This window comes from Methanolobus sp. (assembly GCF_016278365.1).
In the GTDB taxonomy this organism is placed as follows: Archaea; Halobacteriota; Methanosarcinia; order Methanosarcinales; family Methanosarcinaceae; genus Methanolobus.
Map to the genome: position 1 here is coordinate 237,178 of NZ_JADQBZ010000002.1, position 57,671 is coordinate 294,848.

Consider the following 57,671-nt stretch of genomic DNA (forward strand, 5'->3'; position numbering starts at 1 on the left):
CCTTCAACAATGTCTTCGCCGATACTTATTACAGCATCTTCTGCCACGGGATCTATCCCATAGAGCTCAACGCCCTGGGCCCTGTCTCTGTATTGCAACGCAGCCTGCCCTGCGAATACAGGTGAAACAGCTAACACCCCTTCAGTATTAAGGATCTGCTCAGAATAGTGTCTGTAGAAATGTATGTATTCCGTGGTGTCTTCCATGGGGCTTACGACAATGTGAGGTGAGCTCTCTACTGTCAATGATACCAGCTCGTTCGTGAATCCCGACATAAGAGACATCAGCACTACAATAACGCCTATAGCAAGAGCTACAGCAAATACAGCGAAGAATGTTAGTCTTTTGCGTGCACTGATGTGCCGAAGGGCTATATCCAGTTCGTACATCTGTCCCTCTGTTAGCAAGACTAATGATTATTTGAGTATATGGCTATAATATGTTTTGCATGTAGGAAATGTATAGTGAATTCAAAGGTCCGCAAGTACATATCTCATCTTTGGGAAAGCGCAAGTTCAAGGCCGATAATCATAAAGACGCCTGCTTTTGTGCGATTGACGTATTTACCGATACCGGGCCTTCCCATTAGCCTTGTGCCAATATGCCCTGCAAATACAGAGACCAGGAAGAATATAGCCAATGCCTGGATAAGGAACACACATCCCAGAAAGACCATCTGCAGGGGAACATTCCCGGCCCCGGCGTTCACGAACTGAGGCAGGAAAGCAAGGAAGAAAATGGATACTTTGGGATTGAGCAGGTTCATGAAGACGCCTCTTTTGTAAAGCAAAGGAGCACCGTATTCCCTTACAGACACCGAAGATATGAACCTGTCACCCTCCTGAATAGCCCTGAGAGCAAGATAGAGCAGGCAGACTGCGCCTGCATACTTCAGGACTGTGAAGGCAAAGGCGGATTTATAGATGATGGCAGAAACACCCAGTGCAGCCGCAGTCGTGTGGAACAGCAGACCGGTGCAAAGGCCGCAGGCTGTAGCTATTCCGGCCCCCTTGCCTGAAGATATGCTCTGCGTCAGCACAAAAATAATGTCCGGGCCCGGAAGCAGTGTGAGAGCTGCAGAAGCTGCAATGAAATACAGTAGCTGTGCGGGTTCTATCAATAGTTCACCTTGTCCTTATATTTAATTCTGCTCTTGGATTGTTTAAGCTAGATATATGAGACGAAATGCTATAAATAAAGCTTCCTACTATGAACTGTCCTGAGACAAGACACCAGCGGAGGAATTTCTATCAGAATACCGATACCTTATGGAAAAGATTTCATTGAACTTGACGTGCAAATCCCTAATGAGGTCATTGCACCCAACCAGGTGGATGTGGAGAATGAATCAGATATCATGGATGGGGCTTTGAAGAATCCTATTGGGACAGGATCACTTGAAGACTTTATAAAGAGCAGTGATAAAATTCTGATACTGGTCAATGATGCCACCAGGCCAACACCCACGGCAAAAGTACTCCTTAAAATACGTGATATCCTGCGAAGTCACGCAGATGTACGATTCCTTGTCGCAACCGGTGCGCACAGAGGACCTACCGAGGATGAGTCAAGGTACATTTTTGGAGAGGTTTACGAGGAATTCAGGGACAGGATCTTTGTGCACGATGCCCGCAAGGACGAGGATATGGAATTCCTGGGTATCTCAGGCAATGGCACTGAAATGTACTTAAATAAGATGGTGAATGAAAGCAGGAATATCATTGTCATCGGAAGTGTGGAACCCCACTATTTTGCAGGTTATACAGGCGGAAGGAAAGCATTCCTGCCAGGCGTGGCATCATACAGGACCATAGAGATGAACCATAAACACGCACTTTCCGAAGCTGCCCAGCCCCTGGCCATCAAAGGGAACCCTGTTGCAGAGGATATGAATGATGCTATGAAAGTGCTTAAGGACCTTAACATATTCTCCATACAGACCGTCCTCACGGCAGACCATGGGCTCTATGCCATGCTTGCAGGCGATCTTTTCAAATCATTCGATGCTGCAGTTATGAAGGCGAACGAGGTTTTCTGTGCCAGTTGCAGCCGGAAAGGCAATATAGTGCTTACAGCTGCACCTTACCCTATGGACATTGACCTCTACCAGTCTCAGAAGGCATTGGAGAACGGCAAGCTGGCACTGGAAGACGGCGGAATAATCATCCTTGTTTCAAAATGCAGGCAGGGGGTGGGCGATGATGCGTTCCTGAATCTGCTATGTTCTGCGAACACCTGTGAAGAAGTGATGTGTAAGATAGATGAGGGTTACAAGCTCGGGTATCATAAAGCTGCCAAGATGGTGCAGATCGGCGTGTATGCCGAGATGTGGGCAGTGTCGGAGCTTGATGATGCAACCGTCAGAAAGGCAAAACTGCAACCCTGCATGGACATTCAGGGAACCTTTGACAGGGCGGTTGCAAAAATAAGGAATCAGGGGAAAGAGCCCTATGCAGTGATCCTGCCACAAGGCAGCCTGACCGTCCCACTCCTGAAGTGAAAATATAAAAAAGATTTAAAGCTGCATGTAACGTGCAGCTTCACCCAGGTCTTCTTCTATCCGCAGGAGCTGGTTGTATTTTGCAGTCCTTTCACTTCGTGCGGGAGCTCCGGTCTTGATAAGATCCGCAGATATTGCAACTGCTATGTCTGCGATGGTGGTGTCTTCAGTCTCTGCCGAACGGTGGCTGACGACAACGCTATAACCATTCCGCACTGCCATGTTAGCAGCGTCGAGAGCTTCGGAGACAGATCCGATCTGATTGACTTTGAGAAGAAGCGCATTACCTGCACACATCTCTATACCTTTTGCAAGGCGTGATACATTGGTCACGAAAAGATCATCGCCTACAATTATTGTTTCCCACGCTTCTGTGGTGAGAGCTGCGAAATCCTCGAATGACTCCTCATGGAAGGGGTCCTCGATAAGTATTATCGGATAGGTCTCTATAAGTTCAAGATAATAATCCACCATCTCGCCTGGTGTAAGTAATTTCCCATCGATGGAATAGTTCTGCCCGTCAAAGAACTCTGATGCTGCAGCGTCAAGACCAAGACTTATTTCAGATTCGGTGTAGCCAGCCTCCTCTATTGCAGTAATGAGAGCATCGAGGGCATCTGCGGTCATCTCAAGCGGAGGAGCATAGCCTCCTTCGTATCCCACATTCAGAGCCGATGCTCCATATTTGGATTTGAGGACCTTCCCAAGGGCATGATAAGTTTCAACGCCCATGCGCAGAGCTTCGGAATATGTGTCGGCGCCTTTTGGCTGGATCATGAACTCCTGTATGGAAAGTTCATTACCCGCATGCTTTCCACCATTGATGACGTTCATAGTAGGAACAGGAAGAGTGTAGGCATTGACACCGCCAAGATACCTGTAGAGAGGGACACCAAGCGAGTCAGCGGCTGCTTTTGCAACGGCCATAGAGACTCCGAGTATTGCATTAGCGCCAAGCTCCATCTTATTGTCAGTACCATCAAGGGCGAGCATCAGCCCATCGATCTCACGCTGGTTCCTGACATCTATTCCCAGTAGCTCACTTCCAATTGTAGTGGCGACGTTATCAACTGCATCGAGAACACCTTTTCCACCATAGCGTTCTTCCTTGTCACGCAGCTCCAGAGCTTCATGAGTTCCGGTAGAAGCACCGGATGGCACACTGGCTCTCCCGAAACCACAGGAAGTACGAACGTCTACTTCAATAGTCGGATTACCTCGTGAATCCAGGATCTCACGTGCATGGATCTTCTCAATCCTATATTTATTATCCTCGCTAATATACGCCATCCTATTCCACCTTTCAATTATACATCTACTTCGCAATTACCGTATATATTGTTACCGTTCATTGGGAAGTTTTGGCTTTTGTGGAAATATTCGTAAAATTAAATATATATACATAAATTATATAAACGTATAAGTATTATAGTATGTGAATGAAAACTGATCATACCAGTCTTTTAGCAGGTAAAGGGCACGAGATCATAGAGTTACTACAAGGCCTGGATGTACCAAGGACAGAAGCCATATGCATAGCATGTCTTGTCTGCGGAAAAGAATTAACATCCCAGAACATAGAGCAAGCTTCAGGTCTCAGGCAGCCGGAAGTAAGTATCGCAATGCGTCCTTTAAGGGAAAGAAAATGGATAGAGGAACGCAACGAGAAAAAGAACAGCGACAAGGGTAGGCCCGTAAAGTACTACAAACTTGTCGTGCCCTTTGAACAGATCGTTGGAACTTTTGAGAATGGCGTCCTGAAAAGAAACAGGGAAATAGCAGAAGCCCTTGAACATCTCAAAGAGCTTAGTGCGAACAACTAGATGTGATCATTTACTGAATCTCACAGGCGCAAAGCCTCTGTTTGCATCGAAGATTCTCTCAGCAGTAATACCTGTGAGTTCAAGGATGAATACTTCTGCGACCATGAATATCTCACTTCTGCCACGCATGCAACCTACTTTAGGTTCCATACCCCTACCTGCCGCAGCATGCAGATGTATCTTTGGCTGGCTATCCTCTGTAAAGATATTACCTATGCCAAGCACTTCATGTACATCCTGGAAACCGGCCCACTGGACATCAGGCGGAACTTTACTTTCCTTAGGCCCGACAACGAGACTGGCTTCCTTAACAGCGCCAAGCAACACAAACATTGCAGACCTTATTCCTTCAGCTCTTGCAAGACCTTCCAGTTCATGGAGCAGATCGTCACCATGATCCATCCTAACAGTGAAAACCCTTCCTATAGACCCTTTTGTATATTCCATGTACCCACCTTAGTTAATCCTCGTATATCTTTCCGTCAACCAGCCGGATTACACGGTCTGTCTTCTTTGCCATTTTCTCATCGTGTGTCACCAGAATGAATGTCTGCCCTTTTTCATGATTCAACTTCCTCAGCAGGTCATATATCATGTCACTTGATTTTGTATCAAGATTACCGGTGGGCTCATCCCCTATGACTATACCCGGATTGTTTGCAAGTGCTCTTGCAACAGAAACTCTCTGGGCCTGCCCTCCTGAGAGCTGGCTTGGCAGGTGATCCATTCTTTCAGCCAGGCCCACATCCTTAAGTATACCGGAAGCTACCTCTCTGGCATTTTTCTTATTGGTGCCGGCTATCAGCAGAGGCATCATTACATTCTCAAGTGCGGTGAAATCAGGCAAAAGATGATGATACTGGAAAACGAATCCAAGTATTTCATTGCGCGCCTTTGAACGTTCTTTTTCAGACATATCGGTTACAATGCGACCATCTATAGTAATAGTGCCCGAGGTTGGCGTGTCAAGTATGCCGATCATATGCAGCAAAGTACTTTTTCCCGAACCGGAAGGCCCGATTATGGAAAGGAACTCACCTTTTTGAATATCGAGGTCTATGCCGTCAAGAGCGCGTACCTCCACACCACCAGGATAAACTTTAGAGAGATTCCTTATCTCAATGATACTGGATTTGTCATTCATAACCTATCAAGGATTTTAAAGCTACATTTGAGCTTACACTATTTCAATGTATTCGAGGAGAATGATAAAAGAAAACAAAGAGGCAATAGAAATGAAGGCCTGGAGTCAAAGACTCCTACCTGAATGGAGGACACTGCCGAAAAAATGATCAGTAGGAAGGATCCATGCCATCTATCTGTGAGAAGGCCTTATCCATTTCTTTCATACTGTCGACACGTTCTTTTTTCTGGCGTTCGTAATTGATCGCTTCCACAGCTATGGCATACAATTTCTCAAGCTCAACTGCAGACTCCAGGGTGAGCACTGTCAGCACCTGCGGCAATTCATCGTTACGCACAATTATTCCTTTGAACACCTGACCTACACTGCTTGACAACTGCTCAACCTCAGATGAGACTTCATCAATGCTCATGTATTTCCGATCACCCCTGATAATTATCATTGATCGGCTTGCTTCCTGATAAGCATCCGTGGAGAAAAGCAAACCTTCGGGGGAAAGAGCCTTCTTTATAACAGACCTGATGGGCATTTCGGAATCCGCTTCATAGAAGCCAATAGTTGCAACCCCTGCGCCGCCGCTCATAACTGTTTTGAAATCACCCAGATCAGTCACCATCATCATTTCACTATCGAGAGCATCCAACAGGAACAAGAGTCTTCTGGCGATCATATCGTTAATTCCATTGTAGGCTGACTCCACATTACCGCCCATTTGCTTGAGGAACTGGTTATCAGCAAGGATGATACCGTCAACACCGCTATCACGCATATCTTTCAGGCAGAAGGCAGCATTCTGCAGATAAAGTGTCCCCTCTTCCCTGAAAGGCAGGACAACAATTGCATAAATAGGATAATTGCATTTTTGCTTAAGTTCTTTTATCAGCATCGGTGTAAAAGAAGAGCCCGTCCCTCCGGAAGCAGAAGTTATAACAAAAGCAACATCAAAGTTTCCTCGCTCCTGTATGTTTTTCATTATGAGGGTCTTGTTGTCCTCAAAGACATGTTTGCCCACATTCCGGTTGGCACCGACTCCATGCAGATGTGGGGTGTGTATGCGGTCCTTCGCCTTGGTGAAATTCATCTCCTTGAGGTCGTTCACCGCAGTGTTGATAGCAATTGTCTGGACGTTACTTTTATATTTTTGATGAGATAGATACTTAGCAAAGCGGCTCTTGGTGCCAAAAGCGTCCCTGTTGATAGCATCAAGAATACGGTTTCCGCATTGTCCGTTCCCAATTATTAGTATATTGAGCAAGAGAGTCCTCCTATGATAAATATAATAGTAATATGATAAATCTTGTGCTCAGCATTTTCAGTAGCTGTATCAGAACTTATACTGTCTGTGCCTGTGGAATAACAAGCCTGCTATAACTCCGATCACGATCAAAGGAATCAGATAGATATACACAGGCTGTTCTAGCAGATGATCATATTTTCCTTTTTTCACATAGATCGCATTGGTCACAGAAGTTGAACTGGCGATTTGCGGAGTAGGATCTACCCCGTCACTGAAACGGTAAGAATTTTGAGTTGACAGCGTATAAGTACCCTCATCCATTGCCTTCAGACTGAAAGATATCTCTTTTTCCTGCTGAATACCAAAAGACTCCATGTAGATAGTTGGTACACCGGAGATTATCTCAATACCCGAGTCACCATCTGAATATTCCATACCTGTGGGAACTATCAAATTCACTGTGACAGCACTTGCTGAAGATTCGCCAGTATTCTTTATCCGAATAGTTCCCTGAAGGTCATCTTTTCGGTCCACTGTATATTCATCTACTGCTAGAGTGATATCAAGATTGGCTTTCTTACTGCTATCTTCGACGGTTATGACAGGCGTATTGGAAGATGCCTGTGGGAAATCATCTCCGATACTGTTTGAATAGATAGCTGTTGTAGGGCTTAAAACAAATGTCCCGGACTCGGTAGCTTTCAAAGTATAGGTATAGATCAGCCGGGTTTCACCTTTGTCCAATGATATCTGCCCTGTGGGGGATATCAGGGTCTGCTGCAAAACAAACTTAGCAGGAGTAGGATCTGAAAAAATAACCTTTGTAGCTTCATCATCACCGGTGTTCTTCACTGAAACCTGCACAGTTACGACATCTCCGGCGCCAATCCTATCCATATCAACGGTTTTAGTTATCTCAAGGACCGGAGTTCCGGAGAACTCAGCTTCAGTATGACCTCCGCTGACCACACCCAGTGTTTTACTGTTTATGAAGCTTCCGTCAGTAACTGTTATTAAGAGCTTTGTGCGGGGTACTATGCCGGAATGTACTGATATTACAGTTACTTCTACGTCTTCACCTTCTATAGCGAACTTGTAGGAACCATCAACTGATATCATCTTATCATATTTGGGCGTTTTACTCGCACCTTCGTAGACATGAAGGGTTACGCTATCATAATCAGGGAAGACTTCAGCTACATCGATAACGTAATTATTGATCTGATACCCGTCACCCTCTGCTATAGTGTCATTGAACAATATCTTTCCCGAGGCACTGCCTGCTGATATCAGTAGCAGGAGTACAGCCAGCGAGATCAAAGTAAGTGTTTTTCCAAAATGCTTCATGTTCCCTCAAACAGTTAGCCATTACCAAACTCTGGTTCCGTATAAGCCGATAAATATGTTGTAGATAATATAAAGGTTGTGTTATGCAATCGTTAGATGTATGGACTAATATATATTAAATCTTGCTCTTTTGAGTGGAAAACTCAAGGCTAATATCTATCCATCTGGCCTGGTGTATAAGTGAACCCATGGAAATCACATGAACACCTGTTCGTGCGTACGCTTCAAGATCACCAGGCCCGATGCCGCCAGAGACTTCAAGGATTATGTGTCCGGGAATCCCGGCACTTTTCAGACAGGCCATAGTATCTGCAACCTGATGCGGCCCCATATTATCAAACATGATGATGTCCGCTCCAAGAGCTGCAGCCTGCAGTGCATCATTAGATGATTCAACCTCAACCTCGACCTTCTGAGTAAAACTCGCCTTCTTCCTTGCGGACCTTATAGCAGCCTCGATACCCATCATCCTGACATGGTTATCCTTTATCATGACTGCATCCGAAAGGTTGAACCGGTGTGGGTCGCCACCGCCTGCAATGACGGCAAGCTTCTCATACTTGCGCAGTCCAGGTGTAGTCTTTCTTGTGCATGCGACCCTCGCATCAGAGACACTTGCGACAGTATCCACGCACCTGCGTGTCAATGTTGCGATACCGCACAAGTGGCCCAGGAAATTCAGAACTATACGCTCAGCCCGGAGTATCGATACTGAACTGCCATGGAGCGAAAATATAGTGCTTCCTTCTGAGATCCAATCCCCATCTGCACAACTGGTCACAGCATTTATTCCAAGATAATCAAAGAATGATCTTGCAACATCCACCCCGGCCATGACACAATCCTCTTTTGTGAAAATAATGGCTTCGACCTCACTATCAGGAACAAGGGTACAGGACACGTCATTATATCCAAGATCCTCCGCCAGAAAATATTCCATATCAGTAATGAGCATCCTTTCTTTCACAGTGGGTAATTACCTTCAATGGATTTATATGCTTCCTGATGCAAGGAAAACCTACTTAAGTAATCAATGTAAGCAGTGGAGTAAAAATATCAGTCAATGTATGCGATTTCATGGTGTGAAGAATGCTCAGGATAGGAGTAATAGGCTGCGGGACAATCGGCAAAGGAATATGCAAAGCCATAGATGACGGAACTGTGGAAGCCGAACTTGTTGCAGTCTATGACAGGAATACCTGCGATGCCGAGAAACTAAAGGGACAGTTCAATAGATGCAAGCCTGAATTCATGGAAACCGCCGAGATGGTACAAAATGTAGACCTGCTGGTGGAATGTGCCTCACAGGAAGCGGTCTATGACATAGTTCCGCTTGCACTCATCTCTAAGTGTGATGTAATGATATTGAGCGTCGGTGCTCTTGCGGATGAGGAACTGCGCCATCGGATAGAGAACCTGGCTACGGATAACAATTGCAAGGTATATATCCCATCCGGAGCCATTGTTGGCCTCGACGGACTGAAATCTGCATCCATTGGAGAAATACACTCCGCGACAATCACAACCAGAAAACCACCCGGCGGACTTGCCGGTGCGCCATTTGTAATCCGGAACAATATAGATCTTCACAGTATAACTGCACCTAGAGTACTGTTCGAAGGACCGGCAAGCGAAGCAGTCAAGGCGTTTCCGGCAAACGTTAATGTAGCAGCCACTTTAAGCGTTGCAGGCATCGGATTTGAGAAGACGATGGTTAGAGTAATTGCCGACCCGACAATAACACGCAATATACACGAAATCACAGTGGAGGGCTCTTTCGGGGGTTTTACTACGAAAGTTGAGAATGTCCCATCTCCTTCAAACCCTAAGAGCAGCTACCTTGCACAACTGTCTGCAATAGCGACTTTGAAGAAGATATCTAGTCCTTTTCAGATAGGGACCTGAAGGTCCGTCAGACTTATGAAATAACAATTTTCCAGTGATCCCATGAAGGATATGAAAAAAACCATTGAAAGGATCAATGAGCTAAAGCACATGCGCAATGCTGTCATCCTTGCCCATAATTACGAAAGGAGTGAGATCCAGGATGTAGCTGATTTCACAGGCGATTCTCTTGGCCTCAGCCAGCAGGCCATGCAACAGGAAGCAGATGTAATTGTATTCTGCGGTGTGCACTTCATGGCAGAAAGCGCTGCCATCCTGAGCCCGCAGAAAACCGTACTTCTGCCAGAGCTCCATGCGGGATGCCCCATGGCATCAATGATAACTGCCAGCTCCCTGCGTGAGGAAAAGAAGAAGTATCCTGGAGCTGCTGTTGTTTGTTATGTCAATTCTACTGCAGAAGTAAAAGCAGAGAGTGATATCTGTTGTACCTCGGCAAACGCTATCGAAGTCGTTAACTCTCTTGAGGAAGAAGAAGTGCTTTTTGTGCCCGACAGGAACCTTGCAGATTATGTTTCCAGAAACACCGATAAAAAAATAATCCCTTGGAACGGATACTGCCCGACACATAACCAGATACTTGTGAGTGATATGATCAGGGCTAAGGAAGAGCATCCTGCCGCAGAGGTACTTGCCCACCCGGAATGCCGCAGAGAAGTACTAGACTTATCCGATAAAGTTTATAGTACTACCGGAATGCTTGATTACGCCGCCAGGTCGGCTGCTAGGGAGTTCATCATTGCAACTGAGAAAGGTGTCCTTCACAAGCTGGAAAAAGATAATCCTGACAAAAGATTCTATAATGCATCTGATTTCGCCGTATGTCCCGAGATGAAGGCCATAGACCTGAAGGCCCTTTTGATCAGCCTTGAGAACATGCAGCATATAATATCTGTTCCGGAAGATGTGAGAGTCAGGGCAAAGCTTGCACTTGACCGCATGCTTGCGATCAAAAGGAAGAGATAGAGGGCGGAGCTTAACAAAAAATGAAGGCATATCTGGAACTGATGCGTTATGGCAATTGCATCATGGCTGCGATTGCTGCAGCCATAGGGGTTTTTATTGCATACAATATCCTGTCAGTGAATACTCCGGGTAGTTTACCATTCCCTTTTTACGAATCGGTTCTTGTCTTTCTGACTGTTTTCCTGGTGACCGGAGCCGGAAACGCCATCAATGACTATTATGATGTTGAGATAGACAGGATTAACAAACCCAAAAGACCGATACCTTCAGAAAGGATTGGCACTTCTACAGCTCTTTATTTCTCACTTGCACTATTTATAGCGGGTACAGTCAGCGCGTTCATAATAAACATTCCCTGTGGAATTATCGCGCTTTTCAACTCCCTGCTCCTGATATATTATGCAAAGAGTCTCAAGCGCACAGCTCTTCTTGGAAATCTGGCAGTGGGTTACCTTACCGGATCGACCTTCCTCTTCGGAGGAGCAGTCTTCTTTGAAAGAGGCGGGCTTGAAAATGTGTTCGTACTATTCCTGCTTGCAACTCTTGCAACAGTTGCCAGAGAGATAGTCAAGGATATCGAAGACGTGGATGGCGACAGGAAGGACGGCGCAAACACTCTTCCAATAGTCATAGGTGCCAGAAAGGCGGCTTATATTGCAGCATTCATAGGCCTTATCGCTGTGCTGGCAAGCCCGCTACCTTACTTGCAGTCCCTTATGAGCACCAGGTATCTTTTCCTCGTAGCTATCGCTGATATCCTGTTCGCGATTGCAGTATATGAGATACTGTTGAAGAATAACCCTGGTGGGTCGTCCCGCCTTTTCAAGATGGCAATGGCCTTTGCATTGATATCCTTCCTTGCGGGAGCCTGACATGTCCGACTCAGTCAGTACAAAGAGATCATTCCCCTTGCAAGTTCCATGGTGAACTGCTGAATACTCTCCAGTTCGGCATCTATTACTTCTTTAACCTCTTCCCTGACAGATTCGACAGAACCCTTTTTCATAAGTATCTGGGCTGCTGCGACCTTTGGCTGGTCGATGGCGACGCCTATATCGCTCAAAAGCCACACATACGCCTCCTCCACATCGGGTACGCTAGTATATATCCGGTCTGCAATGCGATGTGAGAGTATATTGTAGATCTTGCCCACATGGCTCACCGGATTTTTTCCAGCCGCCGCCTCACTGCTTGCCGGGCGGTTGAGTGATATTATACCGTTAACGCGATTGCCGCGGCCCACCTGCCCACAATCGGCGTCCTCAGCTGAAGTCCCTGTGACAGTAGTATAGATACCCTCCAGACCGCGCCCGGGAGTGTCAAGGTTGTTCAGTTTGAGAGATGTGTTAAGCGAAACTTTCTGTTCTTCCAGATAACCTGATATGTAAGCCTGCATAGCATCAATCAGATCATCCTTCATACGGAAATAATGTTCTTCTGATTCTACAAAACTATCTATAAGAGGCATGGCTACGGTCATGTCGAAGTTCTTCCCCCTTCTCACACCCATGACCTTTATGTCTTCACCTGACTCAGGATACTGTTCCTTGAAGGAAGCAGAGTTAAGATACTTCTCTGTATCCAGCACCATCCTTTCAGTGAAGGACAGGGGCGCATATCCTACAGCCGCAGAAGTATCATTGGCCCCCAGGAGCTCACCGCCCCTTCTGAAGATGCCTGTCAGTTCCGAGGAGCCAGGCCTCAGTTCCACCTGGTAGTCCACATGCTCAGGTTTGACAAAGCGCAGATTCTCATCAAACCAGCTGGTGGCCGTATCGATAGCTATGCCACATACATCGACCTCTTCTCCCTCTGCCTCAAAGGTAGCGCGGTCCCCGATAACCAGAAGCATAGGATTCACAACCATCCCGCCTCCAAAGATGCCCGCCACCTCTCCGGCCACTAGCAGGCACTTGTCCGTATTATGATGAAGTATAGTGCCAAAACGCTCCAGATATTCCCCGGACAGGTTCACCGAAATCCTGTCCATTACGGCATCACATATACTGTCAGGATGGCCTTTTCCTTTCCTCTCAACTATCTCAAGGTCCTGTGCAGCCGCGCAGGATGCCCTGAATTCTTCTACTGATATGTTCCTCACTTGTTTACCCCCATGTACCCCTACATGTGCTTTCATTATCGCGGAGACAGTCCTGATCCGACAGCTGGTGGCGGTATCAGGGTTTCCGGCAAACGATCATCATATATCTGATTCCTTATCCCAGGGGTGATTGGCTACTGGTGCATGTTCCATATATTCCTGCAGTATCATAGGAAATGTGTTTGCGGGAACATACCTTACTCCAAGCTCTTCCGCCCATTTCTGTATGCCAAAATCACTCGCAACGACAGCAGCTTCCAGTTCCCTGGCGAGGATGAGCACGTCAATATCAGGAGCGCTGTCCAGAATACCATAACGCAGAGCGCTGCGATATTTGTTCCTGAACTTTCCGATATGGACACCTATTACGCCACGCTCGATATCGGAATCGATATCCTTCTTATTGTCTGCCTTGGTCTGGATCAGCAGGCAATCAGTGGATGATTCCCATATCGTTTCCTCGGCGATTACCATTCCCTTATTGATACGCTCCCTCATGTGTGAAACATACTCATGGAAAACTTTGGAAGGAATCGACACATTATACCTGTCAGGAGCTTTCTTCACCAGCCATGTATCAATCTTTGCTATCACGTCGGCATCACAGCCGTTGTTCTGTGCGAAATCACGCAGCTCATTATAAACTGAAGGGAAGGGCACATAACAGCTGATGCCAAGCTGCAGGCGTGCAGATGCTATCAGCTCCAGCACTTTCCTCATCCCGTCACACATACCTGTCACACCCAGCTTCTCGCGGGCCTGCAGATCAGTGAGCGCGGTAGTATCCAGAACAAAACGCTGCCTTAACATGTAACTCCCTGAGTGGACCACAGGCCTCATTTGAGAGTTGCCTGCCATTAATAAAGGGGGTCCCAAGGTTAAGTATTTTTGGTAGTCCTCCTGACTCGAATACAACCCAAAACTAGAGAGAAAATCACAATAAATATATATACTTAGGCATTTAAAACCCTACAGAACTGCAGGAGAATATGACCAAGATACTCGTTGTAGAAGATAACCCCATGAACATGGAACTTGTCACCTTTATTCTGGCAGCCGGAGGCATTGATGTTACGCAGGCCTTCGACGGACCGGAAGCACTTGAAAAAATAAAAGATACCCATTTTGACCTTATACTGCTTGACATTCAACTACCTGGAATGGATGGCATCGAAGTCATCAAAAACATAAATGCAGGTAAGACAATCCCCAATATCCCCATAGTCGCACTGACAGCTCACGCAATGCACGGAGACAGGCAAAAATTCATTGATGCGGGATGCGTGGGGTATATTTCAAAGCCAATAGATGTTTCAACCTTTGTAGAAAGAGTACTTTCATATGTTGCAGAGGGAGGAACAAAACCCTGAAAATACGCAACAGAACACTTGCAATCCTTACGATAACCTTTATCTGCCTATTCCTTCTGCTCGCGGTGATCACGGAATCAATAATGGATGATAGTTTCTCCAATCTTGAAGAGCGGGAAGTTGCAACGAACGTTTTCAGAGCGAAAGCATCTATTGATTCACAGACCAATTACCTTACAGCCACAGCAAAAGATTGGGGCCAGTGGGTCGACACGTTCAATTTTATGCACGGAGACGAAACTTACATTGACAATAATCTTGACGTAGAATCATTGGCAAACCTGCAGATAGATATGATGTTGTTCTTTGATGCTTCCGGCGAATTATATTATATTGCAGGTGTGGATCATCACACCATTGAAGAGAGGAACATATCAGCCACTTTTCGTGAGTATATAGCTACAGAACATCTGCTTTTTTTAGAACCATCCCTTGATAAATATGTTTCCGGCATGATCAGTACTCCTGAAGGCCCGATGATGGTTGGGACAAGTCCTATAACACCTAATCCCATCGATGAAACTATTGCAGGCACTATAGTCATAGCAAAATTCCTGGACCCCGGATTTATTGAGGAACTGGAGGAAACTACCCAGCTCTCCATCAATATAAAAGATATCGTCCCGTACATCCCATCTCTTGATAATAATTCCGCGCTTCTGCAAGATAGTGAGAGCTTTCAGATAGACTATGCGGATGAAGGTACTGCTGTAGGAACCACATTATTGAAAGACATCAATGGGGTTCCTGCACTGGCCATGGAAATAGAGATGCAAAGGGATGTGTATCAACAAGGGCAATCTGCTATCCACTACGTGTTATACGCACTGTTCGCTATAGGAGCAGTTTATGGCCTTGTTTTGATATTATTGATCGAAAAATCAGTACTTGCACGTGTGACACTTCTGAGCCGTAACGTGAACTCTATAACCGAGAACGGTTCACTTTCATCCCGGGTGCATATAAGTGGCAATGACGAGCTGCGCATGCTTGCAGACAACATGAATCACATGCTGCAAACATTGGAAGATAACGAAGAAAAACTACAGGCAGCAGAGCATGAGAACCAGCAAAAAATGGAGGCTGTGCTTGCAAACATACTCAGCGGAATTCTTATCATAGATTCTCAAACACATAAAATAATAGATGTCAACCCTGCAGCAGAAGACATCATCGGGCTTCCTAAAAAAGAGTTAGTGGGGCGTGAATGTCATGAATTCATATGCCCTGCAGAGAAAGGAAAATGCCCTATAAGTGATCTTGGGATGAGTGTGAACAGGTCAGAACGCATGCTGATCAATCAAGAGGGCAAAAAGATATGGATTCTTAAATCAGTCGTACCTGTGACCGTATCAGGCAAGGATTACTTCATCGAGAGCTTTGTGGACCTGAGTAAGATAAAGGAAGCCGAAGAGAAACTCATCCAGGCAAGAGTAGCAGCTGAGACTGCAAACCGCGCCAAGAGTGATTTCCTCACAACCATGAGCCATGAACTGAGAACACCACTTAACTCTATTATAGGATTTTCGGACCTTATAATCAGTGGCAGTGTTGGACAAATATCCGACACACAGAGACGGTTCATTGAAAATATATCCTCAAGCGGGAAGCATTTGCTTGCTCTTATAAATAACGTACTCGACCTTTCGAAGGTAGAAGCAAACAAGATGGAACTGTACTATGAGATATTCTCTGTTGCAGACGTATTTAGCGAAGTGAAACAACTCATCTCACCCTTAGCTGCCGGAAGTGGGCTCAGGGTAGAGTTTCACAGGGAAGATAATATTACAACCATGTATGCCGATAAGACCAGATTCAAGCAGATACTCTTTAACCTGATCAGTAATGCAATCAAATTCACTCCAACAGATGGCAGTGTGGCTGTTTTTGCAAGCAGAAAAGGAGACATGGCAGAATTCATTGTCAAAGATACGGGCATAGGGATATCGAAGAACGATAAAGGCAGACTGTTCCAGCCCTTCACACAGCTGGATTCTGCAATAAACCGCCAGTATGCGGGCACGGGACTTGGGCTGTCCCTTGTGAAGCAGTTCATAGAGATGCACAATGGGAATATCAGAGTTGATAGCGAAGTAGGGAAGGGTACGACCTTTACCTTTGAATTACCCCTGATAAAAAGAGATATCAAGGAAGTAAATCTGAGAGAAGCTCGGGACAAAGGGGATGGATTGGGCGAGGCGAATATCGTATCAGGAACTATCAGGCAGGAAAATACGATCATCGAAGAACCATTGATCCTGGTGATTGAAGATGATGATAATTCAAGAGAATTGCTTGAGGTCACCCTGAAAAATGAAGGTTATCGTGTGGCATCCGCTTCCAGCGGAGCGGAAGCACTTAAACTTGCTGAGAGATTAAAACCTCTTGCGATCACCCTGGACATAATGATGCCAGGTATGGATGGCTGGGATGTCCTCAAACACCTGAAAGAGGAGGAAAGGACAAAAGACATACCTGTGATTATCACTTCCATGCTGGATGACAAGGAAATAGGCAGGACATGGGGAGCAATTGACTATTTCATCAAGCCTGTAGATAAAGATGTCCTCATAGCTGCGCTGGAGAAGATCGAAGGTAACGTTTTAAAAAGGGACGCAAGGGAAACTGCCAAAAGCAGTATCAATTGAGATGATTATACTGCATTCAGAGTTTTCCCAGATATCCAGCGAGCTTGTCCAGAGATTCGTTCCATCCCTGCTTCATATCTGCAAGGTCTGTTTCACTGATGCCTTCTATGTTTGGATATTTCAGGGTGAACTTTGTCTTACCATCCTGTTCTTCGAACATCACTGTAACAAGCATTTGCAGAGGCCAGTCTACGCTCATCCCATAGTATGATGCCGGGACCACGTTGCCTTTCTCATCCGCAAAGGAGTCAGTAGCTACTATTCTCTCCATTGGAACAATCTCACGGTAAGAACCGGTGCTCCAGAAGTCCTGACCCTCAGGTGAGCGCATGCAATAGAGATAGGAGCCCCCTACACGCAGATCTATACTGCAGAAGGGCGATGTGAAACCTTTCGGTCCCCACCACTGCATTACATGTTCAGGTGTTGTCCAGACTTTCCATACAAGTTCACGCGGCGCGTCGAAGACACGTGCGATGAAAAGTTCCCTACCATCAGTATTTGATATAGCATTGATTTTCACTTCACTCTCATCCATACCCATTCCCCCCACTTAAATAGTATTTGTTCTATCCTATAGATTATACGGAGAAAAATCTAAGACTTCGTCTCTATGGGACAATACCAGCACTATCCTTTTGTTATTTCCAAGTACCACTTTGTGGCAGTCAGTAGCTGTAATAAGCAAACTGGTGAAGCAGCCACGATCCAAAAATCAAAAATGCCGTGTGTTCACGACATTGAGATTGCATCGACGGGGCAGGTATCTACACAATCACCACAGTCTACGCATGTGTCCGGGTCAACGACCGCAAGGTCTTTATCGTTCATTGAGATCGCTTCCACAGGGCATGAATCTACACATGCTCCACATCCGGTACAAAGATCCTTATTGACAATAGCTGGCATCTGATTTCACTCCTATAGTACCTTTACAAAAGGCAATATAATCATAGTGTGGGACTCTCTGATAAATACCTGTCGAATTTGATTTGAATATAATCACTATTTATATTTTTGTATTTATAATGATAATATAGGCGATGCAGACGCGACAGTAAATAATACAATAGAAAAATATATATTTAATGTTTTTAATAGTGACAGCAATTTATGCTCATTTATAACATGTAACTTTAAAAAGAGAGATACCATGAACTTAAAAAAAATGACTATCAAAAGCAAGCTCATTTTGTATATTGTAGTCAGTGTTGCGCTATTAATGTCAGCCAGCACCTACATGATTGTTGATAAAGTAACTGACCAGAACATCGAACAAGCCTATGAACAAGCTGACAATGTTGCAGCAGGCTACGCATACAGGTATGATAGCGACATGCGTGCTAACCAGCTGATAGGACAGACAATTGCACACACATTGGAAAATTACAACAGCGCTGACAGGAGCGAGGTCAATACTATTCTCAGGAACCTGCTTCTGGAAAATCCCGGTCTGCTTGCAACTTATGCAGGATACGAAGCAAATGCTTTTGATGGAACCGACGCAACTTTTGTGAATACAGAGGGACATGATGCAACAGGCAGGTTCATACCCACGTGGAGTGCAACAGGTAGCGGTGCAGCTCTCGCTCCGCTTGAAGGTTATGACACTTATGAGTACTACCAGTTGCCGAAATCCCTTAAAAAAGATGTCATACTTGAACCTTACATATATGATGGTATAATGATCGTCAGCTACGTTTCACCTATTATGAAAGACGGGAAATTTGCAGGTATTGCCGGTGTGGATGTTTCCCTGGATTATATTGATGAAGAGGTTTCCCAGGTGGAAATGTTTGATACCGGATATGCTTTTATGGTAAGCAATATGGGAATGTTCATGTCACATCCTACAGAAAAGCAATGGGTAGGCACAAAGTACCTCTCTGAATTCAATGACCCTGCAATCAACAGGATGGCATCCGATATAAAGAATGGAGTGGGCGGACGAATACAGGTTGTAGACCCGGCCACCGGCAAAAATGTAGCCATGGTATACCAGCCACTGGACACAGCAGATTTTGCATTCGTACTGACCATCCCCGAAGAGGAGATGTTCGCTGGTGCAGTAGACCTGCGTAACCAGTTAATCGTTATATCAATAGTTGCAGTACTTGCAATGGCAGGCATTGCATACCTTATAGCGCGTTCCATAACCAGACCAATAAAGGATATAGTCAATGATTTTGAACAGATATCCACCGATGCGCTTGAAGGTAAGCTTGACAGGAGAGCAGACACTGATGTGGGAATTGACTTTGAGGCAATACCCAAAGGACTAAACGATATCCTGAGATCCCTTACAGACATTATAGTCAATATCAGCAGGAATGCAAATACTGTTGCAAGTACTTCCGAAGAGATGTCTGCATCCATAGAAGAGATTACCGCAGCATCAAGCCAGGTCTCACAAACAATAAACAGCATTGCTAAAGGTGCTCTGGACCAGTCCTCAAAAGCGCAGGAGATCTCGCGTGCTATGGACGACATGAGCTCAAGCGTACAGGAGATAGCCGTCAATGCCCAGAGATCTGCTGAGATATCCATGGACTCCAGTAAAAAGACCACGGCAGTCGGGAACAAGTCCGAGGACCTGATGATCCAGATGGAAGAGATAAAAAAAGCATCCATGGAATCTGCAGCGGCCATAAAGGAGCTTGATAACAAGTCCAAGCAGATAGGAGAGATAGTCAGCCTTATCACAAACATTGCAGATCAGACAAACCTGCTGGCTCTCAACGCAGCCATCGAGGCAGCGAGGGCCGGGGAACACGGACGGGGATTTGCTGTTGTTGCAGATGAGGTGCGCAAGCTTGCAGAGGAATCGGGGGACGCCGCAAAGGAAATATCCGGGCTTATAAAGCAGATACAGCACGATACAGGAGTGGTAGTTGGATCGGTTGAAAAAGGTAACATAACTGTGGCCAGCGGTGTTGAAGCTTTGAATGAAACGGTCAGTGCCATGAAGGATATAGTTCAGGGAGCAATAAGAACTGCTGAGATGGTCCAGGATATTGCCGCTGCCGCCCAGGAGCAGTCCGCATCTATAGAACAGATTACAGCTTCTGTTGAGGAAGTCACTTCAATATCTGAAGGAGCAGCCACTGGAACCGAGCAGACATCCGCTGCAGTCGAACAACAGAGTGCCTCCCTACAGGAAATCGCACACAGTTCTCAGGAACTCTCCGGCATGGCTATTGCAATGCAGGAAATGGTCAATCGATTCGTCCTGGCCCGGGAAGAACTTGAGGAACAGGTCGGTGCACCTCAAGTGATTAAGAACAGAAAGGGACTGAAATAAATCCCTTTTTTATCTTATCTGCTTTCTTTTTTGAGATATTTACTGGTATCCGGTTTCCCCGCCAAGATCGGGGACCTTTTCTTCCTCATTGGCAGCATATCTTGCAAACGCCTCGGAAGCCTGCTCATAGAGGCTCATTGCGGTGCGGGACGTAGTTGGTTTGACACGGCGTATGGCTTTCATGAAATGAACGGATGTTATTTTGATGCCTACTACCCTGGATCTGGCTTCCTCCCTGCTTAGACCGGGAGTGACGATCTCACGCAGAGCAAGCATGGAGGCTTCGCGGCAGATAGCTTCGATATCAGAGCCTACGTAACCTTCGGTCATATGTGCCAGTTCATGGACATTCACATCATCACCAAGGGGCTTGCCATGGAGATGGATGTCAAATATTTTTTCCCGGCCTTTAGTATCCGGGGGGCGGACATATATGAGCCTGTCAAAGCGCCCCGGACGCAACAGAGCAGGGTCAACGATGTCCGGGCGATTGGTTGCAGCGATTATTACCACATCCCTTAGCTCCTCAACGCCGTCTATTTCAGTGAGTATCTGGCTCACGACACGTTCGCTTGAGTGGGCATCGATACTTGATCCACGCTCAGAAGCCATCGAGTCTATCTCGTCAAAGAATATCACGGTCGGAGCAGCCTGTTTAGCCTTGCGGAAGGTCTCGCGCACTGCACGCTCCGACTCGCCCACGTAGCGACTTAAGAGTTCAGGGCCCTTGATGCTGATGAAGTTAGCCTCACTCTCGGTTGCCACAGCCTTTGCCAGCATGGTCTTACCGGTACCGGGGGGACCGAAGAGCATGATTCCGCGCGGAGGTCTTGTACTCACTGCCTCAAACAGTTCCGGGTACTTCAAAGGCCACTCCACTGCCTCCGAAAGTTCCTGCTTGGCAGCATCCAGACCGCCAATCTCATTCCACCTCACCGAGGGCATCTCCACGAAAACCTCACGCATGGCTGAAGGCTCGATATTCCGGAGAGCATCATCAAAGTCCTTTCTGGTCACCTGCAGCTTTTCCATGAACTCCGGAGGGATCTCATCCTCCACATCATCTATCTTAAGGTCGGGTAGCATCCTCCTGAGGGCGTGCATCGCAGCTTCCTTGCACAAAGAAGAAAGATCGGCACCCACAAACCCATGTGTGACAGCAGCTATTTCCTCAAGGCTGATCCCTTCCTCCAGAGGCATGCCTCTTGTATGGACAAAGAGTATCTGAAGACGGCCCGCACTGTCAGGTATCCCTACTTCGATCTCACGGTCGAACCTGCCACCTCTGCGCAAGGCTTCATCAATAGAGTTTGGGCGATTGGTTGCGGCTATGACTATGACCTTGCCTCTTGATGTAAGTCCATCCATCAGGGACAATAGTTGAGCGACTATCCTGCGCTCCATCTCACCTAATACCTCGTCACGCTTAGGTGCAATGGAATCTATCTCGTCTATGAAAATTATCGAGGGAGCGTTCTTTTCCGCATCCTCGAATATCTGTCTCAGCTTGTGTTCGCTCTCCCCGTAGTACTTGGAAACAATTTCAGGACCGCTCACAGATATGAAATTTGCATCAGTTTCACTTGCAACAGCTCTTGCTATCAGCGTTTTCCCCGTTCCGGGAGGACCATATAGAAGAACACCTTTGGGAGGATCTACTGCAAGCTTCTGGAACAGCTCCGGGTGCTTGAGGGGAAGTTCGATCATTTCCCTCACAAGCCCCAACTCGCGTTTGAGGCCTCCAATATCCTCATAGTTGATCTGTCCGGCAACGCCCTCCTGCACCACAGTACTCTCCCTGAGATTTATCTGGGTATTCCTGCTAACTACCACAGGACCTGCAGGAATAGTAGATAACACAACAAAAGAAACCGGGTTACTGACAGCTTCTACGCGTACAGCCTGCCCTTTTATGACCGGGCGCCCTTCAAGTATTCTCAGGATAAAGCGCGGCCCTCCCACAAGACGGGTCTCTCTTGTGGGAGCGAGGGTTATCTTCTCTGCTTCGCTAACAGTAACCTTCCTGACCGTTACCTTATCATCAATGCTGACTTTTGCATTGTTCCTGAGATTGCCGTCAATCCTGATAACGTCCTTGCCTGCATCCTCCAGATATCCGGGCCAGACGATAGCATAACATTTCTCCTTGTTTCTTATTTCAACGATATCGCCACTGATAACCCCTATAGATTCCATAAGGACCTTATCAAGCCTGGCAATTCCCCGGCCCGCATCCCTTGGGTAAGCCTGTCCCACACTGACGGTAATTTCCTCAGTCAACTATGATCACCATGATAGAATATACGGCATATGCTAACTACGTAATTGCTCAAGCGGGATTTAAAAAGGTTCCCGCGATAAATAAGAAAATAGAAATGAAAGAGAGATCACATCTCGCTTTTCAGTCTGGAAACAAGTTCTTCCTGTATGGTGGAAGTGCGGTCGCCGCCGCATACCATGCCCCGCACACCAATGATATCAGGCCGGATGCGCCTGAGCATGGGAAGATCCTCAAACTTGAGAGTGCCGGCAAGCGCTGATTCAAGACCCTGGTCCCTGATTGCACTTGTAAAGCTCGTCAGTTCTTCCTCGTCCATGAACTCAAAGGTCGAGCGCCCGTCCTTGATGCCTGTGTCTACCATTACCACGTCGACACCCGCCTGCGCGCCGATGGCGGGGAGCAGGTGAGGAGATATGGAGTTGATTCTCCTGTAATCTGAATAACCTGATGCGACAACTTTTTTGGAAGGGTCCAGGTCCTTGACAGAACGTGTGATCTTGGTCAGCATATCCAGAGCCTGCTCTTCGGTCTGGATATCATAGAGGCCCACCTTGATATAGTGAGCGCCTGCAACAGCAGCGCCAAGAGCTGCAAGCGATGCGGTGCCGGGTTTATAATTAAAGTCTCCGATTGTCGCACTTATAGGCTTTTGAGAGCCGATGGCTTCTTTCACAGACCTTATGACCCAGGGGAAATTAGCGCCCAAGGACCCTTCTTTAGGGTTTTTCACATCAATAATGTCAGCACCACCTTTGTGTGCTGCTATTGCTTCCTCAGGATTAATGGGACTGACAAGTAACTTCATAGCATAACCTCTTTTTTATAGCATGACAGATGTATGAATTAAATATGTTTCGTATCCTTTTTGTTCTTGACGTTTTCAACCGGACGGTAGTTCACGCACAGGGCGGAAACAGGAGGGAATACAAGCCCATTCATTTTTCCAGCCGCATTTGTGATAGTTCGGATGCTATCAGGATAGTTGATACAGTAAAACCCAGAGAGGTATATATTGCTGACCTGAACCTTCTTGAAGATATAGGTAAGAGAGAAAAGAACTTTGAGGTTATTCAGGGAGTAAACCAAAGAGCAACTACAATGGTTGACGCCGGAATTACATCCTTTGCAGAAACAGAAGACATACTGGAAATAGTGCCCACAATAGTACTCGGTACTGAAACAGCCTCCATCGAAACAATAGAAGAGGTGGCTTTAAATTATCCAGGCCGCGCTGTAGTCAGCATTGATAAAAAGTACGGCAGAATACTAACCAAAGACCCTGCTATGCCGAATGACCCCTTTGAGATAGTTAAGATGCTCAATAAGTTTAATCTGCAGGACATAATAATCCTGGACCTTGACAGGGTTGGTACAACAAGCGGCGTAGACTCACAATTCTTAAGTAAAATAGCATCAATCTCAGAGCACAATGTACTTCTTGGCGGAGGGGTTCGCAACATCGAGGATATAGAAACACTTGAAAAAATAGGCATTGAGGGTGCCCTTGTGGCAACTGCTCTGCATAATGGTTCACTTCCCCTTGAGAAGGTACGATAAAATAATAATTTAATCCGTTAATGGTGTAAACATGGCAGAAAATGAGGAATTAGTTGAAGTTGGCGAAGGATATGCCGAAATAAAGATGGGAGCAGGCTGGTTCCTGACAATCACACTTGCATCCAGTGAAAAATACGAAAACCAATATATTGAGATAGCTAAAGAGAGAGCCGGGCAGAAAAAAGGGCGGTTCAATCTGAATCCCAAATATGCGCGCACATTGGGCGAAGCGCTTATCAAATTCGCCGATGCTAACGAACTTTAGGTCTATCCGGGTTACATGCAGCTTTGCTAAATGTGACCCAGAAAACACTGCCTTTTCCCTTTGGATTATCCTCAACTCCGTAACCGCCGCAGTGCATTTCCATTATACGTTTCACGATCGCAAGTCCAAGACCTGTTCCCTTCACACCTTTCTTTTCCAGGCGCTTGAAACGATTGAAAACCGAAGTCTTGTTGTCATCAGGAATCCCATCGCCCTCATCAGTCACTGTAACCTTGATAACATCAGCATCTTCCAGGAAAGATATATCTATTCTCCCGTTTTCCGGACTGTACTTGACAGCATTTGACAGAAGATTTGCAAAAACTTCGCTCACCAGAGGATTAACATTTGAATAATATGAGCTATTCGAAGAAAGATTCATAGTTATGTTCCTTTCCTGCGCATAAGAGGTGAAATCCAGCAAAGTGTTCCTGAAAAGATTTACAAGATCAGTATGATAATAGTCGATCTCATCAATGCTGTTCAGCCTCTCGTATTTGGAAGCACTCTCAATGAGATCAATGAGTCTCTTGGTGCTTGCTTCTATTACCTTCAGTAAATTGAGCTTTTCCTGGTCGCCTTCTATTTCCTGCAGGATCTCAACATATCCTTTGATGGTACCCGCAGGAGTAAGCAGGTCATGTCTGATAATGTCCGAAAAGAGATCCTTTAATGCGTTTAACTGCTCCAGTTCTGCAGTATGCTTCTCAAGTTCCTCCTCATACCTTTTCTTATCGCTTATATCCAGTACTATTCCCTCAAACCGGAAGGGTTTACCCTGCTCATCCTTGTGAAGCAGAGAAAGTTCACGAACCCAGAGGAATTCGCCGGTTTTTCTTAAAAACCTGTATTCATGAGAAAAGCACGCTTCATCAGTCAGTGTGAATCGGGAAACAGCCTCAAGTAGTTTGACCCGGTCCTGCGGATGGATCATATCAATATAATGCATGTTTTCGGATTCAAGTTCCTCTTTGGTGTAACCAAGCTGAGAAATATTCTCTGATACGAACAGAACAGGCCACCCCTCTTCAGAGGACCATTTCAGAACAATCACAGGGACTTCCCTATAGATCGATTCGAGCTTGCCGACACCGGATAATTTGTCAAGCAAACCCCTTTCTCTAAGACAATAGTTACTAACGTCTTCAACATAACAGACCATTCCAGAATAACTGCCATCTTCATCAAATAATGGTACAAGGGATATTGATTGATAACTAAGGATATTATTAGGAGTAATTATGGGCATATTTTGCCGGAAAGATCTCCTTAGAGAATGTTTTGTATTCAGGTAAAACTGCCTGAAATTTGCTTCCCCTCCGAGAGTATGGTCCGGAACTGATTGGAAGAGATTCTTCCCAATAACATCGCAAGATGACATGCCCGAGATAGACTCCATCTCCTTATTGAAAAAAACGAAATTATCATCCTTGTCAAAGATACAGATACCCATCGGAGCGTCCTGCAGAACCATAGAATTTAATCTCTGTCCTATGTTACCCAATCGTTCACCCACTATCCCGACAAATGGAAGTAGATAGGTATCTTACGCAGAGGTATAAATACATTACTTGGATACTATATATAATTAATAAATATAAGAAGAAAAAATAATCTAAGTTAATATATAAAACTTGCTTTCGAAAAAAGGCACATCCTTAAGGGTTATAAATGAGAGGAAATTGTCCTGATAACATCAGACTCAATCTCATAAGTACTCCTGTCAGAGTCTATTATAACAAAGGATGACGGATTTTCTTCGGCCAGGCGCAGGTAGTTATTCCTTACACCTTCCAGAAAGCCGACTTTCTCGAACTTGGTCTTATCACCCCTGGCGCCACATCGTGCAACTGCTTCCATGGGGCCAATATCAAAAAGAATTGTCAGATCCGGTACTATAGTCCACTCTTTGTGGATGTCCTGTATCCATTGCAGTGGGTCTTTGAACCTGCCTTGTAGTGTCATCCCCTGATATGCATAGCGACTGGCAGAATACCTGTCAGAGATAACATGCCTGCCACTTTCCAGGGAAGGCAGGATCAGTTTGGAAATATGCTCTGCATGATCTGCGACAAAAAGAAAAAGCTCTGCAAGATGGTCCGTGTCAGAATGTATGGCCCTGTTAACAGCCTCACCTATCCAGCTTCCCGTCGGCTCCCGGGTGAATACGAATTCACTGAAATATGGATTTGAGGCAAGGGACTTTGCGATGGTAGATTTACCTGAGCCGTCAATCCCTTCAAGAGTTATGAGTTTTCCCTTTGCTGGCATGTATCATGAAAGAGAACGGATATTATTTAGCCTATTTGCATCCATTAGAAGGTCATGCACGAGACACGTTCTCCGAATCGCACTGGAAACATTTTACAGGAAAACGATCCGGATCTTCCTGGAACAGGAAGTCACATATGTTGCATCTGAAATATACGGTTGATGGGTTGTAGTCATCCATGATCTCACCTTAAGTAATATAGAAAATATTAATATAAAAATCTCTGCCAAAACATATAATGTAAGGATGCCCATTTTCTGAAAAGGACAAATATATGACCATAATTGGAATTATTACCAGGGGAAAATACGGCAAGCGGCTTATTGAAACCGTGCTGGAAAGGACCAGCCTTGGTGTGGTTCATACGGCTGTACCGGAAAAACTCCCTGGATTCATTGATGATCCGGAAGAGTTCCTCGGGGAGCTTGCCCTCGATAATGCCGTATTTGGCACTGACATAATGATAACTTACTCCCTTCACCCTGACCTCACTGCCGCAATCGCAGAAAGAGCTGGAAAAAATGGTGTCAGAGCGCTCATCGTCCCGGGAGGAGCTGCAAAAGCACCGATTCGGGAGTTGGAGCAGATCTCAGGGAAATACGGGATGTACATTGAAGTTGAAGATATATGCTGCACTCTTTCCGATAACCCTGCGATATATGAATTCTCTTCAGAGCTGGCCAGCCCCGTGCTTAATATAGAGACAGATAACGGAAAAGTCTCAGATGTAAAGGTTATCCGCGGCGCTCCTTGCGGGAGTACCTGGCAGATGGCAAAAGAGCTGATCGGCACAAAGATAGAGGATGCACCTGCCAGGGCAGGCTTGCTGATACAACAGTATCCTTGCAGGGCTGTGCGTGGAACCCTTGGGGGCATCCACCAGTCCGCTGAGATTCACAAGACTGCAGTTGAGAAGGCCCTTCTCTCGAAACAAAAGAAAGAGGATTAGGCAACTACAATACATAATCATAGGAGCTTTTGTGATGGACAATGCTGAGATTGCGGATATCCTCAGCCGCATGGGCAGGCTGCTGGAATTCAAAGGAGAGGACCCGTTCAAGATAATGGCCTACGAAAAAGCTGCCAGGAGTATTAAAAGACTTGAAACGGACATAAGTAGCATCCATAAGGAAGGGCATCTTTCAGACTTACCTGGTGTGGGAAAAGCCATTGAGGACAAGATAGAGGAATTACTGGCCACAGGGACCTTCGAGGCGTATGAGAGAATTCAGGCAGAAATTCATCCAGGGATAATCGAAATAATGGATATATCCGGCATCGGTCCCAAAACTGCAAAGATCCTGTATGAAAGACTTGAAATTGAATCCATAGGAGAACTTATCAAAGCGGCAGAAGAACATCGCATCCGCCGGCTCCCACGTATGGGACCTAAGCAGGAGGAAAGAATTTTGAAATCAGCCAGGAACCGGGTTCAGAGCAGTGATTTCAGGAGAACTCCTCTTGCAGTTGCGACCGCCATTGGGCAACAGTTCGTTGAGGAACTTAGCGTCAACCCCTATATAAAGAAGGTTATGCCTGTCGGAAGTCTTAGAAGAAAAAGGGAAACAGTTGGGAATATTGACCTTTTTGCCCTTTCCGATGAACCTGAAAAAGCCATTGATGCATTCATGCATCTTGGAAAAGCCGTTCCGGTGTCGGAAATCAGGAATATGCACGAAGGAAGTGCACATGCAGCCATTGTCCATGAAAACGGCATAAGGATAGACCTGTATGTATGCTCCGGAGGTTGTTGTGGCTCACTGATGCAGTATCTTACAGGTTCAAAAGAACATAATGTCCGCCTGCAGGAAGTAGCGCGTGCCCGTGGATACACTGTCAGCGAGAAGGGATTGATCTGCAAGGAAAAAATCAGAGGGAAGAAAGGATTAACAAATGAAGCCGGAGAGTTTTCAGAAGAGGCAGACATCTATGAACTTCTTGGGCTTGGATACCTCCCGCCTGAACTCCGGGAGGACCGGGGTGAGATCGAGGCAGGCCTGGAAAGCAGACTCCCTGCGCTGATAGAGCGGAGGGATATAAAAGGGGACCTTCATGTCCATTCAAGATGGAGTGATGGAAGGAACACTATTGAAGAACTTGCGTTATATGCAAGAGGGCTTGGCTATGAATATATAGCCATAACGGACCACTCACCTTCCACGGGAGTCGCGAACGGTCTGTCCGAGCAGAGATTGCTTGACCATATACGCGAGATAGAGGAAATCAATGACAGAATAGACGGTATCAGGTTGCTCTCGGGCACTGAGTGCGACATCAGATCCGACGGCAGGCTTGATTACAGCAACGAAGTCCTGGAGAGACTTGATATTGTTGTCGTTGCCGTACATGCCGGTCTGGAACAGGATAGGGAAAGCATGACAAAGCGTGTTATTGCTGCACTTGAGAATGAACATGTGGACATACTTGCCCACCCCACCGGAAGAAAATTCGGAAAGCGTTCTGGATATGATATAAATATGGAAAAGGTTATGCAGGCGGCTTTTGATAACGACAAGGTCCTTGAGATCAATTCTTCACCCTCAAGGCTTGACCTGAATGACATGCATGCAAGGATGGCAAAAGAAGTAGGAGTGAAGATAGCCATCAATACGGACACGCATTCACTTGCACATTTTGACAACATCGACTATGGCATCGATGTTGCCCGCCGGTCATGGCTTGAACCTGCGGATGTCGTGAATACGCGCGGCTTGAGAGACATATGCTCCATGTTCCGGATATGAAACAGCATTAGATGAGCATACTCTAATTTCGGTCTTTTCTCTTTTGAAGTTTTATGCGCTGTCCCAGAATACACTTTCCACCCCTGTGCCCTCCAAGAGGATTGAACGTGGTACCCATGGAATTCATGCACCTTGCCATGACAGCTGCGCCGCGTGCAAGGCCGTCATCAACGAAAACAACATTCTCCTCGATCTTATGATTAATTCCAAGATCATGCAGGTACTGCAGGATAAGTCTGGGTTTAGCTCCGGTGATACCTGCCCTGCCAGTGATACCAATGGCAGTATCTTCAAATACAAGACCTTCTTCTTGTGCTACTTTCACCAGGCGTTGAACTACCCTTGCCATGACGACATCAATTACTGCAAAGAGAGTCTTTAGATTATGCTCCTCATATATCTCCGCTCCTATTTCCGACAACTTGTCCATATCTGTGCCATTGTTGCCAACATCGCATCCGATGAGTACAACACCTATGGCATCGGCTGCCTCCGAATTGACTGGAACGCTTCCGTATCTCTTGCGGCCTTTAGGAACTCGCTCTATCAGTATGTACTTGTGGATCCGTTCAGCATACTCTTTTATAGCCTTACTTTTCAGTTTAAGGGAAAGCATATCCAGTGAGGTCTTGTCTGCAACATCAAGAGCAGTTCCTTTCTTGGAATCTACCAGCCCTGTCCCTTTGATAATGGCATCAGGGATCGCACCTGCATAACCACAGAAATTCCCGATAGTCTTTGCATAAGGGACGTCGGAGCTGATTACCCTGCCATCAAGCGTGGTACCGAAGTCTATGGAAATGCAGGGGTTTCTAAAATCGATATCCACCCATTTGGCTCCCTCCTTGATCCCAGCGGTTGCCAATTCGCCTTCCATCTCATTAGCAACGATCTCAACGCCAGTAGCACCTGTAGGGGGCGTGACACTCGCCACAGCCCCGTCAAATACTACATGCTCAAGTTTCGTGTGCTTGCGGAACCTCTCAGGCACATTGGACATACCCATTGGAGGTGTCATCCGGTTTGGAGGCACTCCCGCCATCAGGCAGCCATCGGCCAGGGCTTTTATAAATTCTCCAACCTCGTCGGGAGTATCAAATCCGGCAACCACACCTGTGGACCTTACCACAAAATGTACATCTGCCTTGATATCCAGATTTGACTGCCTCACTGCTTTAAGCAGAGTGTCACGCACCAACTCGGCAACCGACTGGCGCGTTAGTTCAACACCATTGAGAGTCCTCCCAAAGACCTCTTCCCCTTCCCCGGGAGGCCGGACATCTCTGGTCATACTTACGATCTTATTGACAAGGCGGGTTTTCCCGTCCTCAAGATTTGTGGCGGTCAGTATACATTTTGTTGTGGTATTACCTACCTCTACCGATGCTACTATGAAATAAGGTTTGGATTTCAAATCTATCAGACGCACTGACGGACTTTCTGCCATTCTTGGTTTAAATCCCATTTTTCATTCCTCACATTAAAGGCTGCAGCCTCTGGACGATCCTTTGTTTTGGAACCGCACCTATTATCCGGTCTACGAGCTTGCCATTCTTGAAAACCAGCAGTGCCGGTATGCTGGTAATAGCATATTTTCCAGCAGTAGATTTATTAGCATCAACGTTAAGCTTGCCAAAGACCACTTTTCCCTGAAGTTCTGATGCCAGTTCGTCGATGATAGGAGAGATCATACGGCATGGGCCACACCACTGCGCCCAGCAGTCCACAACCGTCAGGTTATATTTTGAGGTGAACTCATCAAATGCAGCATCTGTAACTTCGACAGGGTTACCCGGATGCTCACGTTTCTCAAGCTCCTTCTTCAAATCTTCCATTTTCCTCTGCCTTATCTCATCTATTTCGTCCATTTGCTTACCTACCTTTAAAGAACCGGATCATCAATAACACTATAAAATGACGCATTTTGTCACTGCTGTTTTTTCTATATGTAGTTACATGCTTTGATAACTTAAAGTTTTGCATGGTTGTGTGAGAGTTATACATAACCATACTGATATGTAATAGGATTATAATATAATTGTTACGCGATTAATCTTTGTGGCTGATAGGAATGGCAGATAAGAAGGGAAAAAACACTCCTGTAGCAGACAGGACTATCTTTGACCAGAAATGCATCACATGCGGAACATGGATGCAGAGGACCGTAAAAGTAGGAAGGAACGGGATAGGTTCATTCACATATTTCTGTCCGGAATGCGGCTTATCTTATACTGTGGATGAATGAGCAAAATGGAAAAATGGTCACTCGGACAACTGCAGGAAATAGAGCCATACAATTTTGAAAAACTCCTTGCTCAGCTTTTCAGGAAGATGGGGTATGCAGTTGAAGAAACGCAGTACTCTCATGACAGGGGCATTGACCTAATTATCAGGGTAGTGCATTTCGGCCTATCGCACTCATGGATAGTGCAGGCGAAAAGATATACAGAGCCCGTGGGAGTGAAGGCTGTCAGGGAGTATAGCAGCCTGAGATACCGTGACAGGGTCGATGGGGTAATTATAGTTGCCACCTCCAGCTTTACTAGGGAAGGGCAGGATGAGGCCGCAGAGCATAACGTCAAACTCATAGATGGTAACCTACTTGTTGAGATGCTCAATCACTATCTGCTTGAAGAGAACAGGGAACTGTATGTAAACGAAGCCAGAGAGAATGATGATACACCGGGACAAGAAACTTCAACCATCATGAGAAGAGGAGAGGAATTGCTTGCTGAGGAGCCGGTGATTTTTGGAAAGGAAAAAATGATCATGATGATCACGAACAAGAACATACTCTTCAAAAAAGGATCAGGCCTGCTCTTCAGAAAAGAGGACATAGTGCAGCGTATAGAGATGAAGGACCTGGCGGGAGTACATGCTGACCAGCAAGGTCTTTTCCTCATAGCAGGGCAGAAACGCCTGGTAGTATATCAGATATCTGCCAGGAAAAGAGAGAGGATACTGGAACTTCTTGAAAACCTCAGGCCGGAATATGTGCGCGGGGAGCATCTCCTTATGTCCTCACGAAATAACTCGGAAATGACGATCCTTACGAACAAAAGACTGGTGCAGATAGGCATTGAGAATGGGGAAATGGAAGATATCCCATTGTCAAAGATAATAGGAGTGGAGGCCGGAGGAGGACTCTTTAAAAAAGATAGGATTATGATCTCAGAATCCTCTAATGGTGTGAAGAAGCATTCTTTGGAAGTGGATAACGCCCTTGGATGGAAAAAGGTTATTGAACAAAAGGTGAGAGTTACCTGATCATCGCCTGTTAACTCTGTTAACTGTTGAGAAACCCTTAATAGTATAATACCAGATAGGTATTGTATAGTAATCATATCGTTTGGAAGTAACGGGAGTTCTGATATGAGGGAAGAGACCATAAAAATAGAAGGGATGATGTGCGGACACTGCCAGATGTCAGTGGAAAAGGCTATAAGGGCTGTAAAGGGAGTGCAGGAAGTAAGGGTCAGTCTTGGTACTAAGCAGGCTGAAGTTTCTTATGACCCGGGCATCACAGACCCTGTAGAGATTAAGTCCGCTGTGATCAAAGCAGGTTACAAGATAGTGGATTAAGCAAGCAGTTAGCTGCCAATATTCATCTTTTTCCATATATGAATACAAAGATCAAAGTACACGGAATGACATGCATGCACTGTCATAAGCGTGTGACAGATGCTATTATGGCCATTGAAGGCGTTTATTCTGTCGATGTAAGTCTTGAGGATGAGAGCGCCACGGTGGAGTTTAACTCCGGGAAGACCAGCCTTGAAGAGATCAGGCAGGCTGTCACAGATGCGGGATACGAAGTGGGAGAAGAGGAGTGCAGGCTGCCTGAAGAATCACAGCAGGTGCAGGCATGCCCGATAGTTTCCGATGAAGACCTGGGAGAGCAAAGGAAACCCGAGCCAGGCCAAGTGGAAGATATCGTAATAAAGGTTGCAGGAATGACCTGTGCATCCTGCGCCCAGAACGTTGAGAATATCCTGAAGAAACAGGCAGGAGTAGCATCAGCCAGTGTGAACCTGCCCATGGAAAGGGCGGCTGTCAGGTATGAGTCTGCGATCATAAGCCGGGAAGAACTGGAGAAGGCTATTGAATCTATCGGCTACCGGGTGGTCAGGGACAGGATCACCCTTGATGTGGGTGGCATGACGTGCGCATCCTGTGCCATGAATGTTGAAAAGGTCCTTAAAAGGCTCAAAGGCGTTAGTACTGTCAGTGTCAACGTTTCCCTGGGAAAGGCACGTATAGAGTATAACTCTTCCCTGGTTTCCGTGGAAGAGATGATAGCGGCTGTAGATGGGATCGGTTACTCGGCTTCCCTGCCTGCCGGCAGAGAGGAGACCGAGGACAGGGAAAGGAAAGAAAGGGAAGCGGATATACGCCGCCAGAGAAACAATCTGATAATCTCTGCATTGATAGCCATACCTGTAATGTTTGGAAGCATGAAGGACGGATTTCCGGAACTGCTCTCCTTCGTACCGGACTTCCTTAAGAACGAGAACCTCCTTTTCCTGCTGACAACCATTGTCATAGTTTTCCCGGGAAGACAGTTCTTTGTCGGTACTTACCGCGGGCTAAAGCACGGTGTGACCGACATGAACCTGCTCATTGCAACGGGAACCGGAGCGGCCTATGTCATAAGTGTCGCCTCCACATATCTCGACCTTGGACCCGGATATGAGCACCTGTATTATGACACTGCGGTAATGCTCATTACATTCATAATATTTGGAAGATACCTGGAAGCCCGTGCAAAGGGCAGGACATCCGAATCCATAAAGAAGCTCATAGGACTACAGGCAAAGACTGCGCATATCATTGAGGATGGTCAGGAAAAGGAAGTGCCTGTAGAGAACGTGGAAGTCGGAGACATTGTTTTTGTCAGACCGGGCGAGAAGATACCTGTGGATGGAGTGGTTATTGAGGGTTCTTCTGCTGTTGATGAGTCCATGATAACCGGAGAGAGCATACCTGTTGAGAAAGAGAGCGGGGACCAGGTGATCGGCTCAACCCTCAACCGCAGCGGAGCCCTCAAGTTCAGGGCAAGTAACGTGGGTGCTGATACTGCACTCGCAAGGATAATCGAGCTTGTGGAAAATGCCCAGAACTCCAAGGCACCCATACAGAGAGTTGCTGACGTTGTTGCGGGCCATTTCATCCTTGTAGTACATGTACTGGCACTACTTGCTTTCTTCTTCTGGTTCTTCATCGGATTCGAGAGGTACGACGTTCCGGTCAATTCGGGGATCACGAGTCCTTTCCTGTTCGCGCTTCTTATTTCCATAACCGTTCTTGTCATATCCTGCCCCTGTGCAGTGGGCCTGGCTACCCCCGCAGCCATCATGGTAGGTACGGGCAAAGGTGCTGAGAACGGCATACTTATCAAAGGCGGTGAAGCCCTTGAGAGAACACTGAAGATTGATACTATTGTGTTCGATAAGACAGGGACCCTGACCAGGGGAGAGCCTGAACTTACCGACATAGTTCCTCTTGCTGATCTGAGCGCCGATGAAGTACTTATGATGGCAGCAAGCGCCGAAAAGGGCTCGGAGCATCCCCTGGGGGAAGCCATAGTCAGAGGTGCTGAGCAACGGAATCTTAAGTTAAGGGATGTCGAGGGTTTCAGTTCCATCGCAGGCAAAGGTGTGGAGGCGAACATCAGCGGAAGCAGGATATTGCTCGGAACCCGAAAGCTCATGCAGGACAATGGTATCGATATTGCTTCTGTAGAAGGCATGATGCAGAGCCTTGAAGCACATGGCAGGACAGCCATGATAGCTGCAAAGGATGGCAGTATCGTAGGTCTTGTGGCTGTTGCGGATACCCTGAAGGAAAATTCCAAAGAAGCCGTTGAGCAGATACTCGATATGAATATTGAGGTTGTGATGATCACAGGGGACAATCGCCGGACAGCGGATGCCATTGCAGGTAGCATTGGCATCAAAAGAATTCTGGCAGAAGTTCTTCCCGAGGATAAGGCTGCAGAGATAAAAAAACTGCAGCAGGAAGGACGCATAGTTGCAATGGTGGGTGACGGGATCAATGATGCTCCCGCGCTTACCCAGGCAGATATCGGGATTGCCATGGGAGCAGGGACCGACGTTGCCATGGAGTCTGCACAGATAGTACTCATTAAGAATGACCTGCGGGACGTGATTGCCGCCATCAGGCTGAGCAGGCTCACTATGAACAAGATCAAACAGAACCTTTTCTGGGCTTTCGGTTACAACACAATAGGTATACCACTTGCAGCCGGGATACTTTACCCCTTCGTCCATACTATCCTGATAACACCCGCACTTGCCGCAGCCTTCATGGCCCTCAGTTCGGTATCAGTTACGACGAACTCTTTGCTGATGAAGAGGAAGAGCATAAAACAATAGATATAAGGAGTTTTTCAGCATGAGTGGTAAGGATACAAGTGGAAAAAGCATTTCAAAGGGCAAGTATGCACTGATAGCCAGCCTGGCATCATCACTGGCACTTGTGATTCTCTTTGCGGTCCTTGCCGTGGCGGTCAACAGCTCGCGTGGCGGCATGCCCCCATACACCCAGGTGGACATAATTGCAGGTATGGTGTTTGTCTTCGTGCTCAGCATGATAGTTTCAGCCTCTGTATGGCCGGGGATTGTTGAAAAAAAGATGAAGAACAGGTAGAAAGGCTGCATCGGCCTGCCCACATATGATATTATTTAAGATCTAAATGCGGGTTGATATCGCATCCTGTACACGGCAGACACATGGTTTTGAAAGTGTCCGCGCGCAGGCCATGATCATCCAGCTTTTCCTGCAGAAAACGATTGAGCATAAGCAGCCTTTCCGCAGAAGGCCGTTCAATGAACACTTCACCTTCCCTTAAGGGATGTCTGGCAGCAGCCCTGAGTATGGGAACAACGCCAATGGAAACTAATTCCTCAATACCCTTTTTAACAGATTCGTCCGACTCACCGAGACCGATAATGAAGTTTGAGCAGACATTGTTCCTGCCGAATACCTCTACTCCCTCAGCAAGAGCCTTAAGGAGAAGTTCAAGGTCCTGTTCCGGACAGACCTTACTGTAAATATCCCGGTCCATGGTCTCCACATTATATTTCAACTCATCCGCGCCAGCAATTTTAAGCCTGCGAGTGGAGTCCTCTGTAGGATAGACTGAAACCCCTATGGGGACAGAGTATATCTTTCGGAGCTGTCGGATGAGCTCCTCGGCCCGGTCAACTTCCGCTTCTGCTGACTCCTCTACACCGGAAGTTATGGAGATTGCATGCATCCTTCCGGTATTGTGGGCTTCCTCCATCATCATTAGCATCTCATCCATGGACTTGACCTTCCCGCTGAGCTTGGGAACAGGGCAGAACTTGCAGTCGAAGATACATTTTTCGCACATTGTTATGAATGCCTGGTCAGGACAATGAATGAGCTCCGGTTCGATGCTGCCCCTTGCTACCTCTATACCGTCTTTACTGATGACAAGCTCGCCACCATACATTTCAGCTTTCAACGGAGATTCTTTTTTTACGGCAAGGCGTACACGGTGTCCTCCCGAGTTAAAAAAGAAAGCTACATTTCCGGCTCCCGGGCCCGCTGTGGGGATGGTTAACCTGTGAATGAGAGAAGGATCCATGTTCACTGAACCTATTGAGATGAGCTGTGCTTTGGTTTCTGGCCTCATGAGTTCTCCGATACCAAGGGATTGACCTTTTTAGTTACGGTATTTGCTATCTTCTGTGCAGGCATACTTTATTCTTTTCCTAGAATCAGCCAGAACATCAGGAAACTTCATGATTATACGCTTCAAATTTTATTATATAGAAAAAAGGTATATTTATCTGGCATAATAACACAACTTTAAAAAGGTAAAGTATGCCAATCGATCCCATATGTAAGAACAAGGTGCAGGAAGACACTCCGTACTTCACAGAATACGGAGGAAAAAGATATCGTTTCTGCTCACCCGAGTGTAAAACAAAGTTCGACCATCTTGAAAAGAGCGTAATACGTCTGAAGAGGTCTATTGCCGAGCAGGAGCGGATATCCTTTGGCAACCTTAGAAGAGATATCATCAAACCTGGAATATGCACCCTTTGCGGAGCCTGCGCTGCATCATGCGAATCCATTGCAATAGAGCACGAACAGCCAAAACTTGTAGGCAGATGCACCGCCTGTGGAGTATGCTACAACCAGTGTCCCCGGACAATAACCACCGAAGAAGGCCTCATCGGCAAGATACGTCACGCCTACTGTGCCAAGACCGCGATACCGGACCTTAAGGGACAGGACGGGGCAGTGGTCACTTCCATGCTGGCATACGCCCTTGAAGAGGGACTCATAGACTGCGCCATAGTGACTGTGAAATCCGAGGAAGAGCCCTGGAAACCGGTGCCTGTCATAGCAAAGACATATGATGAGGTTGTGGAAGCCGCCGGGAGTATTTACAGCCACAGCATGACTATCGAATCCCTGATGAGTGCCGTAAAGCAGGGCATGAGAAGTATTGCATTTGTGGGTACAAGCTGCAATATTGACGCAGTCTACAAGATGCAGAAGAGCCCTTACGGTTTCCTGCACCTGTTCATGCGTGCCAATATCCTGAAAATGGGACTTTTCTGCATGGACACTTTCTCCTACGAGGGCATAAAGGAGTTTATCCAGAGTAAGGACATGCGCCTGGAAGATATCGAGTCCATGAAGATCCGCAAGGGTAAATTAGAGTTGCAGGCTTCGGAGGAGCTAAAGGTCTTTGGCCTTGAGGAACTGGACCGTTACAGGAGCAGTTCATGCAAGTACTGCACTGATCTGACTGCAGAAAGTTCCGATCTTTCCTTTGGAGGTGTCGGGACCCCAAAGAACTGGACCACAGTGCTTGCACGCTCAGGGCTTGGCTACGAGATCTATAATGAGGCGGTAGATAATGGTTATATAGAGTCCCGCCTGCTTAAGGAAAAGGAAATGAACAGCGTGCTCAACCTTGCAAAGATGAAGAAGATCCAGATGTACTCGCTGCACCGCAGGGAGAATCCCTGATGAAGCATTTCAATATGAAGATATAAAGGCATAAAAGGTGAATAACTGACTTCAAGAATCACAAAAAACTAAAAAACAGGAGCTTGTTCAAATAGAGATATCTTCATAAATATTTATGAATGTGGACAATTTTTCTTCTGTTTATTAGATTGCAGAGTCTAAAACTTTAATTGTAATATTCCTCAGAAGTATCGAAAAAAGATGAGATTCATTTTTAACCTATTATCAAATTATACAAAGACCATAATAATACTACGATCATAATCGCAGAAGTGGCGGTAAAGCCCTTGTATCTGTCAGATTCTTCGATCTTATTCCTCAAATAGAAATAGATAGTAGACAGTGTAATATAGCCTCCAGCTTGGAATGCGTAAGTATCTATATTTATATTTTCCACTGTTAGAACTATCGCTACAAATAGCCACACAAAAAAACCTATTAGTAAACTTTTTATACTTACCTCATCCTCTGTTTTCTTACTTTTTGAAATAACGTTGCCAGCTACAAGGTAATGCCCTGTGATAAGAAAAAACGGAAGAAGGCCTACTATCACCCAGTTATATGTATACCCCATTGTTCCGAACTCAGAACTCAAAATAATAAATGCAAAAGACCACATGTAAAAAAATATTCCCCCAACAATAACCCCTATTATTTCTTCAATTTTTATATTTGCTGATCTCACTTGTTTCACCTTACCAATATTTCCACAATATAGAAATTATAAATAATTAAGAAGACAAAATTAGTGTCTTCTTCAAAATAGACTTACCCATATCAAGGACTTGGCATACTTATTTTATTCCACAATGTATAAGGACCGACTCTAAAATACTTTGGGAGCATCTCGTATTCACTACTATTGCTATATAAATTTTTTGTGTGTACTGTAAAATACTTACCCTATTGCATATTATAGTATTACAAGTAATAAAATTTAAAACGTGTTGCGTATGGAAATTAGCCCCTATGCAGTCTTTTCCTGTATATCAACTCCGTCTAGAATTATTGTAGGACGATTGTACAAGTCTCAGTTTAAACGTTTGGCCATAAGCAATAAATACAAAAGAAGTTGGAAAAAAATATCCAATGCAAGCCTCTATATATTTAAGGAAAGTGGGATTATTATTGAGTTATGACTCCTCACGATTACGTCCACGGCTATTCCGAAAGAGAATCTGTCCGCCTCAGTGACCAGGCAAAAACACTGGAAGAGCTCCTGCACAGCGATACCAAGTACCCCGCAGGCAGCCTTATACTTGAAGCGGGATGCGGCATCGGTGCCCAGACAGTAATCCTCTCAAGGAACAGCCCGCAGGCCCGGATAACATCCATTGATATCTCAGAGGACTCCCTGAAGAAAGCTAAGGAACGTGCCGCCAGCGAGGGGGTAAGTAACGTGGAGTTCCGCGTGGAGAACATTTTCGACCTGCCCTTTAAGGATGAGAGCTTCGACCATATCTTCGTCTGCTTCGTTCTGGAACACCTCAAGGAGCCCGTCAAGGCGCTGACCTGCCTGCACAGGGTATTGAAGAAAGGCGGCACAATCACAGTTATCGAAGGCGACCACGGCTCATGCTTCTTCCACCCCGAGACCGAAGCCGGAGTAAGGGCCTGGAACAGCCTGGTGGAAGTACAGGCAAGGCTTGGCGGCAATTCACTTATCGGCAGACAGGTCTACCCACTTCTCAGGAAGGCAGGCTTCTCCGATATCACAGTCTCACCCCGCATGGTCTACAGTGATGCAAGCCGCCCTCACGTGGAGGAGGGTTTTGTGAGAAGGACCATCATCCCGATGGTGGAAGGTGTCAGGGAAAGCGCCATCGAGATTGGAATAATCGATGCGGAGAGCTTTGACATGGGAATCGGGGATTTGCACAGGACGGCGGGGGAGGAAGGGACGTTCAACTATATGTTCTTCAAGGGTGTGGGGAGAAGATAGTTCTTTTCTGAGACAGACACCTCTGATTGCTTCAAGCTGACGGAAGTCCTAAATGCCTCAAAACACAATACAAAGTTGACTAATCAGTCCAATACTTATATGAGTGGAGGGAGACGGAATGCTCTACAGGGAAGTACCGAAAAATGGGGACAAGCTATCAATACTCGGATTCGGGGCCATGAGGCTTCCAAAGAAAGATGGTGCTATTGATCAGGAGAAGGCCACCGCCCTTCTTCGTCATGCCATCGATAACGGGATAAATTATATCGATACCGCATGGACATACCAGAAGGAACAGAGCGAAAGCTTTCTTGGCAGTGCTCTGGCAGACGGTTATCGGGAGAAGGTCAGAATTGCCACTAAAATGCCTCACTGGCTCATCAGGGACCGGCAGGATATGGACAAAATACTCCAATTCCAGTTAAATAAACTGCATACTGACTATATAGATTACTATCTCATCCACTCCCTGACAAAAGGTGGCTGGGAAAAGATGAAAGAGAATGGGGTGCTGGAGTTCCTTGACAGGGCAAAGAATGACGGGCGCATAAGGAACACTGGTTTTTCCTTCCATGACAACTTAGAACTTTTCAAGGAGATCATCGATTCCTATGACTGGGACATCTGCCTGATACAGTACAATTACCTTGACAAGCACAACCAGGCAGGAACAGAAGGCCTGAGATATGCAGCGGAAAAAGGAATTGCCGTTATGGTGATGGAACCACTCCGCGGCGGGAACCTTGCCAGGAACATAACGCCTGAAATATCGGATATCTGGAGCGAAGCGGATGTAAAAAGAACACCTGCCGAGTGGGCTCTCAGGTGGGTATGGAACCATCCCGAGGTCACTGTCGTCCTCTCCGGAATGAATGATATCTCACAGGTCGATGAAAATATCCGGACAGCATCCGAAGCGTATCCGAACTCACTCAACCAAAAAGAGCTGGACACGGTCGCAAGGGTCGCGGAAAAGTACAGTGATCTCATGACAATACCCTGTACAGGATGCAACTATTGCATGCCCTGCCCTGCAGGTGTCGATATCCCCGGCTGCTTCGAGATGTATAACAGCAGAGAGATATTCAAGGGTACAGGCAGCGATGATACCCAATACCGGTATCTCTTATACCAGATGGGTATTCTTGGAAACAGGTCATCAGCCTCACTGTGCATAAACTGCGGGAAATGCAAGGAGCAATGTCCCCAGCATATCGACATACCCGGAAAGATGAAGGAAGTAGAGGCTCAGTTCGAGAAACCTGTCATAAAGCTCAAGGCCACGGCCATGAGGCATATCCTGCCATTTTTCAGGCAATTCAGTCTCTTCAAAAACCGGCAAAGGAACAAGAACTGAAAATGATCCACGGGAACAGCGTGATGTCCTGAAGCAGTCTATCGATCTATACTTCATGGCATTCTGGAGGAGGAATCTGTGAATTGCCAGGAGTCATTGGAAGTATGAATTCAAAAGTGCTTCCGACTCCGGGTTTACTTGTTACCCATATCCGTCCTCTCTGCAGCTCTATAAATTCTTTTGCAAGCGTTAACCCAAGACCTGTTCCTTCACTGGTTCTTGTGAGAGCGGGTTCCAGTTGCACAAAAGGATGGAACAGCTTCTTTTGATTTTCTTCGGGAATACCTATACCATTATCTTTTACCGTGAAATGGAGGCGGTCATCTTTGCTTTTTTTAATGTTTATGCTGACGGCTCCTTTTTCGGGAGTGAATTTGATGGCGTTGTTTATAATGTTAAGAAGTATCAATTTGAGCTTGGAGCGATCGGAACATATTGTTTTTATGCTGCTGTCGATGTTGAATTTCATATCTATGTCTTTCTTATTTGCAAAAGGCGTGGATATTTGCTGAATATCTTCAATAAGTAAGAGTAATGAGAACTCCGACTTTTCAATTTCCATTTTACCGTTCTCTATTTCGGAAATCTGGATCAGGGATGTGATCAGGTCAAAAAGTTTCACTGCGGCAGTATTTATATTTGTGACATATTTCTCCTGGGTACGGGAAAGAGGCTCCTTCAAGTGATTCAACAGGACATCCGAAAATCCCAGGATCAGACTCAGAGGAGTTCGTAACTCATGATTTATGGTGGATACGAAATCCTTCTTCACACAGGCTGCATTCTCCAGTAATAGTTTTGCCTCAAACTGCATTTTCTCGATTTTCTTGAGTTCCGTGACGTCACGTGCGATGCCTGCTATTTTTTCAGGCATGTTGTCACCTCCCATAATAGCGTGAGCATTGACAGAGGCATAAATGATTTCGTTGTCTCTTGTTTTCAATTTCAATATATGATTGTTCACGGAACCTTCGCGTTTTAATTTTTCAAGAAAGGAGGTCCTTTCCTGTGGCATTACATAAAATCCGGATGCCTCATGACCTATCATCTCTTCCAGTTCAAATCCCAGATGTTCCTTAGCCGACGGGCTCAAGGTGATAATCCTGCCATTCATTTCTGTTTCAAAATAAACATCATGTATGTTCTCAAAAATTGTCCTGTATTTTATTTCATTTTCCTTGGTCTCTATTTCATTGCGTTTATGCTCAAGAGCATTCACGAAAACGTCCCCCATCAAATGAAGTATATCCATGTATCCTCCGGGCCAGTCCATTTTTTCCGAGGAACTGAGAAGCAGGCACCCGATAATTTGTTCCCTGTACATGAGAGGTACGACGGCCAATGAAACGGTATTCGTCTTCCTGAAAATCTTTTTTTCAAAGTTTGCTTCTGCTGGCAGTTCCCGGATGTCCTCAATTAACAGGTATTTCCCCCTAAACAGTTGTTTTACAAGCCATGAATCCGTATTTACCTCACAACTGTCGAAACACTCATTATCGCGGTTTGTATTTTCAGTGCACCATTGGTGTTTCAGAAAGAATTTTTCTTTTTTGTCATCTGATAAAAATATCTTGACTTTATCCGCACCGGTAACTTCCCCTATCTTTGCAAGGGTATGGTCTATATTCTCATCGACCTTTTCGTAGTCCAGACCGATGAAATGAGTCGATATCTCGGAATGCAGCTTTCCGAATGTCTTCATATCTTCAAGTTCCTTCCAGCCTTTCGAACGGCTAAATGCATGACTTATGCAGACGGTAATGGTTTCGAGTACGATGCTAGCTTCACCGGACAGTTCCTTGAAATGGCAGGAACCTAGGACCAGTACTATTATTGTTTTTCCTTTATCCTGTATCGGGATAGCAAAAACCGATGTCAGTTTTTCATATGGCAGCAAGTCTTTGAAAAGAGATTTCCTTACGGGGTGTGCAAAGGTACAGTTTTCGGATTCAAAGAAACTACGTATGTCAGTTGATAATTTGATTTCCTCACATATTTCCGGTTCCCCTTCCAGCTGCCATTCCGAAACAGCAAGGGTCATTTTTTCTGCTTTCCCATCGACGAGGAAAACAGCTCCCACATCTATTTCATCCAGTCTGAGTGCATGATGGAGCAGTATGTGGGAGACTTCCCGGGGATTGGCTGCAGAACTTATGGCAAGGGTCATATCGCGCTGTATGAAAAGATGTTTTGTCACGTTTACCCCGTCTTCGGTAAAATTTAAATCTGTATATATAATTAAAGAGGATCCTTTTTTATGTTTATAAAAGTTTCTATTTAGTAGTATATTAAAATTCAATTGTCAATAAGATAAATAGATATTATTTAGAGTAATTCGTTTGATGTTCTTTTAGGACATAACTTACTAAACATATGTAGAAATATTTAAAGCACAAAAAATTAAAGATATTGCCGATGAACGCTTTACTTATTGAACCTGACTATTATACCCGTTATCCTCCCCTCGGTCTTATGAAACTTGCTACCTATCATCGTTCACGCGGAGATCATGTGCAGCTTGTAAGAGGAACGACCTATGACGTGGATTTTCACCCTGATACTATTGAGATCACATCTTTGTTTACCTATGCATGGAAACGGGTTCACGAATCCATCGATTTTTACCATAAAATGTTCCCTGATTCACAGATTACCGTAGGCGGGATTTATGCTTCATTGATGCCTGAACAGATCATTTCGGAATTCCCTTTTGTAAATGTACATATAGGATTGCATGGGGCAGCAGAAAAATGCATGCCTGCATATGATATTCTGAAAAACGTCACCAAATGGAAGAATTGGGACGCATCCATAATATTCACCTCAAGGGGCTGTATAAGGAAATGCCCATTTTGTTCGGTCCCGACGATAGAAGGGGGATTTCGTCAGATTGTGAAAAACGTGGAGGAATATATATACCCCGGCCACAGGAAAGTGATCCTGTGGGATAACAATTTTCTCGCATCCTCTTACTGGAAAGAGATAATTTCAACCCTCAGGTCCCTGGATCTGGAAATTGATTTTAACCAGGGGCTTGATGCAAGGCTCATGGATGAAGAAAAAGCCTGCATATTGGCAGATCTGAAAATGCCTGCCGTAAGGATGGCTTATGATTCTCCGGAAGAGAAAGATGCGATACTAAAAGCGGTAGAAATGCTGCACGACAGTGGAGTTCGGAAAAGGAAGATTATATTCTACAATCTTTACAATTTCTATGATGCCGGAAGGTCAACCGGAGATGATCCCGAATCTTTCTTTTCGCGTGTAAAGGAAGTTTTGAATCTTGGCTGCGTCTCCTATCCGATGCGTTTCGAACCCATGACATCCCTGAAGAAAAATAAATTCGTATCCCCGCTATGGACCGCCGGAGAACTTGAAATGGTCGCAAAATCCCGAAGGGTCATAGGCTATGGCGGAGTTTTTCCTCCGTACAGAGGCCTTCTGAAGAAGATGAATAATGCATCATGTTTCAGGGAAGGCTTCGAACTGTATCCGGCAAAAAGAACGGATTCATTTCTAAATTATGAATCCTGCCCTCCCGGAAACCAGATAATATAAAAGAAAAGCAACGTTATTGGAAATGAGTGCGGGATATCATGCCATTCAAAATGCGGGGTTACCGATAAACCATGAAAAATATGTTCTTCTATCAAACCGACATCGGCAAGATAGGTATTGCCGAAAGTGATAACGCTATTATGAGCCTGTATTTTCACGGAGAGGACATCCCTGAAGATGCCGTCGTACATGAAACTGAGCTCCTGAAAGAGGCAGGCAGGCAATTGCAGGACTATCTTGCGGGAAAGCGAAGGGATTTCACGCTTCCCCTTGCCCCTGCCGGCACGGAATTCATGCTGCGTGTCTGGGAAGTCCTGCGCGCCATTCCGTATGGCGAGACACGGAGCTACCGGAAAATCGCCCAAATCACGGGCAATCAAAAGGCTTCGAGAGCGCTGGGGCTTGCCAACAACCGCAATCCAATTCCGATCTTTGTTCCCTGTCACCGGGTGATTGGCACGAACGGGAAACTGACCGGCTATCGCGGAGGCCTGCAGACCAAGGAACGATTGCTGGAACTGGAAAAGCAGCATGCAGCTCTTTAAATGAGGACAAGCCGAGCTTGACTATCTGAAAAAGAAGGACAAAATACTCGGCTCTGCCATAGACCGGATCGGAACGGTGGAACGTGAGGTTATCCCTGACCTGTGATGAAGGAAACTGAAGATCACCCCAAAACAGATTCCGGATTAAGATGGTACTTCAGGCTTCTTTTCTCCCCACCGCCACAAACCCGTTTACCCGGTTACCTGTCTTCGTCACAAACTTATCATTCTTGAAGAACTCTATCTCAAACCCGTTCTCGACCAGCAGGAACACCAATTCCTTTTCAGTGAAATGATGAGCGATATAAGAGACCTCTCCCGTCTGCTGGTCATAGGCAATGATGGAGCCTTCCTCCTTTGTCACCGGCAGGTCATTGATATAGCGCTCGCGATATATTCCGGAATGCCAGGTCTGCCCGAAATCCGCAAGATACAGGTAACCGCCTGGCTGCAGAACCCTGCATGCCTCCCGGATTATCCTTACACGGTCCTCTTTTGTGATAATGGTAGTCAGGAAGGCCTGCATAATGACGATATCGAAAGATTCAGGAGTGAATGGAAGAGTTATGGCATCTGCCCTGACAAATAAGGGAACCTGATAGGAATTACGGGATAATGAAGATCTCCTGGCCATCTGCAGGACCTCTGGATTGATGTCAATGCCTGTAACCAGAAAACCTTGCGATGCCAGAGGGATACTGGCATTTCCGGCGCTACAGCCGATATCAAGGATATGACAGCCGGGAGAGGTGAACCTGTGGATGACATGATCAAGTTTGATGGTTGCGGGGATATCCTTTCCCTTAAGGCTGGACCATGGGATCGTCCGGTCGTTCATTCTTTTCTCATCTCCTCTCTGGCTTCCCTGGATGGATAAGCAGGCTTTAAGCTGTACGAGATCATCTTACTTTTGAGTCATATCACAAATCCGGATGTGTCTTCGACCATACCCCTTCCACTACCGGTTTCTTCCAGTGTTATGATTTTACCTTCGGTTTCGATCTTCAGATCTAAGACATCTACAAGGTTTTCTACATATATGAAATTGAAGTTGTTCTTGAATTCGAAGATTTCTTTACAATAACTCTTCATAACCACAAAAACTCTGTTATCCTCAGCTGTAATTACCCATCTCTTATCTCCTTTTTCAGAAGGGTACTCATGAACTTTGGCTTTTTTAAATCTGTGAATGTTCTTTGTATCAGCATCATAGAATTCCATGAAATTACGTATATTATACTCCAGTCCCACAAACTCGATATTGGGTATGTAATAAGTCAGTATTGACCCGTTCCTGAAAACTATTCTCGACCATTTCCACGGAATGAGCGGACCAACGACAATTACCTTCTGAACATAGCATTTTCCGGAGAACTCCTTCTCAAACAACATTCCCTTGAAATCAAAATAAAGGTTAGCTACCCTGTAACCGAACAAGCCTTTGAAGTTTTCAGACAGCTCAGAGTTGCAGTTCTCGTCTGCCGGCTCTGTGATATCCAGACAGCATATCATCTTGTCGCCACTTGAAATATCGAGTGTGTATTTTGGAAATGACCCATGGAAACTTGCCAGGATATCCCGTGTGGAACAGGTCACTTTATCGTCTTTTACCTCAATGGTTCCCAGATGGTCAGTGATCTTTCTCTGAATTTCATCATATGCCCAGGAAACACAATATCCTTCTGTTCTATTATTCATTATCCGACTGTTCTCTACATACCTGCCATTGACCTCGATATCCCCCGCAGACCTACCGAACATGAGGAAAAACTGGCACCTTGAACCATCGTTTGCTGTGAATTTCATGAACCAGTACTCTTTCCCGAACAGAGGCAAGTCCTCGAAAGAGAAAAGTATCTCATTGATACCTTTATTCAGCTCCTTTTTCAGCAGCAATCTTTCTATTTTATCTTTACTTTCTTTAATCGTCTCGATCGAGGCCATGAACGCTTTCTTTTCAACCTCAGGTAAGTTTTTGATGTAATCATTCCTCTCTTTTATAAAATTCAGAAGCCGGTCCTTTTCGATTACAAATCTCTCTTCAAAATTTTTGTTTTTAGGTTCTTTGTCACTTATTGTGGCATTCACTTTATCACCGGTTGGCTCTGTAAAAAACTATCATGATCAATAGCATATAGCTAAGAGGCAACTACTGAGCTGGTTTCGAAAGTATAAATACTCTCATATAATAATAGTATCGGATTTTGAGTATGGGATTTTGGACGATACTTTTTGGAACCAACATTTTTAATATAATCGTTTGCTTTTCTAAGGTTAAATACAGACATACAACTATGTTATTTCATATATGAGGAACTTGCGATGATCACTAAAGAGAAGGTAGAACATATAGGCTGGCTCGCACGTATCGAGATAGATGAGAAGGAAGCCGATACGTATGCAGAGAAACTTAACTCTGTTCTGGATTATTTCGGGCAGCTTGATGAGGTTGACACTGATGGCGTGGAGCCCACCTATCACGTAATGGATGTCGTGAATGTCTTCAGGAAAGACGAAGTACGAAAGTCCCTGCCGCAGGAAGAAGTGCTTGCGAACACCGAGCACAGGCAGGAAGGCAACTTCAAGGCCCCGAGGATAATGTGAGGTATACGCATGACAGCATGGACAGACATTTCAGGCATTAAGCAACGCATCGCAGCAAGTTCTGCGGAAGAGGTTACCGCCTCATACCTTGAGACCATTGAAAAAAGCAGGATCAACGGCTTTACAACCGTCTGGGACAAGGCTCTGGAAGTTGCCCGGGGAATAGATAAGGATGGAAACAGCGGACTTCTGGCAGGAGTTCCTATCGCCATCAAGGAAAATATCTCCACCACAGGACTTTCCACAACCTGCTCCTCTAAGATATTGCAGGGCTACGTGCCACCTTACGATGCACACGTCATCGAGAAACTCAAGGCGGCAGGTGCCGTTATCCTTGGGAAGACCAATATGGATGAATTTGCCATGGGGACATCCACCGAATCCAGCTGCTACGGGCCCACGCTCAACCCATGGGATACCGGCAGGGTTCCCGGAGGCTCATCCGGTGGCAGTGCGGCAGTTGTCGCAGCAGGCGAGGTACCCTTGTCCCTCGGCTCGGACACCGGTGGATCAGTAAGATGCCCTGCGGCCTTCTGCGGTGTAGTCGGACTTAAACCCACGTATGGTGCCGTTTCAAGGTACGGGCTTATCTCCTATGCCAACTCCCTTGAACAGATAGGGCCTATGGCAACCACTGTTACAGATATTGCCATACTTATGGATGTTATCGGCGGTTACGACCACCGGGACAGCACATCCATCAACAGGAAGAACACTTACAGTGATGCCCTGAAAGATGATGTAAAGAGTCTGAAAATTGGAGTACCCGAGGAATATTTAGGGGAAGGTATTGATGAAGCCGTGGAAAAGGCTGTATGGGATGCCATAGGCAAATATGAGGACATGGGAGCTTCCTGGAAAAAAGTGTCAATGCCTCACACTAAATATGCCCTGGCATCATATTATATCATAGCTATGAGCGAAGCATCCTCAAACCTTGCCCGTTTTGATGGTACAAGGTACGGTTTAAGGGTTGAAGGGGACAACTGGCATATAATGGCCTCAAAGACCAGAGCACAGGGATTCGGTGAAGAGGTCAAGCGCAGGATATTGCTGGGTACATATGCCCTGTCTGCCGGATATCACGACAAGTACTATCTCAAGGCACTCAAGGTAAGGACCCTTGTTAAACAGGATTTTGACAGAGCGCTTTCAGATGTTGACGTGCTAATGGCACCTACCATGCCGACACCAGCCTTTAAGATTGGAGAGAAGATAGACGATCCTCTCTCACTGTACCTGACAGATGTGAACACAGTCCCGATCAACCTTGCAGGCGTGCCATCCATATCTGTCCCCTGTGGATTTGCAGACGGGATGCCTGTAGGATTGCAGATCATCGGAAAGCCATTTGATGAGAACACAATACTCAGGGCTGCCTACAGCTTTGAACAGAACACCGACCATCACACAAAAAGACCTGCAGAGGTGGCATAAATGGTATACGATAACCCGGATGGTGTCAGGATCGGACTGGAAGTACACGTCCAGTTGAACAAGCTTAATACAAAACTATTCTGTGGATGCTCTACGGAATACCATGATGACGAGCCCAACACCCATGTATGTCCCGTATGCCTGGGACTCCCGGGATCACTGCCGGTGATCAATGAAAAGGCGGTTGAGTTCGCCATGAAGATAGGGCTTGCTCTGAACTGCGAGATTGTAGGGCAGACCCAGTTCCACAGGAAGAATTACTATTATCCGGACCTGCCAAAAGGATTCCAGACAACCCAATACGATTATCCTATCGCCAGCAGGGGAAAGGTCGTAATCGAAGGTGAGGATGGAGAACGCGTGATAGGGGTTACCCGTGCCCACATGGAGGAAGACCCCGGCAAGCTGCAGCATATAGGTTCCATCGAAAAATCCAAGGGTACGTTCATCAACTACAACCGCTCGGGAATGACGCTCATCGAGATCGTCAGTGACCCGGATATGAGAAGCCCGAAGGAAGCAAGACGCTACCTGGACAAGCTCAGGAGCATACTGGATTACCTGGATGTATTCAACGGAGACCTGGAGGGTGCTATGAGAGTGGATGCCAACGTTTCAGTCTTTGGCGGTGATCGTGTGGAGGTCAAGAATATTTCATCCTTCAAGGGTGCCGAAAGGGCTCTGCTTTATGAGATAATGAGGCAGAAGAATCACATACGCCGTGGCGGGAAAATCGTCCTGGAGACCAGGCACTTCGATGAGGCAAGAGGTGTCACCATTTCCATGCGTACCAAGGAAGAGGAGCACGACTATCGCTACTTCCCCGAGCCCGACCTCGTACCAATGAGGGTTGCGGACAAAGTCCCTGATATCCTGAAGACACTTCCCGAACTGCCTGATGCAAAGCGTGAGCGTTTTAATATCCAGTACGGGATTGCAGACATGCACGCCAGGGCACTGACCATACAGATCAAGGTCGCGAATTTCTATGAGGAGGTCGCGGCAGAAGTGGACCCAAAAGATGCAGCAGTATGGGTTGCTGATATCCTCAAAGGTGAACTCAATTACCGTGACACAGATGTGGATGCATTCAAAGTGAGCGATATTATTGAGATTATCAGTCTTGTGAAACAGGAAAAGATCACCGAACAGAGCGGCGTGCAGATAATTCGCACGATTCTGGACGAGGGCGGCAAACCCCAGGACATAGTCGTGTCACAAGGCCTGCTCAAAGTAGAGGATGACATCGTTGCAAAGGCAGTGGAAGAAGCAATCACTGAAAGTCCTGAAGCTGTTACTGATTATCTCGCTGGCAAGGAAAAATCCCTGAACTTCATTGTTGGCAAGGTCATGCAGAAGACAAAAGGACGCGCCGATGCCCGTGAAGCCAGAGAGAAAGTGCTTGCCAGGATAAACAAGTAATTGTCCCCCGTGGCGTAAATCAATCTTGAGATTTGAAGGGGCATTTGCCCCGAATAGCTTTTTTTAAAAGACGGGTTAAATCTAAAGCTTCAGATGCCTCACTTGAGGTCGTGCTGGGATTCCACGTTTGCCAGGAACGCCTCGCCGCGCGGAGTTAAATAGTATTCTGTCCCGCTTTCCTTTTCCTCTTTTTCGATATAGAGGGTGTCCAGAAGCAAACCTAAGTTGAATTTCGCATGCACGTCATCCAGCTTGAACTCTTCCTTTATTTTCTCGTAGCTCATCCTGCTTTCTTCACCAAGCTTTTTCATGATATTTCTGCGCACAGGGTTCTGAAGTGCCTCGAGTCCTGCTCTGTGATCCTCGGTGGGATTTGCCTTGAGCTTACCTTCTTTCTTTGCTTTCTCATACCATTCATCTCTTTTTTTCATCAGTTCTTCGTCAGCCATAACAATCAATCATTATTAATGATGATATTGATAAATAAACTTTGCTCAAGGAAGGACAAATAATAAATCTGAGAAAGCGGATTTGAAGTAATTATATGTGGCTGAATCCTATAAGCGGCTATTGCCAAAACAATTATATGTTTTGACCTTCATGTAAGCAGCCTATCATTATTCTAATCTATCATATTACAATAACTCACTATAATACAGGTGAAGATCATGGCAAGATTCCCAGAAGCTGAAAACAGAATACTGAACAAGAAGATTTGTATGAAATGTAATGCACGCAATGCAAGCCGTGCAACCAGATGCAGAAAATGCAGCAGCGAGAGCCTGCGTCCAAAATCCAAGGAAGCCAAGGGTGGCTGATCATTCTTGATCCAAGTGGAAAAGTACCTGAACGAGATCGCAGAGCGCGAGGGTACAGTTCACTTGACACTGATCGACCCGGCATCTCAGTCTCCTGACGAAGCAGCAGAGATAGCCTTTGCTGCGGCACAGGGAGGTACGGATGCTATCATGGTCGGCGGTTCCACGGGAGCCGGAGGAGTGCTGCTTGATCAGACACTCCTTAAGATCAAAGAAAGGACAGACAGACCAACTATCCTTTTCCCCGGAAATGCTGCAGGTGTCAGCAGGCATGCAGATGCCATATTCTTTATGAGCCTGCTTAATTCCAGGGACATAAATTTTGTAACTACTAACCAGGCAATGGGAGCGCCCCTTGTCTACAAGAGCGGCATCGAACCCATCTCGATGGCATACATTATCGTAGAACCCGGAGGTACTGTAGGCTGGGTAGGGGATGCGAGACTTATCCCAAAGGGCAAGCCGGAAATAGCAGTTGCCTATGCACTTGCAGGAAAATACCTGGGTATGCATTACACATACCTTGAAGCAGGTTCCGGAGCTGACGAGCCGATAAGGCCCGAAATGATCGCTGCGGTAAAGCATGTCCTCGGAGACAATAAGCTTATCATCGGCGGAGGCATACGCGATGCTGCAACTGCAAAGCAATGTGCACTTGCCGGCGCGGATATGATTGTCACGGGTACAGTGGTTGAAAAGAACTCTCATGTCACCGCAAAGATAGAGGAACTGGTATCAGCTATCAAGACCTGATGCACCGAAAGCGATTTTCCTTTTTTATACTTATTTTCATTGATTTTCATCAGAGGTTTTGACAATGCTTGAAGTATCCGACATCGTAAAGGAATATAACTCCTGTAGTGGTAAAAAGCGTGTTCTGGGCAGCATCGGTTTTGCTGTTGCAGATGGGGAGATACTTGGAATAACAGGGAAGAGTGGCAGTGGTAAGACCACTCTTTTAAAGATACTTCGGGGAATTGAGACATTCGATCAGGGGACAATCGAGCTTGATGGAAGGAAAGTGACCCCGCAGTCCGGAGAAGAGGGAATGAGGCACCTCCAGTCTGTAAGTGCTATCCACCTGCAGCGTAACTTTGGACTGTGGAACGGACCTGCTTTTGAGAACATAGTTCGCCGGCTGAATGCACTGGAGACAGGAGATGAAAGCGTTCCGGAGCCGGATTCTCCTAATTATGACGAACTTAAGAAAGAAGCCATGGAGTACATGAAACTCGTGGGACTTGAACATAAAGCTCTCCATTCCGCGAACCTGCTCAGCGGAGGCGAGAAGCAAAGGCTTATACTTGCCCGCCAGCTTGCAGCAAAGCCTCGTTTGTTACTTCTGGATGAGCCGGTCACTATGACGGGGCCGGGCACGAAACAGGAAATGCTTGATGTCATAAAGGACCTCAAAGGAAAACTTAGCATACCCATCATTGTAGTATCACATCTTCCGGAAGTACACCTTTATCTTTGTGACCGGGTCGCATATCTTGAAGACGGAAAGATGATCGAGATCGGAAAGCCTGAGGAAGTACTCCGCCACTTTATCAAAGGCATTGCTGAGCAGATAGGAATAACTCAGATTGACAAGAAGGAGCCCGTTATAAGGGTCAAGAACCTTTCAAAGAGATTTTCTCTTTTAAGGGTTGGTGAAGTACTCAAATTCACAGACCTTTCCCTAGACATTAACGCAGGAGAAATAACGGCACTCGTCGGCCAGTCAGGTGCGGGCAAGACTACCCTGCTAAAAATGATAGAAGGCTTAAGAGTACCGAAGGAAGGAAATATATATTACCTGCATGAGGGCCAATGGACGAACATCCTGGAGTATTCGAGACAACGCATGGACCTGCGCAAGAAGATAAGTATCATGCATCAGGAGTTCACCTTATCTCCAAATTCCACCGTGCGGGAGCAGATGGCTTTCAGGCTCCGCCTTAAAGGTAAAAGATCACTGGAATATGCCAGAGAAAAAGCTGCTGAAATAGGGATATCGGACAAGGTACTGGACAGCCTTTACAGCCTTCCGGACCTGTCAGAAGAAGAAAAGGATGTGCTGATGCGGCAGATGAACCTGACAGCCGATATATATTCCCGCCTTTTCCCGTCCATCACAAAAGGAGATGTGGATGGATACGCACAAGACATCTTTGCTGCACTTGACCTCCCCCTTGAGATACTGGACAAAACACCATACCAGATAAGTGGCGGAGAACATGTGCGCGCATACATTGCCCTTGCGCTCATAACCTATCCTGAAATCCTCATACTCGATGAGCCGTTCGGGGATCTCGACCCAGTCACCCTCAGGGACGTGACCAACTCCCTCAAAAGAATAAACAGCAAGATGGGCACTACTATTGTATTGGTGAGCCATCACATGGACTTTGTCAGAGAGGTTGCGCACAGAGCAATACTAGTTGACAATGCGAAGATAATAATGGACGGGAAGCCCGAAGATGTATGTGACAGGCTTATTCGGATGAGTGATGCCAGATACCTTGAGCATGACCTGAAGGAACTGGAAAGCTGAGACCTCAATTTCTCTTATCCATTCCTACTTTTTTCAAACAGCTTTAACAGGGTTAGAATAAGATATTTATCATAACACCTACCAATTAATCATTGGAGGTTTAGAATTGAGAGATATGACCGAATTATGGAGAAAAGCCACCCTGTTTGGCATTGGCATGTGGGCCCTCACCGAAGAAAAAATTCAGGATTTCACTGATGATCTGATCGAAAATGGTGAAATGAGAAAGGAAGAAGGCAAGAAATTCGTACGCGAACTGGTAGACGAACAGAAAAAGCAAAAAGAAGAAATGGAAAACAGAATCACTGCCAGAGTACAGGATACCTTCAAAAAAGCCGATTATGCAACCAGGGACGAAGTCAAAGACCTCAAGGAAATGATGATCGGGTTGGAAAACAAGATAGATATGCTCATAAACAGGGAAAAGGCAATGCATGAGCAACCCGTACCTTCATCTTTAAGTAAAGAGGAAGAAGACATTTAATTCAAATACCAGGTATCTGGAGGAGGGAGTGTGGTCATCAGTAAAGGTGAGAACTTATTCCTTGTTTTTGCTAAATTCATCTATTCCCTGACACAGGGACCGCAGGCAACTCCTGAAAAGTCTGAAGCTGAAGTTGCAAGCTGGAGTATCCTGCCGGAAAATCCGAATGCAGGGGATGTCCTGATAATTCAGGGTAAGACAGAGCCCGATAAGGCGATGGACATCGAAGTCTCATTTTCAAGAGATGTGGCTGTCAGGGACGGCTCTTACGAGTATAGTTTTGAGGGAATCAGAATCCCAAAAGGCAGGAACCGTTTTATGGTCAGGTCCAGGCCCGTAAAGGACCTCAATTTTATAGTGAAGATGTTCATTGACTTTAAAAGGAGTTTTGACGCAAATGGAGACATTGCCGAATTTGCGGAAGATAACGTTCCTCACGGTACATACGACATACTCATCAATGGGGAAGCCCAGGAAGGCGAAAAGAAGGTGAGGCTGGATTTCACAGCCACGCAGGCCGTAAACTCGGACAGTGATGGTAACTTTAACCACAGCTATGGAACAGACGCACTTCCGGCGGGTGATTTCACCGTAAGCCTTGGAAATTCGGAGAAGAAGATAACTTTAGGACCTGCAAAGTGACATCAAATAAAAAGGGAGTTATATCAGACTCCCTTTGAGCTCATAAGTTTAATGAAATCAGTAGATTCCATTACCGGGCAACTCTCTATATAGCAAATGTCAGACCAGGGCAGATTGAATTCTGCAAACGCTTTAGCGTCATTGGTCTCGTACAGTATAAAGTACCTGCCGCCTGAAATATCCACCCACTGATTCATGATGTTTACGCCCGCCGGTGGCCTCAGCTTCTTGAAATGTTCAATTACCTGGTCACTTTCTTCGGGTTGCCATGTGCTTATACTTAAAAATAACATATTTTCACTCCTTCTATTAATTGTAGACAGAGCATGAACTCAAGATTCTACGCCCTATCCCACTTATTACAAATTGGAGTTAAAGATTATTTAACAATTTCCCCGAATGTAAACAATAGCTATGTTAAGTCATAATTTAATAAGAACTACAAGAATTGAAGATATCCCATCTACCGGATGTCACTGAAAAAGGGTATCTTAAGCTCAGATTCGATTACAGCTTTGACAGAATAGTGGTCAAGCTTGATGCAGCAAGTAATCGACTTGCATTCAGCCTCATAATATCTGCCATAATAGTAGGCTCTGTACTTATTATCCAGACACGACTGGAGCCATACATCTGGGGAAGGCCCATGCCGGGAGTTATCAGGTTTATAATGCAGGGTTTTTAGGGATGTGGCTTGTGGTATACATACTCCGGACAGGACTCATCTGAATACACACAACTTAAATAAGAGGCACGGTCTATTAGTTAGAGTGATCAGACCGGCTAAAGGCCAAATGGTGAGAAAATGACAGACCCGAATGTTGAGAGAAAACTTGTGGAAATCATGCGCATCATCAGTGAGAGTGATAAGCCTGTAGGTGCACGGCTTATTGCCGACGAACTTCACAATCGTGGCTATGCGATAGGAGAGAGGGCTGTCAGATATCATCTGAGGATACTTGATGAAAGAGGTTTCACTAAAAAGCACGGATATATAGGCCGTACCATCACAGAGCGCGGTAAAAAAGAGCTCAGTGACGCCCTTATCAGCGACAGGCTCGGCTTCATCATCACAAGGATAGAAGAACTCATATACAGGACCGATTACGATCTCAATACAGGAAAGGGAAACGTCATCGTCAATGTTACCTATATTGACAAGGACGATTTTGACAATGCTATTGATGTTGTCAGGTATGCAATGTCCCAGGGGGCAACGATCAGCTCCAAGGCTGCTATTTTCGAAGAGGACAACACAGAGTTAGACATTTATGTGCCTGAGGGCCAGATAGCTCTGGCAACGGTATGCAGTGTCACATTTGACGGGTTGCTGCTCAAAAGCGGAATACCTGTTTCCCCCGCATATGGCGGGCTGATGCAAATAGAAAAACAGGAGCCTGAAGGGTTTATTGACCTCATATCCTATAATGGCACATCTATCGATCCGATTAAATTATTCTTAAGAAGGAAAGCTACCTCCGTCCTCCAGACCTTCGACACTGGCACCGGGAGAATGCTGGCCAATGTGCGGGAGATACCTGCGGCTGCAGCATCCAAAGCCCTGGAAGTGATCGAGCTTGCCAAAAAGGCAGATATTCAGGGCCATATATGTATCGGTGAGCCCGGAGAAGAAGTATTTTATGCGCCGGTATCAAGAGGAATGGTCGGTATCCCTGTAATGGCAGGCATCAACGCAGTGGCTGCAGTAGAGGAAGCAGGCATTCAGGTAGAGACACTTCCGGTTTCCACAGTAATGGAATATAAGCTGATGAAAGAGCTTTGACAGATTCCACATTCTCTACCCGAAAGCAGAAGAAACTATCGTCTGCTTTTTT

At 45.8% G+C, this 57,671-nt stretch carries 59 protein-coding genes (2 of these 59 only partly in view); 32 read left to right on the forward strand and 27 right to left on the reverse strand.

From position 1 onward, the window contains the following. Positions 1–389, reverse strand: partial view of an ABC transporter permease gene (locus QZZ22_RS01230; RefSeq protein ID WP_292461818.1) — the beginning only. It extends 781 nt beyond the left edge of the window; only the first 389 of its 1,170 coding nucleotides appear in the window; it begins with the start codon at positions 387–389; its stop codon lies off the left edge, out of view. Between the two features lie 104 nt (positions 390–493). Next, complete coding sequence (locus tag QZZ22_RS01235; RefSeq protein WP_292461820.1) at positions 494–1,120, reverse strand: LysE family translocator; 627 nt, start codon at positions 1,118–1,120, stop codon at positions 494–496. A 141-nt stretch (positions 1,121–1,261) separates the two neighbouring features. Between QZZ22_RS01235 and larA the strand changes: the two genes are divergently transcribed. After that, positions 1,262–2,500 carry a nickel-dependent lactate racemase gene (gene larA, locus QZZ22_RS01240; RefSeq protein ID WP_292462176.1) on the forward strand — a complete coding sequence of 413 codons (1,239 nt, stop codon included), beginning with the start codon at positions 1,262–1,264 and terminating at the stop codon, positions 2,498–2,500. A 15-nt stretch (positions 2,501–2,515) separates the two neighbouring features. Here the strand turns inward: larA and eno are convergent, their stop codons facing one another. Next, complete coding sequence (gene eno / locus QZZ22_RS01245) at positions 2,516–3,790, reverse strand: phosphopyruvate hydratase (RefSeq protein ID WP_292461822.1); 1,275 nt, start codon at positions 3,788–3,790, stop codon at positions 2,516–2,518. Positions 3,791–3,939: 149 nt separating this feature from the next. On the opposite strand from eno, the gene QZZ22_RS01250 reads away from it, so the two are divergent. Then, the gene (locus QZZ22_RS01250; RefSeq protein WP_292461824.1) at positions 3,940–4,323 is read left to right on the forward strand and encodes a transcriptional regulator; all 384 of its coding nucleotides are present in this window, start codon (positions 3,940–3,942) and stop codon (positions 4,321–4,323) included. Between the two features lie 6 nt (positions 4,324–4,329). Here QZZ22_RS01250 and QZZ22_RS01255 read toward each other — a convergent pair whose 3' ends face one another. The 5 genes from QZZ22_RS01255 to nadC all read right to left on the reverse strand — a co-directional run bounded on the left by QZZ22_RS01255 (position 4,330) and on the right by nadC (position 9,018). Further along, entirely contained in the window at positions 4,330–4,770 is a 441-nt protein-coding gene (locus QZZ22_RS01255; protein ID WP_292461826.1) for a PPC domain-containing DNA-binding protein, read from the reverse strand. A gap of 13 nt (positions 4,771–4,783) precedes the next feature. After that, positions 4,784–5,467, reverse strand: coding sequence for an ABC transporter ATP-binding protein (locus QZZ22_RS01260; RefSeq protein ID WP_292461828.1), 684 nt, complete (start codon positions 5,465–5,467; stop codon positions 4,784–4,786). A gap of 148 nt (positions 5,468–5,615) precedes the next feature. Beyond that, positions 5,616–6,722: a cell division protein FtsZ gene (locus QZZ22_RS01265; protein WP_292461830.1), complete on the reverse strand. Its 1,107-nt coding sequence runs from the start codon at positions 6,720–6,722 to the stop codon at positions 5,616–5,618. Positions 6,723–6,791: 69 nt separating this feature from the next. Continuing rightward, a complete protein-coding gene (locus tag QZZ22_RS01270; RefSeq protein ID WP_292461831.1) occupies positions 6,792–8,051 on the reverse strand; it encodes a BatD family protein in 1,260 nt (419 codons plus the stop codon). 115 nt (positions 8,052–8,166) lie between these two features. Continuing rightward, positions 8,167–9,018, reverse strand: coding sequence for a carboxylating nicotinate-nucleotide diphosphorylase (nadC, locus tag QZZ22_RS01275; RefSeq protein WP_342765065.1), 852 nt, complete (start codon positions 9,016–9,018; stop codon positions 8,167–8,169). Positions 9,019–9,140: 122 nt separating this feature from the next. Here nadC and QZZ22_RS01280 point away from each other — a divergent pair, with 122 nt between their 5' ends. From QZZ22_RS01280 to QZZ22_RS01290, 3 genes are read left to right on the forward strand one after another with little or no spacing between them, the layout of a single operon-like run. Further along, complete coding sequence (locus QZZ22_RS01280; protein WP_292461834.1) at positions 9,141–9,956, forward strand: aspartate dehydrogenase; 816 nt, start codon at positions 9,141–9,143, stop codon at positions 9,954–9,956. A gap of 42 nt (positions 9,957–9,998) precedes the next feature. Continuing rightward, positions 9,999–10,919 carry a quinolinate synthase NadA gene (nadA, locus tag QZZ22_RS01285; protein ID WP_292461836.1) on the forward strand — a complete coding sequence of 307 codons (921 nt, stop codon included), beginning with the start codon at positions 9,999–10,001 and terminating at the stop codon, positions 10,917–10,919. Between the two features lie 20 nt (positions 10,920–10,939). Further along, positions 10,940–11,791: a geranylgeranylglycerol-phosphate geranylgeranyltransferase gene (locus QZZ22_RS01290; RefSeq protein ID WP_292461838.1), complete on the forward strand. Its 852-nt coding sequence runs from the start codon at positions 10,940–10,942 to the stop codon at positions 11,789–11,791. 14 nt (positions 11,792–11,805) lie between these two features. Here the strand turns inward: QZZ22_RS01290 and QZZ22_RS01295 are convergent, their stop codons facing one another. Beyond that, a complete protein-coding gene (locus QZZ22_RS01295) occupies positions 11,806–13,020 on the reverse strand; it encodes a methionine adenosyltransferase (RefSeq protein ID WP_292461840.1) in 1,215 nt (404 codons plus the stop codon). A 99-nt stretch (positions 13,021–13,119) separates the two neighbouring features. Next, positions 13,120–13,830, reverse strand: a complete 711-nt coding sequence (locus tag QZZ22_RS01300; RefSeq protein WP_292462179.1) for an RNA ligase partner protein — start codon at positions 13,828–13,830, stop codon at positions 13,120–13,122. A 179-nt stretch (positions 13,831–14,009) separates the two neighbouring features. Here QZZ22_RS01300 and QZZ22_RS01305 point away from each other — a divergent pair, with 179 nt between their 5' ends. Together QZZ22_RS01305 and QZZ22_RS01310 are read left to right on the forward strand one after the other, a co-directional pair. After that, on the forward strand, positions 14,010–14,390 hold the full coding sequence (locus QZZ22_RS01305; RefSeq protein WP_292461842.1) for a response regulator: 381 nt from the start codon (positions 14,010–14,012) through the stop codon (positions 14,388–14,390). Positions 14,391–14,455: 65 nt separating this feature from the next. After that, positions 14,456–17,038: an ATP-binding protein gene (locus QZZ22_RS01310; protein ID WP_292461845.1), complete on the forward strand. Its 2,583-nt coding sequence runs from the start codon at positions 14,456–14,458 to the stop codon at positions 17,036–17,038. 16 nt (positions 17,039–17,054) lie between these two features. On the opposite strand, the gene QZZ22_RS01315 is transcribed toward QZZ22_RS01310, so the two are convergent. Both QZZ22_RS01315 and QZZ22_RS01320 read right to left on the reverse strand, forming a co-directional pair. Next, on the reverse strand, positions 17,055–17,576 hold the full coding sequence (locus QZZ22_RS01315; RefSeq protein ID WP_292461846.1) for an SRPBCC domain-containing protein: 522 nt from the start codon (positions 17,574–17,576) through the stop codon (positions 17,055–17,057). 194 nt (positions 17,577–17,770) lie between these two features. Beyond that, the gene (locus QZZ22_RS01320) at positions 17,771–17,947 is read right to left on the reverse strand and encodes a 4Fe-4S binding protein (protein WP_292461848.1); all 177 of its coding nucleotides are present in this window, start codon (positions 17,945–17,947) and stop codon (positions 17,771–17,773) included. 244 nt (positions 17,948–18,191) lie between these two features. On the opposite strand from QZZ22_RS01320, the gene QZZ22_RS01325 reads away from it, so the two are divergent. Then, the gene (locus tag QZZ22_RS01325; RefSeq protein ID WP_292461849.1) at positions 18,192–20,339 is read left to right on the forward strand and encodes a methyl-accepting chemotaxis protein; all 2,148 of its coding nucleotides are present in this window, start codon (positions 18,192–18,194) and stop codon (positions 20,337–20,339) included. A gap of 39 nt (positions 20,340–20,378) precedes the next feature. Here QZZ22_RS01325 and QZZ22_RS01330 read toward each other — a convergent pair whose 3' ends face one another. Both QZZ22_RS01330 and QZZ22_RS01335 read right to left on the reverse strand, forming a co-directional pair. Further along, on the reverse strand, positions 20,379–22,619 hold the full coding sequence (locus tag QZZ22_RS01330) for a CDC48 family AAA ATPase (RefSeq protein ID WP_292461851.1): 2,241 nt from the start codon (positions 22,617–22,619) through the stop codon (positions 20,379–20,381). A gap of 107 nt (positions 22,620–22,726) precedes the next feature. Further along, on the reverse strand, positions 22,727–23,425 hold the full coding sequence (locus tag QZZ22_RS01335; RefSeq protein WP_292461854.1) for a (5-formylfuran-3-yl)methyl phosphate synthase: 699 nt from the start codon (positions 23,423–23,425) through the stop codon (positions 22,727–22,729). 44 nt (positions 23,426–23,469) lie between these two features. On the opposite strand from QZZ22_RS01335, the gene QZZ22_RS01340 reads away from it, so the two are divergent. Then, entirely contained in the window at positions 23,470–24,177 is a 708-nt protein-coding gene (locus tag QZZ22_RS01340) for a HisA/HisF-related TIM barrel protein (protein ID WP_292461856.1), read from the forward strand. A gap of 31 nt (positions 24,178–24,208) precedes the next feature. Next, the gene (locus QZZ22_RS01345) at positions 24,209–24,442 is read left to right on the forward strand and encodes a hypothetical protein (RefSeq protein ID WP_015053221.1); all 234 of its coding nucleotides are present in this window, start codon (positions 24,209–24,211) and stop codon (positions 24,440–24,442) included. Here the strand turns inward: QZZ22_RS01345 and QZZ22_RS01350 are convergent. The 3 genes from QZZ22_RS01350 to QZZ22_RS01360 all read right to left on the reverse strand — a co-directional run bounded on the left by QZZ22_RS01350 (position 24,429) and on the right by QZZ22_RS01360 (position 26,894). Then, positions 24,429–25,916: a PAS domain-containing sensor histidine kinase gene (locus tag QZZ22_RS01350; protein WP_292461858.1), complete on the reverse strand. Its 1,488-nt coding sequence runs from the start codon at positions 25,914–25,916 to the stop codon at positions 24,429–24,431. The two genes, QZZ22_RS01345 and QZZ22_RS01350, sit on opposite strands and share 14 nt — an antisense overlap. A gap of 191 nt (positions 25,917–26,107) precedes the next feature. Beyond that, entirely contained in the window at positions 26,108–26,713 is a 606-nt protein-coding gene (gene tmk, locus QZZ22_RS01355; RefSeq protein ID WP_292461860.1) for a dTMP kinase, read from the reverse strand. Between the two features lie 52 nt (positions 26,714–26,765). Then, on the reverse strand, positions 26,766–26,894 hold the full coding sequence (locus QZZ22_RS01360) for a hypothetical protein (RefSeq protein ID WP_292461861.1): 129 nt from the start codon (positions 26,892–26,894) through the stop codon (positions 26,766–26,768). Between the two features lie 94 nt (positions 26,895–26,988). Here QZZ22_RS01360 and QZZ22_RS01365 point away from each other — a divergent pair, with 94 nt between their 5' ends. Beyond that, on the forward strand, positions 26,989–27,663 hold the full coding sequence (locus QZZ22_RS01365; protein ID WP_292461863.1) for a DUF166 domain-containing protein: 675 nt from the start codon (positions 26,989–26,991) through the stop codon (positions 27,661–27,663). Between the two features lie 34 nt (positions 27,664–27,697). Beyond that, the gene (gene polX, locus QZZ22_RS01370) at positions 27,698–29,458 is read left to right on the forward strand and encodes a DNA polymerase/3'-5' exonuclease PolX (RefSeq protein WP_292461864.1); all 1,761 of its coding nucleotides are present in this window, start codon (positions 27,698–27,700) and stop codon (positions 29,456–29,458) included. A gap of 22 nt (positions 29,459–29,480) precedes the next feature. Here the strand turns inward: polX and QZZ22_RS01375 are convergent, their stop codons facing one another. Together QZZ22_RS01375 and trxA are read right to left on the reverse strand one after the other, a co-directional pair. Further along, the gene (locus tag QZZ22_RS01375) at positions 29,481–30,923 is read right to left on the reverse strand and encodes a methanogenesis marker 14 protein (RefSeq protein ID WP_292461866.1); all 1,443 of its coding nucleotides are present in this window, start codon (positions 30,921–30,923) and stop codon (positions 29,481–29,483) included. 10 nt (positions 30,924–30,933) lie between these two features. Beyond that, entirely contained in the window at positions 30,934–31,326 is a 393-nt protein-coding gene (trxA, locus tag QZZ22_RS01380; protein ID WP_292461868.1) for a thioredoxin, read from the reverse strand. A gap of 203 nt (positions 31,327–31,529) precedes the next feature. Here trxA and QZZ22_RS01385 point away from each other — a divergent pair, with 203 nt between their 5' ends. The 5 genes from QZZ22_RS01385 to QZZ22_RS01405 all read left to right on the forward strand — a co-directional run bounded on the left by QZZ22_RS01385 (position 31,530) and on the right by QZZ22_RS01405 (position 36,127). After that, entirely contained in the window at positions 31,530–31,703 is a 174-nt protein-coding gene (locus QZZ22_RS01385; RefSeq protein ID WP_292461869.1) for a hypothetical protein, read from the forward strand. Further along, positions 31,700–32,725, forward strand: coding sequence for a restriction endonuclease (locus QZZ22_RS01390; protein WP_292461871.1), 1,026 nt, complete (start codon positions 31,700–31,702; stop codon positions 32,723–32,725). Before QZZ22_RS01385 ends, QZZ22_RS01390 begins: the two co-directional genes overlap by 4 nt. Before the next feature lie 105 nt (positions 32,726–32,830). Beyond that, positions 32,831–33,040, forward strand: a complete 210-nt coding sequence (locus tag QZZ22_RS01395; RefSeq protein ID WP_292461874.1) for a heavy-metal-associated domain-containing protein — start codon at positions 32,831–32,833, stop codon at positions 33,038–33,040. Positions 33,041–33,078: 38 nt separating this feature from the next. Beyond that, positions 33,079–35,853 (forward strand): heavy metal translocating P-type ATPase, encoded by a 2,775-nt coding sequence (locus QZZ22_RS01400; RefSeq protein WP_292461876.1) that lies wholly within the window; start codon positions 33,079–33,081, stop codon positions 35,851–35,853. Positions 35,854–35,872: 19 nt separating this feature from the next. After that, positions 35,873–36,127 carry a hypothetical protein gene (locus QZZ22_RS01405; RefSeq protein ID WP_292461878.1) on the forward strand — a complete coding sequence of 85 codons (255 nt, stop codon included), beginning with the start codon at positions 35,873–35,875 and terminating at the stop codon, positions 36,125–36,127. A 31-nt stretch (positions 36,128–36,158) separates the two neighbouring features. Here the strand turns inward: QZZ22_RS01405 and QZZ22_RS01410 are convergent, their stop codons facing one another. Beyond that, positions 36,159–37,139 (reverse strand): radical SAM protein, encoded by a 981-nt coding sequence (locus QZZ22_RS01410; RefSeq protein WP_292461880.1) that lies wholly within the window; start codon positions 37,137–37,139, stop codon positions 36,159–36,161. Positions 37,140–37,330: 191 nt separating this feature from the next. Between QZZ22_RS01410 and QZZ22_RS01415 the strand changes: the two genes are divergently transcribed. Further along, positions 37,331–38,491, forward strand: coding sequence for a Coenzyme F420 hydrogenase/dehydrogenase, beta subunit C-terminal domain (locus tag QZZ22_RS01415; protein ID WP_292461881.1), 1,161 nt, complete (start codon positions 37,331–37,333; stop codon positions 38,489–38,491). A gap of 214 nt (positions 38,492–38,705) precedes the next feature. Here the strand turns inward: QZZ22_RS01415 and QZZ22_RS01420 are convergent, their stop codons facing one another. Beyond that, positions 38,706–39,176: a hypothetical protein gene (locus QZZ22_RS01420; RefSeq protein ID WP_292461883.1), complete on the reverse strand. Its 471-nt coding sequence runs from the start codon at positions 39,174–39,176 to the stop codon at positions 38,706–38,708. A 450-nt stretch (positions 39,177–39,626) separates the two neighbouring features. Here QZZ22_RS01420 and QZZ22_RS01425 point away from each other — a divergent pair, with 450 nt between their 5' ends. Together QZZ22_RS01425 and QZZ22_RS01430 are read left to right on the forward strand one after the other, a co-directional pair. Beyond that, the gene (locus QZZ22_RS01425) at positions 39,627–40,433 is read left to right on the forward strand and encodes a methyltransferase domain-containing protein (RefSeq protein ID WP_292461885.1); all 807 of its coding nucleotides are present in this window, start codon (positions 39,627–39,629) and stop codon (positions 40,431–40,433) included. Positions 40,434–40,551: 118 nt separating this feature from the next. Beyond that, on the forward strand, positions 40,552–41,790 hold the full coding sequence (locus tag QZZ22_RS01430; protein ID WP_292461887.1) for an aldo/keto reductase: 1,239 nt from the start codon (positions 40,552–40,554) through the stop codon (positions 41,788–41,790). A gap of 46 nt (positions 41,791–41,836) precedes the next feature. Here the strand turns inward: QZZ22_RS01430 and QZZ22_RS01435 are convergent, their stop codons facing one another. Beyond that, positions 41,837–43,987: an ATP-binding protein gene (locus tag QZZ22_RS01435; protein WP_292461889.1), complete on the reverse strand. Its 2,151-nt coding sequence runs from the start codon at positions 43,985–43,987 to the stop codon at positions 41,837–41,839. Positions 43,988–44,205: 218 nt separating this feature from the next. Between QZZ22_RS01435 and QZZ22_RS01440 the strand changes: the two genes are divergently transcribed. Together QZZ22_RS01440 and QZZ22_RS01445 are read left to right on the forward strand one after the other, a co-directional pair. Beyond that, positions 44,206–45,348: a hypothetical protein gene (locus tag QZZ22_RS01440; RefSeq protein ID WP_292461892.1), complete on the forward strand. Its 1,143-nt coding sequence runs from the start codon at positions 44,206–44,208 to the stop codon at positions 45,346–45,348. An 80-nt stretch (positions 45,349–45,428) separates the two neighbouring features. Continuing rightward, positions 45,429–45,893 carry a methylated-DNA--[protein]-cysteine S-methyltransferase gene (locus tag QZZ22_RS01445; protein WP_292461894.1) on the forward strand — a complete coding sequence of 155 codons (465 nt, stop codon included), beginning with the start codon at positions 45,429–45,431 and terminating at the stop codon, positions 45,891–45,893. Between the two features lie 157 nt (positions 45,894–46,050). On the opposite strand, the gene QZZ22_RS01450 is transcribed toward QZZ22_RS01445, so the two are convergent. Together QZZ22_RS01450 and QZZ22_RS01455 are read right to left on the reverse strand one after the other, a co-directional pair. Next, positions 46,051–46,731: a class I SAM-dependent methyltransferase gene (locus QZZ22_RS01450; RefSeq protein ID WP_292461897.1), complete on the reverse strand. Its 681-nt coding sequence runs from the start codon at positions 46,729–46,731 to the stop codon at positions 46,051–46,053. 77 nt (positions 46,732–46,808) lie between these two features. Continuing rightward, a complete protein-coding gene (locus tag QZZ22_RS01455) occupies positions 46,809–47,981 on the reverse strand; it encodes a hypothetical protein (protein ID WP_292461900.1) in 1,173 nt (390 codons plus the stop codon). Positions 47,982–48,215: 234 nt separating this feature from the next. Between QZZ22_RS01455 and gatC the strand changes: the two genes are divergently transcribed. From gatC to gatB, 3 genes are read left to right on the forward strand one after another with little or no spacing between them, the layout of a single operon-like run. Then, positions 48,216–48,497 (forward strand): Asp-tRNA(Asn)/Glu-tRNA(Gln) amidotransferase subunit GatC, encoded by a 282-nt coding sequence (gene gatC, locus QZZ22_RS01460; RefSeq protein ID WP_292461903.1) that lies wholly within the window; start codon positions 48,216–48,218, stop codon positions 48,495–48,497. A gap of 9 nt (positions 48,498–48,506) precedes the next feature. Then, entirely contained in the window at positions 48,507–49,934 is a 1,428-nt protein-coding gene (gene gatA / locus QZZ22_RS01465; protein WP_292461906.1) for an Asp-tRNA(Asn)/Glu-tRNA(Gln) amidotransferase subunit GatA, read from the forward strand. Continuing rightward, the gene (gene gatB / locus QZZ22_RS01470; protein ID WP_292461909.1) at positions 49,935–51,356 is read left to right on the forward strand and encodes an Asp-tRNA(Asn)/Glu-tRNA(Gln) amidotransferase subunit GatB; all 1,422 of its coding nucleotides are present in this window, start codon (positions 49,935–49,937) and stop codon (positions 51,354–51,356) included. It begins immediately after the preceding gene. 98 nt (positions 51,357–51,454) lie between these two features. Here the strand turns inward: gatB and QZZ22_RS01475 are convergent, their stop codons facing one another. Continuing rightward, positions 51,455–51,805 carry an ArsR family transcriptional regulator gene (locus tag QZZ22_RS01475; protein WP_292462181.1) on the reverse strand — a complete coding sequence of 117 codons (351 nt, stop codon included), beginning with the start codon at positions 51,803–51,805 and terminating at the stop codon, positions 51,455–51,457. Between the two features lie 219 nt (positions 51,806–52,024). On the opposite strand from QZZ22_RS01475, the gene QZZ22_RS01480 reads away from it, so the two are divergent. The 5 genes from QZZ22_RS01480 to QZZ22_RS01500 all read left to right on the forward strand — a co-directional run bounded on the left by QZZ22_RS01480 (position 52,025) and on the right by QZZ22_RS01500 (position 55,836). Beyond that, positions 52,025–52,174: a 50S ribosomal protein L40e gene (locus tag QZZ22_RS01480; protein ID WP_015053252.1), complete on the forward strand. Its 150-nt coding sequence runs from the start codon at positions 52,025–52,027 to the stop codon at positions 52,172–52,174. Between the two features lie 9 nt (positions 52,175–52,183). Then, the gene (locus QZZ22_RS01485; protein WP_292462183.1) at positions 52,184–52,927 is read left to right on the forward strand and encodes a geranylgeranylglyceryl/heptaprenylglyceryl phosphate synthase; all 744 of its coding nucleotides are present in this window, start codon (positions 52,184–52,186) and stop codon (positions 52,925–52,927) included. A 64-nt stretch (positions 52,928–52,991) separates the two neighbouring features. Further along, positions 52,992–54,710, forward strand: a complete 1,719-nt coding sequence (locus QZZ22_RS01490) for an ATP-binding cassette domain-containing protein (protein ID WP_292461913.1) — start codon at positions 52,992–52,994, stop codon at positions 54,708–54,710. A 115-nt stretch (positions 54,711–54,825) separates the two neighbouring features. Continuing rightward, complete coding sequence (locus QZZ22_RS01495) at positions 54,826–55,194, forward strand: hypothetical protein (protein ID WP_292462185.1); 369 nt, start codon at positions 54,826–54,828, stop codon at positions 55,192–55,194. Between the two features lie 30 nt (positions 55,195–55,224). Beyond that, complete coding sequence (locus QZZ22_RS01500; protein ID WP_292461916.1) at positions 55,225–55,836, forward strand: hypothetical protein; 612 nt, start codon at positions 55,225–55,227, stop codon at positions 55,834–55,836. A gap of 23 nt (positions 55,837–55,859) precedes the next feature. Here QZZ22_RS01500 and QZZ22_RS01505 read toward each other — a convergent pair whose 3' ends face one another. Further along, the gene (locus tag QZZ22_RS01505) at positions 55,860–56,129 is read right to left on the reverse strand and encodes a DUF3303 family protein (RefSeq protein WP_292461919.1); all 270 of its coding nucleotides are present in this window, start codon (positions 56,127–56,129) and stop codon (positions 55,860–55,862) included. Between the two features lie 155 nt (positions 56,130–56,284). Here QZZ22_RS01505 and QZZ22_RS01510 point away from each other — a divergent pair, with 155 nt between their 5' ends. Both QZZ22_RS01510 and QZZ22_RS01515 read left to right on the forward strand, forming a co-directional pair. Next, entirely contained in the window at positions 56,285–56,521 is a 237-nt protein-coding gene (locus QZZ22_RS01510; protein ID WP_292461922.1) for a hypothetical protein, read from the forward strand. A gap of 120 nt (positions 56,522–56,641) precedes the next feature. Then, on the forward strand, positions 56,642–57,619 hold the full coding sequence (locus tag QZZ22_RS01515) for a DUF128 domain-containing protein (protein WP_292461925.1): 978 nt from the start codon (positions 56,642–56,644) through the stop codon (positions 57,617–57,619). Between the two features lie 35 nt (positions 57,620–57,654). On the opposite strand, the gene QZZ22_RS01520 is transcribed toward QZZ22_RS01515, so the two are convergent. Continuing rightward, on the reverse strand, positions 57,655–57,671 hold the end of the coding sequence (locus QZZ22_RS01520) for a site-specific DNA-methyltransferase (protein ID WP_292461927.1). It continues 949 nt past the right edge of the window; 17 of the gene's 966 nt are visible here — the last part of the coding sequence; its start codon lies off the right edge, out of view; the stop codon is at positions 57,655–57,657.

Excerpts from the sequence above, each read along its gene's own strand:
- QZZ22_RS01425 (WP_292461885.1), top strand. The coding sequence starts at position 39,627 with ATGACTCCTCACGATTACGTCCACGGCTATTCCGAAAGAGAATCTGTC.
- QZZ22_RS01385 (WP_292461869.1), top strand. The coding sequence starts at position 31,530 with ATGGCAGATAAGAAGGGAAAAAACACTCCTGTAGCAGACAGGACTATC.
- QZZ22_RS01515 (WP_292461925.1), top strand. The coding sequence starts at position 56,642 with ATGACAGACCCGAATGTTGAGAGAAAACTTGTGGAAATCATGCGCATC.
- QZZ22_RS01395 (WP_292461874.1), top strand. The coding sequence starts at position 32,831 with ATGAGGGAAGAGACCATAAAAATAGAAGGGATGATGTGCGGACACTGC.
- tmk (WP_292461860.1), bottom strand. The coding sequence starts at position 26,713 with ATGCCAGCAAAGGGAAAACTCATAACTCTTGAAGGGATTGACGGCTCA.
- QZZ22_RS01480 (WP_015053252.1), top strand. The coding sequence starts at position 52,025 with ATGGCAAGATTCCCAGAAGCTGAAAACAGAATACTGAACAAGAAGATT.
- QZZ22_RS01400 (WP_292461876.1), top strand. The coding sequence starts at position 33,079 with ATGAATACAAAGATCAAAGTACACGGAATGACATGCATGCACTGTCAT.
- gatA (WP_292461906.1), top strand. The coding sequence starts at position 48,507 with ATGACAGCATGGACAGACATTTCAGGCATTAAGCAACGCATCGCAGCA.
- QZZ22_RS01325 (WP_292461849.1), top strand. The coding sequence starts at position 18,192 with ATGAACTTAAAAAAAATGACTATCAAAAGCAAGCTCATTTTGTATATT.
- QZZ22_RS01255 (WP_292461826.1), bottom strand. The coding sequence starts at position 4,770 with ATGGAATATACAAAAGGGTCTATAGGAAGGGTTTTCACTGTTAGGATG.
- QZZ22_RS01270 (WP_292461831.1), bottom strand. The coding sequence starts at position 8,051 with ATGAAGCATTTTGGAAAAACACTTACTTTGATCTCGCTGGCTGTACTC.
- gatC (WP_292461903.1), top strand. The coding sequence starts at position 48,216 with ATGATCACTAAAGAGAAGGTAGAACATATAGGCTGGCTCGCACGTATC.
- QZZ22_RS01365 (WP_292461863.1), top strand. The coding sequence starts at position 26,989 with ATGACCATAATTGGAATTATTACCAGGGGAAAATACGGCAAGCGGCTT.
- QZZ22_RS01405 (WP_292461878.1), top strand. The coding sequence starts at position 35,873 with ATGAGTGGTAAGGATACAAGTGGAAAAAGCATTTCAAAGGGCAAGTAT.
- QZZ22_RS01340 (WP_292461856.1), top strand. The coding sequence starts at position 23,470 with ATGTTTCGTATCCTTTTTGTTCTTGACGTTTTCAACCGGACGGTAGTT.
- QZZ22_RS01450 (WP_292461897.1), bottom strand. The coding sequence starts at position 46,731 with ATGAACGACCGGACGATCCCATGGTCCAGCCTTAAGGGAAAGGATATC.
- QZZ22_RS01360 (WP_292461861.1), bottom strand. The coding sequence starts at position 26,894 with ATGGATGACTACAACCCATCAACCGTATATTTCAGATGCAACATATGT.
- QZZ22_RS01280 (WP_292461834.1), top strand. The coding sequence starts at position 9,141 with ATGCTCAGGATAGGAGTAATAGGCTGCGGGACAATCGGCAAAGGAATA.
- trxA (WP_292461868.1), bottom strand. The coding sequence starts at position 31,326 with ATGGACGAAATAGATGAGATAAGGCAGAGGAAAATGGAAGATTTGAAG.
- QZZ22_RS01350 (WP_292461858.1), bottom strand. The coding sequence starts at position 25,916 with ATGGTTCTGCAGGACGCTCCGATGGGTATCTGTATCTTTGACAAGGAT.
- QZZ22_RS01260 (WP_292461828.1), bottom strand. The coding sequence starts at position 5,467 with ATGAATGACAAATCCAGTATCATTGAGATAAGGAATCTCTCTAAAGTT.
- QZZ22_RS01290 (WP_292461838.1), top strand. The coding sequence starts at position 10,940 with ATGAAGGCATATCTGGAACTGATGCGTTATGGCAATTGCATCATGGCT.
- QZZ22_RS01315 (WP_292461846.1), bottom strand. The coding sequence starts at position 17,576 with ATGGATGAGAGTGAAGTGAAAATCAATGCTATATCAAATACTGATGGT.
- QZZ22_RS01505 (WP_292461919.1), bottom strand. The coding sequence starts at position 56,129 with ATGTTATTTTTAAGTATAAGCACATGGCAACCCGAAGAAAGTGACCAG.
- QZZ22_RS01495 (WP_292462185.1), top strand. The coding sequence starts at position 54,826 with ATGACCGAATTATGGAGAAAAGCCACCCTGTTTGGCATTGGCATGTGG.
- QZZ22_RS01305 (WP_292461842.1), top strand. The coding sequence starts at position 14,010 with ATGACCAAGATACTCGTTGTAGAAGATAACCCCATGAACATGGAACTT.
- QZZ22_RS01375 (WP_292461866.1), bottom strand. The coding sequence starts at position 30,923 with ATGGGATTTAAACCAAGAATGGCAGAAAGTCCGTCAGTGCGTCTGATA.
- QZZ22_RS01415 (WP_292461881.1), top strand. The coding sequence starts at position 37,331 with ATGCCAATCGATCCCATATGTAAGAACAAGGTGCAGGAAGACACTCCG.
- QZZ22_RS01390 (WP_292461871.1), top strand. The coding sequence starts at position 31,700 with ATGAGCAAAATGGAAAAATGGTCACTCGGACAACTGCAGGAAATAGAG.
- QZZ22_RS01300 (WP_292462179.1), bottom strand. The coding sequence starts at position 13,830 with ATGTTAAGGCAGCGTTTTGTTCTGGATACTACCGCGCTCACTGATCTG.
- QZZ22_RS01410 (WP_292461880.1), bottom strand. The coding sequence starts at position 37,139 with ATGAGGCCAGAAACCAAAGCACAGCTCATCTCAATAGGTTCAGTGAAC.
- QZZ22_RS01445 (WP_292461894.1), top strand. The coding sequence starts at position 45,429 with ATGTTCTTCTATCAAACCGACATCGGCAAGATAGGTATTGCCGAAAGT.
- polX (WP_292461864.1), top strand. The coding sequence starts at position 27,698 with ATGGACAATGCTGAGATTGCGGATATCCTCAGCCGCATGGGCAGGCTG.
- QZZ22_RS01320 (WP_292461848.1), bottom strand. The coding sequence starts at position 17,947 with ATGCCAGCTATTGTCAATAAGGATCTTTGTACCGGATGTGGAGCATGT.
- QZZ22_RS01430 (WP_292461887.1), top strand. The coding sequence starts at position 40,552 with ATGCTCTACAGGGAAGTACCGAAAAATGGGGACAAGCTATCAATACTC.
- QZZ22_RS01490 (WP_292461913.1), top strand. The coding sequence starts at position 52,992 with ATGCTTGAAGTATCCGACATCGTAAAGGAATATAACTCCTGTAGTGGT.
- QZZ22_RS01250 (WP_292461824.1), top strand. The coding sequence starts at position 3,940 with ATGAAAACTGATCATACCAGTCTTTTAGCAGGTAAAGGGCACGAGATC.
- QZZ22_RS01345 (WP_015053221.1), top strand. The coding sequence starts at position 24,209 with ATGGCAGAAAATGAGGAATTAGTTGAAGTTGGCGAAGGATATGCCGAA.
- QZZ22_RS01335 (WP_292461854.1), bottom strand. The coding sequence starts at position 23,425 with ATGAAGTTACTTGTCAGTCCCATTAATCCTGAGGAAGCAATAGCAGCA.
- gatB (WP_292461909.1), top strand. The coding sequence starts at position 49,935 with ATGGTATACGATAACCCGGATGGTGTCAGGATCGGACTGGAAGTACAC.
- QZZ22_RS01475 (WP_292462181.1), bottom strand. The coding sequence starts at position 51,805 with ATGGCTGACGAAGAACTGATGAAAAAAAGAGATGAATGGTATGAGAAA.
- nadA (WP_292461836.1), top strand. The coding sequence starts at position 9,999 with ATGAAGGATATGAAAAAAACCATTGAAAGGATCAATGAGCTAAAGCAC.
- eno (WP_292461822.1), bottom strand. The coding sequence starts at position 3,790 with ATGGCGTATATTAGCGAGGATAATAAATATAGGATTGAGAAGATCCAT.
- QZZ22_RS01440 (WP_292461892.1), top strand. The coding sequence starts at position 44,206 with ATGAACGCTTTACTTATTGAACCTGACTATTATACCCGTTATCCTCCC.